This is a genomic window from Gordonia sp. CNJ-863 (assembly GCF_001942325.1).
Taxonomy (GTDB): Bacteria; Actinomycetota; Actinomycetes; order Mycobacteriales; family Mycobacteriaceae; genus Gordonia; species Gordonia alkanivorans.
This window is the reverse complement of record NZ_MKKG01000088.1, coordinates 1-57,671: the sequence shown is the minus strand read 5'-3', so window position 1 is coordinate 57,671 and position 57,671 is coordinate 1. Positions and strand designations below refer to the sequence as shown.

The following is a 57,671-nucleotide window of genomic DNA, read 5'->3' as shown; positions in this document are numbered from 1 at the left end:
CACCGCCGATACCGGTTCCGGTTCGGCCGAGGGCACCGACGTCCTCATGCCGGAGCTCGGCGAGTCCGTCACCGAGGGCACGGTGACCAACTGGCTCAAGGCCGTCGGTGACGAGGTCGCCGCGGACGAACCGCTGCTCGAGGTCTCCACCGACAAGGTCGACACCGAGATCCCCTCGCCGGTTGCCGGCACCCTGCTCGAGATCCTCGCCCAGGAGGACGACGTCGTCGAGGTCGGCGGCAAGCTGGCCGTCATCGGTGACGCCTCGGCCGCGCCGGCCGAGAAGGAGTCGGAGCCCGAGCCCGAGCCCAAGGAAGAGCCGAAGGCCGAGGCCCCGGCGAAGTCGAACCCGCCGACCGTCGAGTCGACGCCGTACGTGACCCCGCTGGTGCGCAAGCTGGCCGCGGAGAACAACATCGACCTGAACTCGATCAAGGGCACCGGCGTCGGTGGCCGCATCCGCAAGCAGGACGTGCTGGCCGCGGCCGAGGCCGCCGAGAAGCCGGCCGCCGCCCCGGAGCAGAAGGCAGAGCCGGCCGCCGCCGCATCTTCTTCGTCGTCGTCGGCATCGCCGGAGATCCGTCCGGAGCTCGCCGAGTTGCGCGGGACCACCCAGAAGATCAACCGGATCCGCCAGATCACCGCCAAGAAGACCCGCGAGTCGCTGCAGCAGTCCGCTCAGCTCACGCAGGTGTTCGAGGTCGACATGAGCAAGATCGTCAGCCTGCGTAAGGCGGCCAAGGAAAACTTCAAGGCGTCCGAGGGTGTCAACCTGACCTTCCTGCCGTTCATCGCCAAGGCGGTCGTCGAGGCTCTGAAGGCGCACCCGAACGTCAACGCGTCGATCGACGAGGACGCCAAGGAGATCACCTACTACGACAAGGTGCACCTCGGCATCGCCGTCGACACCCCGCAGGGTCTGCTGTCGCCGGTCATCCACAACGCCGACGACCTGTCGGTGGCCGGCCTCGCCCGCGCCATCGCCGACATCGCCGCGCGTGCACGCTCCAACGGCCTCAAGCCCGACGAGCTCGCCGGCGGCACCTTCACCATCACCAACATCGGTAGCCAGGGCGCCCTGTTCGACACCCCGATCCTGGTCCCGCCGCAGGCGGCGATGCTGGGTACCGGTGCGATCGTCAAGCGTCCGGTCGTCATCACCGACGAGGACGGTTCGGAGTCGATCGCGGTGCGGTCGATGTCGTACCTGCCGCTGACCTACGATCACCGCCTCATCGACGGCGCCGACGCGGGCCGCTTCCTCACCACCGTGAAGAAGCGCCTCGAAGAGGCCTCGTTCGCCGCGGACCTGGGCCTCTAGGCACCCGACGACGTCGAGGCGTTCGATGCGTATAGCCGTCGCAGGATCACAGGGCCTCATCGGGAACGCCCTGGTCAACTCGCTGCGCGCGGCGGGCCACACGGTCATCCGTCTGGTCCGCCGCGAGGCGCTCGCCGACGACGAGTTCAGCTGGGATCCCGAGACCATCGGGATGCCGCCGGAGAGCCTCGAGGGCGTCGATGCGGTGGTCTCGCTCGGCGGGGTCGGCGTCGGTAACGGCCGCTGGACCGGCCGATTCAAGCAGGAGCTGCGCGACTCCCGCATCACTCCGACCGAGGTGCTCGCCGAGGCCGTGCGCGATCTCGGCATCCCGACCTTCATCAGCGCCAGCGCCACCGGCTTCTACGGCGACACCGGAACCCGGGCCGCGGTCGAAACCGACGGTCCCGGTAAGGGTTTCCTCGCCGAGCTGGTCGTCGACTGGGAGAAGGCCGCGACCACCAACGCCGGCCCCGACACCCGCGTCGTCCTGCTCCGGACCGCGCCGGTCCTCAGTTCGCAGGGCGGTCTGCTCGGCAAGCTCCGCCCGCTGTTCAAGCTCGGGCTCGGCGGTCCGATCGGCAACGGCAAGCAGTACTTCTCCTGGATCAGCCTCATCGACGAGGTGCGGGCGATCGAGTTCCTCCTCGACTCCCCCGACATCGCCGGCCCGGTCAACCTGAGTGCTCCCGGATCGCTGCCCTTCGGCGAGTTCTGCAAGGCACTCGGCAAGGCCGTGCACCGCCCCGCCGTGATGCAGGTGCCCGAGTTCGTGGCACGCCGCGTCGGCGGCGAGATGGCCGAGGAAATGATTCTGTTCAGTCAACGCGTTGAACCCCGTGTGCTCACCGACCACGGATTCACGTTCAACCACCCCGAAATCCGCGAGGCCCTGACCTACGCGACGAAGCCGGCATCATGACCCATCGTTCCGTCCGCGCCGACTCGGCACCTGTCGAGGTCCGGCGCCTGGGCACCGTCGACTACCGCGACGCCTACGACATGCAGCACCGGCTCGCGACCGAGCGCGCCGACGGCACGCTCGACCACGACGTCCTGCTCCTGCTCGAACACCCGTCGACCTACACCGCGGGCAAACGCACCGAGGACGCCGATCGCCCCACCAACGGCGCACCCGTCATCGACGTCGACCGCGGCGGCCGCATCACCTGGCACGGACCGGGACAGCTCGTCGGCTACCCGATCGTGAAGCTCGCCGAACCGCTCGACGTCGTCGAGTACGTGCGACGCCTCGAAAGTGCTCTCATCTCCGTGTGCGCGGACCTCGGCGTCACCACCGGTCGCGTCGAGGGACGCTCGGGCGTGTGGATCGACGACGACGCGGGTGAGCGAAAGCTCGGCCAGATCGGCATCCGCGTCGCGCGCGGCGTCGCGCTGCACGGGTTCGCCCTCAACATCGACCCCGACCTGTCGGCCTTCGAGGCCATCGTGCCGTGCGGGATCGCCGACGCCGGCGTCACCTCGCTGTCCCGTGAACTGGCACAACCGATCTCGGTGGCCTCCCTGCTCGACACCGTCGCGGCCGCCGTGCTCGACGCCCTGGACACCCCGCGGGAGGCCGCTCCGACGGCCTCCGAGAAGCCCACGACGGCGAGCGTAGGATCGGTTCGGTGACCGCGTCCCCCCTCACCCCCGGACCCGGTGCCCCCGACGCCACACCCCCGGCCTCGGCTACCGCACCGAAGACCACCGCTCCCGCTTCGCCCGCTCCCGAGGGCCGCAAACTGCTGCGCCTCGAGGTGCGTAACGCGCAGACGCCGATCGAGCGCAAGCCCAGCTGGATCAAGACCCGCGCGACGATGGGCCCGGAGTTCACCGAACTCAAGGGCCTCGTCAAGGGCGAGGGCCTGCACACCGTCTGCGAGGAGGCGGGCTGCCCCAACATCTACGAATGCTGGGAAGACCGCGAGGCCACCTTCCTCATCGGCGGCGAGCAGTGCACCCGACGCTGCGACTTCTGCCAGATCGACACCGGCAAGCCCGCCGCACTCGACCGTGACGAGCCGCGGCGCGTCGCCGAGAGCGTCCAGGCCATGGGTCTGCGCTACTCGACGATCACCGGAGTCGCCCGCGACGACCTGCCCGACGAGGGTGCGTGGCTCTACGCCGAGACCGTCCGCGCCATCCACCGCCTCAACCCCGGTACCGGCGTCGAGAACCTGATCCCGGATTTCCACGCCAAGCCCGACCTGCTGGCCGAGGTGTTCGATGCCCGGCCGGAGGTGCTCGCCCACAACCTCGAGACGGTGCCCCGCATCTTCAAGCGCATCCGTCCGGCGTTCCGGTACGAGCGCTCCCTCGAGGTCATCACCGCCGCTCGCGATTTCGGCCTGGTGACGAAGTCGAACCTGATCCTCGGCATGGGCGAGACCCCCGAAGAGGTGCAGTCGGCCATCATCGACCTGCACGAGGCCGGTTGCGACATCTTGACGATCACCCAGTACCTGCGTCCCTCGCCGCGGCACCATCCCGTCGAGCGGTGGGTCAAGCCGGAGGAGTTCGTCGACCACTCCGAGTTCGCCCAGGAGATCGGCTTCGCCGGTGTCATGGCCGGACCGCTGGTGCGGTCGTCCTATCGCGCCGGCCGCCTGTACGCGCAGGCCATGGCCCATCACGGCCGCGAGATCTCGCCCGCCCTGGCACACCTCGCTGCCGAGGGTTCCGCCAGCCAGGAGGCGTCCAGCCTGATGGCTCGCCTCGCGCGCTGACCGCATCCGCACCCCGCCTGCCGACCATGCGGCAGGTCACCTGACGACCGGACGTAAACTGGCCGTATGGCAAAGGCGCAGTCCGTGAGCAAGGAAGCAAAGGCCGCTAAGAAGCAGGCCCGCAAGGCTGCATCGAAGGAACGGCGCCAGCAGTTGTGGCAGGCGTTCCAGATGCAGCGCAAGGAAGACAAGCGACTCATCCCCTACATGGTGGGTGTGATCGTGCTGTCCATCGCCGTGTTCACCGCGCTCGGCTTCCTGCTGGGCTCGCCATGGCTGCTGATCCCGCTCGGCCTCGTGCTGGGTGTGCTCGGTGCGTTCATCCTGTTCGGCCGTCGTGTGCAGAAGAACGTCTACACCAAGGCCGAGGGCCAGCCCGGTGCCGCCGGATGGGCGCTGGGCAACATGCGCGGCCAGTGGCGCGTCGCGCAGGCCGTCTCGGGCACCTCGCACCTCGACGCCGTGCACCGGGTCATCGGCAAGCCGGGCGTGATCCTCGTCGGTGAGGGCTCCCCGACCCGCGTGAAGTCCCTGCTGAACCAGGAGAAGAAGAAGGCCGCCCGCGTCGTCGGCGACACCCCGATCTACGAGATCATGGTCGGCAACGACGACGGCCAGGTCCCGCTGTCCAAGCTCGAGCGTCACATCAACAAGCTGCCCAGCAACATCGACCGCAAGCGCATGGAAACCCTCGAGGGCCGTCTCGCCGCGCTCAGCAGCAAGGCTCCCGGTCCCGGTATGCCCAAGGGCCCGCTGCCCGGCAACGCGAAGATGAAGAGCATGCAGCGCACCGCGCGTCGTCGCGGCTGATTCGCAAACCCACCCTTGTTCCGTAAAGCCACCGCCCGCACGGGCGGTGGCTTTACGGATTCGTGGTGGGTTTACCGAACGCTCAGCGCGTCCGGACGATCGCCGTGCCCGTCGCGCGGTCGTGCAGGGCGCGGCCGTTGTAGTCGTTGATCAGGGCCGGCACCAGGAACACCATCAGCAACTGGCGGAAGAAGGCCCGCACGATGCCGACGGACGCGGGGCTCTCCTTGCCGGCGGCTTCGGCGGCGTTGCGCTCGGGCCCGAAGTCGACACGGGCCACGCGCATCCCGACGACGAACTGGCCGGGGGTGAAGCCGAACAGCGAGACCGCGAAGATTCCCATCACGAACCAGATGCCGAGCTGGGTGGTGCCCAGGACCGACGACTCGAATCCGACGAACAGGATCGCGAGCCCACCGGCGATCAGCCAGTCGACGAGCAGGCCTGCCACGCGCGGCCACCCGGTGGCCAGCGAGCCGGGTCCGGACGCGGGCAGACCGAGGTCCTGACCGCGGAAATCGTTGTCGACGCCGTCGCCGGGACCGATCTGCGGTCCCGACAGCCAGGAACCGGTTACTCGTCCCATCGTGATGACTCCTCTCGCGACCGTGGCTCGCCGTCGACGACCACGGCGTTCGTTGGGTCCATCGTAGTCGGGGCCGTTACCCCTACCGCCCGCCCCGGTGCCCGCAGCGGGCTAGGGTGGGATCCGCCGAGTGCGTTCACCGAGGTATGAGCCGTGTGTTGCCAAGAACACCGGTGTGTAACACGGGGGAAACACGGACTTGACGCCTGGGCAACTTCGCCTCCATACGGTTGCCGCTGAGATCCGCTGCTGTTTCTCGGCGGCGGATGTGTGTGGCGTGTCAGTACCACTGACCACCCGATCACGAAGGAGTCACCGCACGGTGTACAGCAGTAAAGAAGAACTACTCGAGGGCATCAAGAAGGAAGGTGTCGAGTACGTCGACATCCGATTCTGCGACCTGCCCGGTGTCATGCAGCACTTCTCGATCCCCGCTTCGGCGTTCGACGAGAGCGTGTTCGAGGACGGTCTGGCATTCGACGGTTCGTCGGTGCGCGGCTTCCAGTCGATCAACGAGTCGGACATGATGCTGCTGCCCGACCCGGCCACCGCGCGGATCGATCCTTTCCGCAAGGCGAAGACGATGAACATCAGCTTCTTCGTCCACGACCCGTTCACCCGTGAGGCCTACAGCCGCGACCCGCGTAACGTCGCGCGCAAGGCCGAGGACTACCTGGCCTCGACCGGCATCGCCGACACCTGCTTCTTCGGTGCAGAGGCCGAGTTCTACATCTTCGACTCGGTGTCCTTCGGCTCGGAGATGAACGGCACCTTCTACGAGATCGAGTCGGAGTCGGGCTGGTGGAACACCGCCTCGCCGACCGATCCCGACGGCAGCCCCAACCTGGGTTACAAGGTCCGCCCCAAGGGTGGCTACTTCCCGGTTGCTCCGTACGACCACTACGTCGACCTGCGCGACGAGATGTCGACCAATCTGCAGAACTCGGGCTTCGAGCTCGAGCGCGGCCACCACGAGGTCGGCACCGCGGGCCAGGCGGAGATCAACTACAAGTTCAACACGCTGCTCCACGCGGCCGATGACGTGCAGCTGTTCAAGTACATCATCAAGAACACCGCATGGCAGAACAACAAGTCGGTCACCTTCATGCCGAAGCCGCTCTTCGGTGACAACGGCTCGGGCATGCACGCCCACCAGTCGCTGTGGAAGGACGGCAAGCCGCTGTTCCACGACGAGGCCGGCTACGCAGGCCTGTCGGATCTGGCTCGCTACTACATCGGCGGCATCCTGCACCACGCCCCGTCGCTGCTGGCGTTCACCAACCCGACGGTCAACTCCTACAAGCGTCTGGTCCCGGGCTACGAGGCACCGATCAACCTGGTCTACAGCCAGCGCAACCGTTCGGCCTGTGTGCGTATCCCGATCACCGGCAACAACCCGAAGGCCAAGCGCCTCGAGTTCCGTTGCCCGGACAGCTCGGGCAACCCGTACCTGGCGTTCGCCGCGATGATGATGGCCGGCCTGGACGGCATCAAGAACAAGATCGAGCCGCACGAGCCGGTCGACAAGGACCTCTACGAGCTCCCGCCGGAGGAGGCCAAGTCGATCCCGCAGGCGCCGACCTCGCTCGCCGCTGTCATCGACCGCCTCGAAGAGGATCACGAGTACCTCACCGCCGGTGGCGTGTTCACCGAGGACCTCATCGAGACCTGGATCGCGCTGAAGCGTGAGAACGAGATCGAGCCGGTGCAGATCCGTCCGCACCCGTACGAGTTCTCGCTGTACTACGACTGCTGATCCAAGCACTCGTCACGACGCCCCGTCCGCGTTCTCGCGGACGGGGCGTTCGTCGTCGATGGGGCGCCTGCGCGCTTCCTCGCCGCGGCGTTCGCCGACCCCTCGATGCAGGATTCCGACTCCGGCGAGGAACTGGAGCTCGGGCTGATGATGGTGATACTCGACGGAGTCGAACGTCTCATTGCGAGGACCTGAACAGACCGTGTTGTGATCTGCCGCACAAATGTGACTTCTTGCTCTGCCGTACCACAAGGTAGGGCCTTAGTTTGGTCGCATGACCAGAGACGTGTACGTCGAAGACCTTGTCCCCGGTGATCGCATCAGCCTCGAGGGCACCCCGCGCGTGGTTCGCACCACCAGGCGACTCGACAACAATCAGTTGCGCATCGAACTGGTCAAGGGCAACGACGACCTCCACGAGGTCGTGCTGGACCGCACCGTCAAGCTCCAGGTGAACTGAACCCCAACGGGTTCTGCCGCTCTCAGGCGGCGCTGGCCGAGTCGAGGTCGCCGAAGACCGCCTGGTTGTGGCCGAATGCGGCGACCGCCTCGTCGACGAGCCGTTCCACGGCTGCGGCGTCGAGCGGCAGGGCGTCGAGCCGCGCGCGATAGGAATCCTTGTAGCGCTTGAGTTTCTCGATCTCGTCGAAGGTGTAGAAACTCAGCGCCGAAGCGTCGACACCGTAGTGCTCACGCATGCGATGGGCCACGACCTGTCCCCCGCTCAGGTCGCCGAGGTATCGCGTGTAGTGGTGTGCCACATAGCGAGCCGGATCATCTCGGGTGGCCTCGATGGCCTCGACGTACCGCGCGACCGCCGGCAGCGGTGCGAACGAACTCGGGTCGACGCCGAACGACGCGAGATCGGCACCGAGCCTGGGCAGCCGACGCAACTTGTCGTCGATGACGGCACCGGCGATCGGATCATCGGCGAGGTCGTCACCGACGGCTTCGAGGGCCTCGTAGACGAAATACAGCTGAACGGCCAGCCTCTGGTATTCACCGCTGTCGAGACGACCGGACATCAGGTCGTCGATGAAGGGGGCGGTCTCGGCGCTCTGGTGCGCGGCGGCGGTCGCCTCGCGGAGCCGTTGGGAAATGCTGGGGTCCGCGGTGTCGGGATCGGAGATGCTGGCGCTCATGATGCAATCAGTGATACCACCAGCGCCCGGTGATCGGAACCTGGCAGGTAGTGGCTGTCCATCGACGTGGCCACAAATCCGCGCAGGATGACCCGATCGATGGCGACGAGCGGACGATTGCCGATCCTCTTGTCGGTCGGATACGTCGGCAGGAAGCCCGCGCCCGCCACGTCGGTGCCGTCGACGAGACCGTTGGTCAGGAGTCTGCGGTATGTCGCGTGGTTCCAGGTGGAGTTGAAATCGCCGATCGCAACCACCCGCCCCGCGGGCAGTTTCGCGAAGTGGTCGGCCAGGATGCCCATGTCGTGGAACCAACCGCCGTTCTTTCCCCACAGCGGCGCGGCCGGGTGAATGGCCAGCACGTGCGTACCGGGTGCGCCGGGCAGGTCGGTGCGCGCCTGCAGGTTGTGGAGGATGGTGTCGGGGATGTTCAGCTGATCCGTCAGGGTCGTCCTGGTGAACAACGCCGTGCCCGCCGCGTACGGATACGGGATGGCGAACTCGTTCGGCAGGAGGCGTGCGATCTCGCCGCCGCGAATACGTTCCAGCGCTTCGGGAGTCACCTCCTGCAGGGAGAGCAGGTCGGGGTCCGCCTCGGCCACGATCCTCTCCAGCTCACCGATGTCGCCGCCGCCGAACAGCAGATTTGCGGACACGACGGTGAACTCCTCACCCTCCGGCGCGCTCGCGGGAATCACCAGCGGGACCTGGGTGTAGGCCAGTACGCCGGACACCACGAGCGCGATGGCCAGCATGAACCAGCGGCGCAGGGCCGCGAAGACCGCGATGGCGACGAGCGCCGGGACGAGCGCGAAGACCACCCCGCTCGTCAGATACAGCGCGACGTTGCCGCGCGAGGGATAGAAGTGCAGCCACACCCCCAGCAACACCCCGGCCAGCATCGCCCAGCCGAGGATGTACGCCGACACCCACAGAAATCTCTTCATCTGTCCCCCGTACAGCACCGGCGCCTATGCGCCGAAGACCTTGAGCACCACGGCCTTCGCCCGGCGCGTCACCCGCAGGTAGTTCTCCAGGAACTCCGACGCCTGGTCCTGGGGCCAGCCGGCCGCAAACGCGATCTGACGCAGCTGTTTGCCCGGACCCGGCAACTGATCGACGGGCTTGCCCCGCACCAGCACGAGGGCGTTGCGCGCCTTGGTCGCGGTGATCCACGCATTCTTGAGCAGCGCCACATCGTTCTCCGACAACAACTCCGCGGCACCGATCGCATCGAGCGACTCGAGGGTCGAGGTGTTGTGGAGACTGCGGTAGCGGTGGGCGTAGCGCAGCTGCAGCAACTGCACGGTCCACTCGATGTCGGCGAGACCGCCACGGCCCAGCTTCGTATGGGTCGCCGGATCGGCTCCACGCGGCAGTCGTTCGGCGTCGACGCGGGCCTTGATGCGCCGGATCTCCTTGACGGCCTCGTTGCTGACCCCCCCGGCCGGATACCGCACGTGATCGATCATGAGCAGGAAGTCGATACCCAGCGCCTCGTCGCCGGCGACCTGATGTGCCCGCAACAGCGCCTGCACCTCCCACGGCTGAGCCCATTGCGCGTAGTACGCCGAGTAGGCGGCCAGGGTTCGCACGACCGGGCCGTTCCGTCCCTCGGGACGCAAGCCGGTGTCGACCTCGAGCGGCGGGTCGGCGCTGGGGCTGCCGAGCGCCGAGCGGACCGACTCGGCAATGGTCTGCGACCATCGGACCGCCTCGGATTCGTCGGCGTCGCGGTTCGGCTGACACACGAACAGGACGTCGGCGTCCGAGCCGTAACCGAGTTCGCCGCCGCCCAGCCGGCCCATGCCGATCACCGCGATCCGAGCCGGCGCGGGCTTTCCGCGCTCTCGTTCGGAGATGTCGACCGCAACGGTGAGCGCTGCGTTGAGGACCGCGGCCCAGACACTCGACAGCGCCTTGCACACGGTCGGCACGTCCATCAGACCGAGCACGTCGGCCGACGCGACCCGGACGAGTTCGGCACGACGGTGCGAACGCGCCACGGCGACAGCACGTTTCATGTCCTCTTGGCGCACGGTAGAGGCGATGAGCCCCTTGGCCACGTCCTCGGGCCGGATGGCGCACAGTTTCGGTCCGTCGGGACCGTCGGAATACTGGTGGATCACCTCGGGCGAGCGCATCAGCATGTTCGCGATGAACTCGGAGGTGCCGAGCACCTTCATCAGCCGTTCGGCGACCACTCCGTCGTCGCGGAGCAGACGCAGGAACCAGTCCTTGTCCTCGAGCGCCTCGCACAGCCGCCGGTAGTTGAGCAGACCGGCGTCGGGATCCGGTGTGTCACCGATGTGTTCGAGCAGCTGCGGCAGGATGAGCAGCTGGATCTGGCCGCGACGCCCGGGTGCGTTCGACAGCGCCCGGATGTGACTGAGCGCGCGGTCGGGCATGGCGTAACCCAATGCGGCCAGACGCCTCTCGGCCGACTCGTCGCTCAGGGTCAACTCGTCGGGCCGGAAACGGGTGACCGCCTCCAGCAGCGGACGGTAGAACAACTTCTGGTGCAACCGTCGGACGCGGAGGGTCTGGTGCTTGATCTGTTCGCGCAGAACACCGGTCGCGTCGAGCTCGCCCTCACGTCGGATGTGGGCCGCGCGCGCGAGCCAGCGCAGACCCTCGGTGTCGTCGGGCTTCGGGAGGAGGTGCGTCCGCTTCATCTTCTGCAGCTGCAACCGATGCTCGAGCAGTCGCAGGAACTGGTACGACGCACTGAGATTCGCACCGTCGTCGCGCCCGACGTAACCGCCCGCGGTCAGCGCCGCGAGCGCGTCGACCGTCGGCATGACGCGAAGGTTCTCGTCGACACGACCGTGCACCATCTGCAGCAGCTGCACCGCGAACTCGACGTCACGCAGACTGCCCTGCCCCAGTTTGAGATTGCGTTCGCGCTCCCCCTCCGGCACGAGCGACTCCACGCGGCGGCGCATCTTCTGCACCTCGGGCACGAAGTCGGGGCGCTCGGCGGCCTTCCACACCATCGGCTTGACCGCCGCGATGTACTCGTTCGCGAGTTGCATGTCACCGGTCATCGCGCGCGCCTTGAGGAGCGCCTGGAACTCCCAGGTCTTGGCCCACCGCTCGTAGTACGCGACATGGGATTCGAGGGTGCGGGTCAGGGCGCCCGACTTGCCCTCCGGACGCAGCGCGGCGTCGACCTCGAAGAACGCCAGCGAACCGACCCGCATCATCTCGCCGGCGATGCGCGAGGAGATGCCGTCGGCGGGGTCGCTGACGAAGATGACGTCCACGTCGCTCACGTAGTTCAGCTCGCGCGCACCGCATTTGCCCATCGCGATGACGGCGATCCGCACCGGGATCGGATCGTCGCCGCACACCTCGGCGATGGCCACGGCCAGTGCCGCGGTGAGCGCGGCGTCGGCGAGATCGGACAGCTGGGCACCGACCTCCGGCAGCCACATCACCGGCTCGTCCTCGACCGTGGAGGCGACGTCGTGCGCGGCGAGCTGCAGGATCAGGTTGCGGTATGCGAGCCGGAGCGCGACGACGGACTTGGGTCCGGTGAGCTTCGCGCGGTAGAGACGATTGCCCTTCTCGACCTCGCCCGGCTCGGCCTCGGCGCCGACGGACTCGAGCATCCGGCGGTCGACCTCGGCACGGTCGGGTAGCTCGTCGGCGACCAGCAGACGCCAGCTCGCCGGTTCGGCGATGAGATGATCGGCGAGGGCGTCGGAAGACCCGATGACACCGAAGAGGCGACCTCGGAACGATCGGTTGGTCCGCAGCGCCGCGTCGATCTCCGACCACTCGTCCTCGACCACCCCGCGCAGCCGGACGAGCGTGCGGAGCGCGAGGTCGGCGTCGGGTGCCCGCGACAACGCCCACAGCACGTCGACGGACTCGGGCGTGTTCCAGCCGAGTTCGGCGAGATTCTGCGGCGCGGTGGTGTCGAGCAGACCCAACCGTCCTGCACTGGGTACCGCGCTGCGTCCCGGTCGTCGTGTCACTTCACAAAAATAGCGGCTTCACCACCGAAGACGACATCGCGGTCCCGAACGACAGGGCCCGGGCCCTTACAGCGGCAGGTAGTTCTTCAGCTCGTAGGGGGTGACCATGCTGCGGTAGCCCGTCCACTCGGCCCACTTGTTGCGCAGGAAGTAGTCGAAGACGTGCTCGCCGAGGGCTTCCGCGACCAGCTCCGAGTTCTCCATCTTGGTGAGCGCTTCGGCCAGGCTGCCGGGCAGTTCCTGGTACCCCATCGCGCGGCGCTCGGCCGGCGTGAGGGCCCAGACGTCGTCCTCGGCCTCGTCGGGGAGTTCGTAACCCTCCTCGATGCCCTTCAGGCCGGCGGCCAGCAGGACCGCGAAGGTCAGGTACGGGTTGCAGGCCGAGTCCGGGCTGCGCACCTCGATGCGTCGCGACGACGCCTTGTTCGGCGTGTACAGCGGCAACCGGATGAGTGCGGACCGGTTGGCACCGCCCCAGGTCGCGGCGGTCGGGGCCTCGCCACCGTGGATGAGGCGTTTGTAGCTGTTGACCCACTGGTTGGTGACGGCACTGATCTCCGACGCGTGGTGCAGGATGCCGGCGATGAACTTCTTACCGGTGGCCGACAACTGCATCGGGTCGTCGGGATTGTGGAACGCGTTGATGTCGCCCTCGAACAGGCTCATGTGCGTGTGCATCGCCGAACCGGGATGCTCGCTGAACGGCTTGGGCATGAAGGTGGCCCACACGCCCTCGTTGATGGCCACCTCCTTGATGAGGTAGCGGAAGGTCATCACGTTGTCGGCCATCGACAGCGCGTCGGCGTAGCGGAGGTCGATCTCCTGCTGGCCCGGGGCGCCCTCGTGGTGGGAGAACTCGACCGAGATGCCCATCGACTCGAGGGCCTCGATGGCGTGACGGCGGAAGTTGGGTGCGGCGTCGTGGACGGCCTGGTCGAAGTAGCCGCCGGTGTCGGCCGGGGTCGGCACCGAACCGTCGAGCGGCGAGTCCTTGAGGAGGAAGAACTCGATCTCGGGGTGCACGTAGCAGCTGAAGCCGAGATCGGCGGCCTTGTTCAGCTGGCGACGCAGCACGTGGCGCGAGTCGGCCCAGCTCGGGGTGCCGTCGGGCATCGCGATGTCGCAGAACATGCGGGCCGAGTGGTGACGGCCGGCCGAGGTGGTCCACGGCAGGATCTGGAAGGTCGACGGGTCGGGCTTGGCGACGGTGTCCGCCTCCGACACACGGGAGAAGCCCTCGATGGCCGAGCCGTCGAAGCCGATGCCCTCGGAGAAGGCACCCTCGAGTTCAGCCGGCGCGATCGCCACGGACTTCAGATAACCGAGTACGTCGGTGAACCACAGTCGGACGAAACGGATGTCGCGCTCTTCGAGGGTCCGCAGCACGAATTCCTTTTGGCGATCCATGGTCGCCGACATTAGAAGTCGGCTGTTAAATCCGTGTTACACGCATAACACCAACTCGCTGTCCTGCGCGTTTGCCGAGGCCATCCCATCATATGAGACGCAAGACAGCCGGGATGGGATGCCTCCGAACAGCCAGGATGCTTCCGAACCGCGACAACCTCCGCACATCGGGCAGACTCCACCTCCAGTTCGATGTGATCAATTGCATATCCTGCGACGGTTACATCACATATCTGCGGTGACACAATGGCGCTTGTCCGTGTTCAACCCGGGTACCCGCCGCGCCCCTCCGGGCCAGCCGGGACTCGAGGCAGAAAAGAGACAACGATGTCCGAATCCTCGGTCTATGGTGCATCCACCTCCACCACCGACGCTCCCAAGCGCCGTGTGACCCGCGTCCATCACCTCGCCCAGATGAAGTCCGAGGGCGAAAGGTGGTCGATGCTCACCGCCTACGACTACTCGACCGCACGCATCTTCGACGCCGCCGGAATCCCGGTGCTGCTCGTCGGTGACTCGGCGGCCAACGTCGTCCTCGGGTACGACACCACCATCCCGGTGAGCGTCGAGAGATGATCCCGCTGATCCGCGCCGTCGTGCGCGGCGCCCCGCACGCCCTCGTCGTCGCCGACATGCCCTTCGGCAGCTACGAGATCGGGCCGCAGCACGCCCTCGAGAACGCCATCCGGATCTTCAAGGAGACCGGCGCGCACGCGGTCAAGCTCGAGGGTGGCGAGCGCGTCGCCCCGCAGATCGCGGCTCTCACCGCCGCCGGTATCCCCGTCATGGCGCACATCGGGTTCACCCCGCAGAGCGTCAACGGCCTCGGCGGCTTCCGCGTCCAGGGTCGTGGAGACGGCGCCGACCAGCTCATCGCCGACGCCATCGCGGTCCAGGAGGCCGGCGCCTTCTCGGTCGTCATGGAGATGGTCCCCGCCGAGCTGGCCGGTCAGATCACCCGCAAGCTGACGATCCCGACCGTCGGCATCGGTGCCGGCAACGAGACCGACGCCCAGGTGCTCGTCTGGCAGGACATGGCCGGCCTCACCCACGGCAAGACGGCGAAGTTCGTCAAGCGGTTCGCCGACGTGGGCTCCGAATTGCGTTCGGCCGCCGAGCAGTACGCCGACGAGGTCCGTCGCGGCGTCTTCCCCGGCCCCGAGCACAGCTACTGACCGACGATCCGTAGAAGTTGTGGACGCCATATCCCCACAACTTCTACGGAATCCCGGTTGCGCCTAGGCTCGGTGACCATGCGTGACTTCTACCCGGAGATCGAGCCCTACGATTCCGGTCACCTCGATGTGGGTGACGGCCAGCAGATCTACTGGGAGACGTCGGGAAATCCCGACGGGAAGCCCGTGGTCTTCGTCCACGGCGGCCCCGGCGGTGGCACGTCACCGGCCCAGCGACGCTTTTTCGATCCCGCGAAGTACCGGATCGTGCTGTTCGATCAGCGCGGTTGCGGACAGTCCCGGCCGCATATCGCCGACGGCGCGGACCTGAGTGTCAACACCACGCCGCATCTCATCGCCGACATGGAGAAGCTCCGAACCCATCTCGGCATCGACCGCTGGCAGGTCTTCGGCGGCTCCTGGGGTTCGACGCTGGGTCTCGCCTATGCGCAGGCGCATCCCGACCGGGTCACCGAACTGGTGCTGCGCGGGATCTTCCTGCTGCGTCGCTGCGAGATCGACTGGTACTACAACGGCGGCGCGTCGCACATCTTCCCCGACGTGTGGGAGACCTACCTCGAGCCGATCCCGGCGAACGAGCGCGACGGCGACCTGGTCGCCGCCTACCACCGGCTGCTGACCTCCGACGACCGCGACGTCGCCCGTGCCGCGGCCCGCGCGTGGACCGGCTGGGAACAAGCCACCAGCTACCTGCTCCCCCGTCCCGAGGAGGAGTCGGGACAGAATCCTGACGAAGCGCACCGCTTCGATCTCGCCTTCGCGTCGATCGAGAACCACTACTTCGTCAACCACGGCTTCCTCGACGACGGCCAGCTGCTCGACAACATCGACGCCATCGCGCACATCCCCGGCGTCATCGTCCAGGGACGCTACGATGTCGTCTGCCCGATGCGCAGCGCCTGGGACCTCCATCGGGCCTGGCCGGCCGCCGATCTGCGCATCGTCGACGACGCCGGGCACGCCTCCTTCGAGACCGGCATCCGGCACCACCTGCTGGAGGCGACCGACCGCTTCGCCGAATGAGGCGTCGCCGGACCCGGGGTCACTAGACTCGAGTCAGCTGCACCGTGTCGTCGGCGTCAGGAGGATCAGGTGGCCGCATCCGAGCAGGTCGAGGTGGAACTCAAGTTCGACGTGGACCCCGGCCACATGGCCCCGGACCTGCGGGCGCTCCCCGGAGTCGTGTCCGCGACCGAACCCGAGACGTTCTCGCTCGACGCCACCTATTTCGACACCGAGAACCTCGATCTCGCCGGCAACAGGATCACCATGCGACGCCGCACCGGCGGCACCGATCAGGGCTGGCATCTCAAGCGCCCCACCGACATCCCCGGCGCGCGTCGCGAACTCCAGATCGGCTTCGACGAGGCGCCCGCCGACGGTGACGTCCCCGAGGCCCTGGTGACGCCGGTCCTCGCACTGACCCGCTGCCGCAGGCTCACCCCCGTCGCCGTCATCTCCACCACGCGCACGGTGACGCGCCTGCTCGGCGTCGACGACGAGCCGCTCGCCGAACTCGCCGAGGACCTGGTGACCGCGCAGTCGTTGCTGCCGGGCGGCATTCCCAGCAGTGGGCGGAGTGGGAGTTCGAACTCCTCTCCGGCGGCACCACCAAGCTGCTCAAGGCCGCCGACAAGGTCCTGCGCGCCGGGGGCGCCCGACCGGCGTCGAGTGCTTCGAAGTTGGCTCGTGCCATCGGTTCGACGCCGACCGTCCACAAACCCCGACTGTCGAAGCGCCCCACCGCGCTCGAGCTCGTCATCACCGACATCGCCCTGCACCGCAACAGCCTGATCGCCTACGACCCGCTCGTGCGGGAGGACGCCGACGACGCGGTGCATCAGATGCGGGTGTCCTGCCGCCGACTCCGCAGCGTGCTGTCCGGCTACCCCACGGTGCTCGACGCCGAGCGCACCGCCCACGTCGGCGCCGAACTCAAGCTCCTCGCCCGGATTCTCGGTGACGCACGGGATTCCGAGGTGCAGCTCGAACTCGACAAGTCCCTGCTCCGCGGCGAGAACGCCTCCGCGGAACTGCTCGCCGCGCTCGCCGGCGCCGAGACCCAGATCCATGATCGGGCGATCCGCGCCGCGCACGCCGCGATGTCGTCGAAGCGCTACTTCGCCCTCCTCGACTCCGTCGACGCCCTCATCGCCTCTCCCCCGCCCGGACCCGACGCCGAACTCCCCGCGACCGTCGTCGTCGACAAGGCGGTCGCCAAGAGCCGCAAGCACATCCGCAAGGCACAGGCCGATCTCGCCGACCTCACCGAGGGCTCGGCCGAGTGGCAGGAGCAACTGCACAAGATCCGCAAACGCGCAAAGCGGTTGCGCTACAGCATCGATGCGACGGAGCCGCTCAACAAGAAGAAGTACCGCGAGGTCGGCGCGGTCGCCAAGAAGATCCAGTCCGCCCTCGGCGACTTCAACGACATCCGCATCAACCGCGACCACCTCGCGACCATCGTCGCCGACGGGAAGCTCGGTGCCGCCGACATGTTCATCGTCGGTCGCTCGACGCCCGCCTCGAAGCCGATGCCTACCGCGCCGTCGCCGAGTACCGCAAGGCCGCCAAGGACCTCTGACCCGCCCCGCCCCCGCTGCCTGAGGTGCGAGGAGCGCAAGCGACGAGCCACGATGGCCTGGTGAGATCACCTCCCGCGCAAGCATTTTTCTCCCGCGGGACTGATTACTTCCCGCTTATTGGCTAGCACCCGCGGGAGGGAAACGGTCACGCGCGCGGTAAACGCTCCCGCGGGAAGTGTGGCTACGCGGGTCGGAACCCCACCGTCCGCGTGACCTCGTCCGCGGCCGCCAGTTCGACCTCGAGCCGGGTCCCCGGACGCAGGTCACCCTCGCAGCCCGCGACGACCGGCGGGTCGGCGATGAACACCTGGGCGGGTTTGCGTTCGGTGGCCGCCGACATCACCACTGCGTCAAAGCGTTCGCCGACGCGGTCGGCGAGGATGACGGCCTCGGCGAGATCGATGCCGGCCCGGTCGGCGGTCGCGCCGAGGGTGTCGGCGGAGCGCAGGATCTTGGGCAGGGTCGGCAGGGCGCGCATCACCCAGTCGGGTACCTCCCGGCCCGCGGTGACCGCGAGGCACACCTCGGTCGCGAACCGGTCGCCGAGGCGGCGCAGCGGCGCGGTGACGTGGGCGTAGAGACCGGCGATGGCGGCGTGCTGCTTCTTGTCATCCGGGATGGCACGCGCCTCGTCGGAACCGTCGAGCGCGAGATAGTTGGCGCCCCGCATCAGACCGCTCGCGGCCGACTGGATGGCGAGCGTGCTCGGCCGGTCGCCGGGCAGGCCCGCCAGGAATCGACCCACCGCCAAGCCGTCCGGCCATTCGACGCCGAGCGCTTTCGCGGCGGCGCGCAGATCCTCGACCGCTTCGGGATCGGCGGGCGGCAGCGTCCGCAGCAGTCCGATGCCCGCCTCGGCCATGATCGTGCCCGCGCACATCCCGGCGAGCAGCGAGAGCTGGGAGTTCCACATGTCGGCCGGGGTATGGGGTTCGAGGTCCAGCCGCCAGCCCGCCTCGGTGCGGGACACCTGCTGGTCCGGCAGATCGAGTTCGACGGCCCCGCGATCCATCGCGACGCTCTGCCGCAGCTCACCGAACGCCGGCAACGCCGCGATCGACGGATGCAGTCGGCCGGCCGCGGCGTCGGCGCTGACCCCCGCGTAGTCGAAGCGGGCGACGGACCGAATCCGCGAGCGCCGCACCTGGACATCGGCGACCGTCCCGTCCCCCGAGACCCGGATCGTCCAGAGCACGCAGGGCCGAACTTGTTCGGGCAGAAGTGATCCGCTGCCCTCCGACAGTTCGCGCGGATGCAGCGGTACCGAGCCGTCCGGGAAGTACACGGTGGACCCGCGGCGTCGGCTCTCCTGATCGAGTGCGCCTTCGGGGATCACCAGGGCCGCGACGTCGGCGATGGCGTAGTCGACGATGAACCCGTCACCGTCGGCGGCGAGATGGACGGCCTGGTCGAGATCGCGCGACGTCGGCGGGTCGATGGTGACGAACGGGACGCCGGTGTGGTCCTCGCGCGCATCCGCGAAGCGGTCGACGGAGTCGCGCGCCTCGGCCAGCGCGTCGTCGCCGTAGGACTCGTCCACCCCGAGCTGATCGCGGATACCGGCGAAGTCGATGTCAGGGGCGAAGAGGAAGCGCGTCACGTCTCGAACCCTAGCGCGCGTGAACGCGACCTATCCGGGAGCGCGATACCCGGAGGCGAACGAGTCGGCGCGTAAGCCGGATCCTGTGCCCGCGAGGTCTCTCGACCGTCGCGGGCGGCGACCATCCATCTGGGCACACCGTCGCCGGGTACCTCGAGCGGCCCACCCGCGGGCTGGGGCGAGCAGCCCTCGTAACGCCCGCGCACACGCACCGTGAGGTGCGTGCTTCGGCCTTGCTCCGGGTGGGGTTTGCCGAGCCGACGCGGTCACCCGCGCCGCTGGTGCGCTCTTACCGCACCGTTTCACCCTTACCGACCTTGCGGCCGGCGGTCTGTTCTCTGTGGCACTGTCCCGCGGGTCACCCCGGGTTGCCGTTAGCAACCACCCTGCTCTGTGGAGTCCGGACTTTCCTCGGTGCGCGGCGTGACGGTCTTCCGCCCGTTCCGCTCACCGCGGCCGCCCGGCCGACTCGTTCGCGGAACCCAGGGTACGGCAGGCCGTGCGACCGCCGATCATCCGACGGCGTCAAGGGCCGTCAGTGCCAGTGCACGGCGTCGTTGACCAGACGCACGACGGAACCACCGTCGGGGAAGAACTCGGCGATCGAGACCGACGCCAGGTCGAGGTGGAGGCGGAACAACAGCTCCGGCCCGACGCCCAGCGCTTCACGCAGCATCAGCTTGATCGGGGTGACGTGCGAGACGAGCACGACCGTCTGCCCCGGATACTGCTGCAGCAGATCGTCTTTCGTCTCCGCGACCCGCTCGGCGACCTGCGCGAAGCTCTCGCCACCGGGTGCGGGCACGGTGATGTCCGACAGCCATTCCCGGTGGATCTCCGGATGCCGTTCCGACGCTTCGACGAACGTCAGGCCCTCCCACTCGCCGAAGTCGTTCTCGATGAGTCCGGGATGTTCGACGACGTCGACGCCGGTCACCGCGGCGACCTCGTCGGCGGTGGCGCGGGCGCGGCTCAGCGGCGAGGTCACGATCGCGGAGATGTGCTTCTCGCGGACGACCCGCTGGGCTGCCGCGCGGGCCTGGCGCAGACCTTCCGCGGTCAGCTCGGGGTTACCGCGTCCGGAGTACCGACGATCCACCGACAACGCCGTCTGGCCGTGGCGCAGCAGGATGAACCGGGTCGGCGAACTCCGCTGCCCCTGCCAGGACGGCGACCTCTCGCCCACAGTTGTCAGATCCCCGATTCGGCGGTCCGCACGAGGATCGCGCCGCATTCCTCGCAGCGGATGACCTCGTCGGACAGCGCCGCGCTGATCGACGCGATCGTGCCCCGGTCGAGCTCCATCCGGCAGGCACCGCAGCGTCGTGCTCGCAGGAGTCCCGCGCCGATACGGCCGTTGGCGCGCTGCTTGTCGTAGACGGCCAGCAGGTCGGCGTCGATCTCCCCGGCGAGCGTGTCCCGCTTCTCGCGGGCGCGCGTCATGTCCTCTTCGATGGTCGCGAGCGACTCATCGCGGCGAACCCGAGCGTCGGCGACCTTCTCCTCGAGATGCGAGATCGTCGCGGCGGCGCGGTCGCGCTCGGCCTCGACGGCCTCCTGCTGCTCCATGAGCGTCAGCAGTTCGTCCTCGAAGACCGCACGACGGCGTCCGAGTCCCGCGAGTTCGTGCTGCAGCTCCGACAGCGCCTTGGGCGCGAGCCCACCGGCGGCGAGCTGCTTGGAGTCCTTGGCCTCACGGTTGGCCATCCCGGTCACCTCGGACTCGATGCGGCGGTATTCGCGGCTCAGGTCCTCGGCGGAGATCTCCGCGCGCACCAGATCGTCACGGGCAGCGTCGATCGCCTTCTCCTGCTCGGCGATCTCGGCGTTCTCGGGCAAGTTCTTGCGGCGATGCTCGAGTCGGTTGATCTCGGCATCGGAGTCCGCGAGATCGAGCAACAGTCGCTGCACTCCGGCGTCGACTTTCATTGCGGCCTCCTCTCTCTGAAGTTCTGAAGTCCCCCTACCGTACGCGGCTGGCCCCGGCGTCCCGGCGGGCGGATGGCCTTTGGTCAGGCGGCCCTCCGGGCGTCACCCGAAGCTGTGCAATCCGAACGGGTCGGTCGGCGTGTCGTACACCACCACGGGCACGTCGCAGTCCTTGCGGACCAGCTCCGCAACCTGCGCGCACCAGGGGAATTCGGTGGCCCAGTGTCCGGCGTCGACGAGGGCCGGCCCACCGTCGCGCAGACTCTCGTCGGCAGGATGGTGTCGGAGGTCGCCGGTCACATAGACGTCGACGCCGAGCCCGCGCACGCGCCCGAGCAGCGAATCCCCCGCCCCACCGCAGACCGCGACCGTGCGCACCGGTGCATCCGGATCGCCGGCCGCCCGGATTCCCGACGGCGCACCCAGTGCGCGTGCGACGACCGCGGTGAAGTCACGCAGCGTCATCGGCTCGGGCAGCGAACCGACCCGACCCAGACCCAGGCCGCTGCCGAGGTCGGCGAGCTCGAAGACGTCGAACGCCGGTTCCTCGTACGGGTGGGCGTTGCGCAGCGCCCGGAGCACCGACCCACGGATGGACCGGTCGGCGACCATCTCCACCCGCGCCTCGTCGACGTGGGTGCGGGTGCCGATCTCGCCGATCGTCGGCGTCGCGTCCTCCTGTGCCTCGAACTGGCCGGTGCCCACGACCGTCCACGAGCAGTCGCGGTAGTCGCCGATCGCACCGGCGCCGGCGGCGAACATCGCCTCACTGACCTGTTCGACGTTGCCCTCGGGCACCATCACCACCCATTTGTCGAGCGGCGCCGCGGATTTCGGTTCGATGGGCACGGTGTCGACGAGGCCGAGCAGGTCGGCGAGTGCGTCGGAGACACCCGGTCGTGCACTGTCGGCGTTGGTGTGGGCCGACAGCAGCGCGATGCCGTTGCGGATCAGGCGGTGCACGATGCGGCCCTTGGGGGTGTCGGCGGCCACCGACGTGACCCCGCGCATCAGCAGCGGGTGATGGGCGATCACCAGGTCCGCCTTCTCTGCGACGGCCGCGTCGACGACGGCGTCGGTCACGTCGACGCACGCCAGGACCCGACGCACCGGTTCGGCACGGTCGCCGCACACCAGCCCCACGGCGTCCCAGGACTCGGCGAGTGCCGGCGGATACGCACGTTCGACGGCGTCGACCACGTCTCCGACGGTGATCCCCTCAGACGTCGACACGGTTCCCATCCCTCATCTCCTCTCGTACCTGCTCGATCGCCGCGGTCAGCGCGCGGACCTGCTCGACCGGACGTACCGCGAGCCGCAGATGGTCGTCGCCGAGTCCGACGAAGTTGGCGCAACTGCGCACCGCGAACCCGTGGTCGACGAGACGCCGTTTGACCTCCGTGGCCCTCGGCACCTCGACGAGCACGAATGGTGCGGCCGGTTCCGCCACGACGACGAGCCCGATCCGGGTCAGTTCGTCGACCATCTCGGCGCGCTCGGCCGCGACCCGGCGGGCCTGCTCCGCGCAGTAAAGGAAGCCCGCCTCGCCGAGGCACGCCGTCAGCGCGGTCAGCGCGGGTGTGGACAGCGCCCAGGGCCGCCGCCCGGCCCGCAGCCGCGCGAGGATCTCCGGCGCGGCGAGCAGGTATCCGGCGCGCAGCCCTGCCAGGCCGAAAGTCTTTGTCACGCTGCGGATCACGATGAGGTCCGGCCAGTCGGCCGATGCCAGCGACTGTGGTTCGAGTTCCCCGTCCGCGCCGAGTGTGAGATCAGCGAAGGCCTCGTCGACGACGATGATGCGTCCCGGACGCCGCAACGCCGCGATCGACTCCCGAGGGTGCAGCACCGACGCGGGTTGGTGGGGTTGCCCAGGATCACCAGGTCGGCGGTGTCGGGCACCTCCGCCCCGGACAACCGCCACGGCTCGTCGAGTGTCACCTGCGTGATGGGCACCCCCGCGGCACGCAGTGCGATCTCCGGTTCGGTGAACGACGGCTGGATGAGCGCGGCATGACGCACGTCGAGTCGCGGCAGCATCTCGAAGCCGTCGGCCGCGCCGGACAGCAGCAGCACATCGTCGGGTGAGCGACCGTGGGTGGCCGCGATGGCGTCGACCGCGCGCCGCTCGTCATCGAGGCCCGGATACCGGGCCAGGTCACCGAGACCGCGCGTGATGGCGTCGAGGACGAAAGGCGGTGGCGTGCCACGGACATTGACGGCGAAGTCCACGAGCCGGGTGCCGCATCCCGATCGCCGTGCCGATCCGGATCGGACAGGTCGGATGAAGATGCGACGCCATACCCAGCTGTCATGTCTGTTGACCTTACGTGCACGATGGACGCGTGTTGACGCCGCCAGATCCCCGCCATCCCGACACCGTGCTGCTCTTCGACCTCGACGGCACGATCACCGACAGCTTCGCGGGTATCGCCAACAGCTTCCGGCACGCCCTCGCCGCCGTCGACGCGCCCGAGCCCGATCCGCAGGTCGTCGCGGGCATCGTCGGGCCGCCGATGATCGACACCCTCAACCAACTGGGCCTCGCGCCCGAGGTCGCCGACGAGGCCATGCGCGCCTACCGCGAGCGCTACACCGAGATCGGCTGGCGGGAGAACGCGGTCTACGACGGGATGCCCGACGTCCTGGCCGATCTCTCCGCGTCGGGGCGCACGATGGCGGTCGCGACGTCGAAGAACCAGACCACCGCGCGCAGGATCCTCGAACACTTCGGTCTCGCCGACCACTTCGAGTACATCGCCGGTGCCAGCGACGACGGCACGCGTCGCCACAAGGCCGACGTCGTCGCACATGCGGTCGCCGAACTGGGACTTCCCGTCGACGCCGACACCGGGCACGTCACCGCGCCGGTCGTGATGATCGGCGATCGCAGCCACGATGTGCACGGCGCCGCGGCCTTCGGGATCTCTGCGGTCCTGGTCAGATGGGGTTATTCTCTGCACGGGGAGGAACAGGACGCGGCCTGGGCGGTTGAGTCCACAGCCGAATTGCGCGGCGTCCTGGGTATGTGACCGACGCCCTGGACCACCGAGCGCGTCGGCACGTCGAGCTGAGGTGGACACCAGTGGCAGAAGAACTACACATCTGTTTCGTGTGCACGGGCAACATCTGCCGGTCGCCGATGGCGCAGAACATCTTCCGGACCGCCCTGGACGACGCGGGACTGGGCGGCAAGGTGCGCGTCACCAGTTGCGGGATCGCGGGCTTCCACGTCGGCGAACCGGCCGACAACCGTGCCCGCACCGAATTGCTGGCCCACGGTTACTCCGACGCCCACGTGGCGGCGCTGCTCGGTCCCGAACACTTCGACGCGGATCTCTTCCTGGCGATGGACGACGGCCACGTGCGGGAACTCGAGCGCAAGCGGCTCGGCGACCGGACCCGACTGCTGCGGTCGTTCGATCCGTCGGCACCCGCCGACGACCTCGCCCTACTCGACCCCTACTACGGCGGCAACGACGACTTCGTCGCCACCCGCGAACAGATCGAGAGCGCCGTCCCCGGCCTGATCGACTGGGTGCGCATTCAGCTGGGCGTGGCCTGACGACCACGCCCAGCCCACCGGACTGGCCTCAGCCGACCGGTGCCACCAGGTTGTGCACGAAGCGGATCTTCTCGAGCACCGGCGCCGGCAGCACGAACGGGTAGAGGTCCGGGTGGCCCATCGACCGGTTGATCTGGTTGAGCGCCCACGTCAGCGGGAGCCACTCGTCGATGATGCGGTCGAATCCCACGTCGCCGGGCGGCACGCTGTCCAGCGTCGTACCCGACGGCGCCATCGCGAACGCGGCGGCGGTGTCGAGGGTGTCCCGGATGTGCAGGTAGTGCGCGAAGGTCTCGGCGAAGTCCTCGGCGGGGTGCATCGTGGCGTAGGAGGAGACGTAGTTCTTCCGCCACCCCTCGGGCGCACCCTCCTTGTAGTGCCGGTCGAGTGCGGCCTGATAGTCGTCGTCTGGGTTGCCGAACAGCTCCTCGAACTGCGGACGACGGTTGTCGGTGATCAGGACCAGCTGGTAGTAGTGACCGATCTCGTGCCGGAAGTGTCCGAGGACCGTCCGATACGGCTCGTCGAGTTCGACGCGCATCTGCTCGCGATGGACATCGTCGCCCTCGGCGAGGTCGAGGGTGATGACGCCGCTGGCGTGTCCGGTGATGACGTTCCGTTGCGCGCTGGACAGCAGGTCGAAGGCAAGACCCGTAGTGGGATTCTCGTCACGATTCTCGATCGGCAGCCCGAGCTCGGTGAGTTCGAGGACGAGACGCCGCTTCGCGGTCTCGGCCTGGCCGAACACCACCAGCGCCTCGGGATCGTCGTCGCCGGGACGCGTGCGTGTCAGCTCGCACGATTGGCAGAGCTCCGGGTTGCCGGTCCACTTCACCAGCCAGTTGCATTGCGCGACCTTGGTGTTCACGCATCGTTCGAGGAGCACACCGTCGACCTCGGCGCGTCCCTTGTCGTCGAGGACTTGAATGGAGCGGGACTCGAGCCAGAACCCGAGGGGGCTCTGGCAGTTCAGGCACAGGCTGTTCTCGAAGGAAAGCCGCTGGCCGCAGTTCAGACAGATGAAGTCACGCATTAGATCACGCTACAGGTGCTGAGTAACCTGGGCATCGTGCATGTGCTGCGAACGATCCTGCGTCCCGGGTGGATTGCCCTCGGCGTCGTCGTCGTGGCGTTCGCCGTGGCCTGCTTCACCATGCTTGCGCCGTGGCAGCTGGGGAAGAACTCCGACACCGAACGCCGCAACGATCTGATCCGTACCGCGACCTCTCTCGAGACCGTGCCGCTGGCCGAGGTGGCGCCCTCGTCGACCCTCGACCCGTCGGCCGAGTGGCGCGGGGTCGAGGTGACCGGACGCTACCTGCAGGACCAGCAGGCCCTGGTGCGGCTGCGCAACATCCAGGAACGGCCGGCCGTGGTGGTCCTGACGCCGTTCGCGGTGACCGGTTCGGATCGCGTGCTCCTGATCAACCGCGGTTTCGTCCGCCCGGTGGAGGGCGGTGTGCCCGACATCCCGGCGCCGCCTGCCGGTGAACAGACCATCGAAGGAAGAATCCGCGCGGCGGAGAGCGTCAGCGCCGACCGTGGCTCCCGCGCCGACAACGGTGTGCTGACGGTCCCGTCGATCAATCCGGGTCTCGTCGGGACCGCGACCGGCACACCGATGGACGACTTCTACCTGCAGCTGTCCCCGGACCAGCCGGGCTCCCTGGGCGAGATCCCGCTGCCCCAGCTCGACACCGGCCCCTACCTCTCGTACGGGTTGCAGTGGCTCGCGTTCGGGATCATGGCGCCGCTCGGCGTGCTGTACTTCCTGATCGCCGAGATCCGGTCACGCCGCCGCGCCGCCGCCGCGAAGGCAGCTCCCGCGGCGGAAACCACCGGCGGGACCGGTGACGTCGCCGACGCGGAGACCGCTTCTCGTCCCGCGGGCACCGCACCCGATGCACAGCCGAGTACGGCTGCCTCCCGCGCCGAACGCCGTCGACAGATGCGTGAGGAACTGCGCGCCGCGAGCGGCACCACGGTGGTCCACAACGTCGGACGCATCGGTCACGGTCCCGTTGCCGAGGACACGGTCGGTGACGTCCGCGATGCGACGCCCGACCCCCGCAGTCAGGACGGCGACGTGCGGGACAAGCTCAGCCGGCGCTACGGCGGCTGACCGCGACCCGGAGCAGACAACCCGCCACGCACGCGGCCACCGTCGCCCGTTGGACCCGCCGCGACACTGTGACCGCGGCGCGTAGATCGGCCGGCTTCGGTGCCGGCCCGGAACCCAGCGTCGGCCGTTGTTCGACGCCGTGCGGGTACACCGTCCGACCCCCGAGCTGCACCCCCAGGGCTCCCGCGAACGCAGCTTCGACGACCCCGGCGTTCGGACTGGGATGCGCGTGGCTGTCACGACGCCACGCTTCGGCGGCACGCCTGGGTGCCCCGGAGACCAGGACGATCAATACGCCCGCGAGTCGTGCCGGGAGGATGTTGGCCGCGTCGTCGAGTCGCGCGGCCGCCCAGCCGAAGTCGCGATAGCGCTCGTTGCGGTACCCGACCATCGCGTCGAGGGTGTTGACCGCGCGGTACCCGAGGATTCCGGGAACGCCCGCGACCGCACCCCAGAACAACGGACCGACGGTCGCGTCGGAGGTGTTCTCGGCGATCGATTCGAGCGCCGCCCGACAGATCCCGGCCTCGTCGAGTGACATCGGATCACGGCCGCACAGACTCGGGATCAGGGCCCGCGCCGCGTCGATGTCGTCGGACTCGAGGGCGTCGGCGACCGCATCGCCCACCCGGCACAACGAGGTCCCGCCCAGCGCGATCCAGGTCGACGCAGCCGTCAGCGCCACCGATGCCGGCGCACGACGCCCGGCCGATGCCGCGACTGCCGCGCCCACGACGCCGCCCGCGGCCACCGCGACCAGACCGGCACCGGCAGCCCGCGAATCGCGGTACATGCGGTGTTCGAGCACAGATGTGAGCCGTCCGAAACCCGCGACCGGGTGCCCCGTCGACGGGTCCCCCAGGGCCTCGTCGAGGAGGAAGCCGACGACGAGTCCGGCTGCGGTCGACAGGGCTCGTCGTGCGGATCGGTTTCGCTGCTCACGGGTCAGGGGCACCGCGCGATGGTATCGACTGCGCTCGTGCCAGACTCGACCCGTGGCCAGGTCATCCGCGGAACCGACCCCGGGTCGGCACGTCATCGACACCGGTGTCGCCGAACTCGCGCGCGACACCATCGCCGGCGGTTGGCTGCTGACCGTCAACGGTGCGCACAGTTCGCACATCGATCCCGACGACCCGACCGTGCTCGACTTCGAGTACCTGCGCCAGATGGCGGCCGTCATCGCCGAACGCCATCCCGCCTCGGACCGGTTGCGCGTCCTCCATCTCGGCGGAGCGGCCTGCGCGCTCGCCCGTTACCTCGACCATCAGTACCCCGATACCCGGCAGGTGGCGGTCGAGGTCGACGGCGAGCTGGCCCGCCTGGTGCGTGAGTGGTTCGATCTCCCCCGCGCCCCCAAGCTGCGGATCCGGGTCGGCGACGCGCGGGAGGTCGTCACCTCACTGCAGCCGGGCACGCGCGAGGTGATCGTGCGCGACGCCTTCGCCGGCGACCGTACGCCCGCGCATCTGACGACCCGTGAGTTCACCTCCGCCGTCCACGACGTGCTCGTGCCGGGCGGGCTGTACCTCGCGAACTGCGGCGACAGCCGGGATCTGGCGGGCGCGCGCGCCGAGGCCGCCACCGTCGCGTCGGTCTTCGACCATCTGCTGCTCATCGCCGACGCCGCGATGTTCAAAGGTCGGCGCACCGGAAACATCGTGATCGTCGGCAGCGACGCCCCGCTCGACGCGTCGGCGACGCTGGTGCGCACTCTCCTCAGCGATCCGCTACCTGCGCAGGTCCTCTCCGGCGCCAAGGCCCGCGACTTCGCGCGCGGCCCGGGCCTGGCCGACTCCGACATCGCGGCGGACCGGCCGTGATCGTCGCCGGTCCCGCGTCCGGTCGATGTACGAACACGCCCGGCAGTCGTTAGGGTGGTTTCGACCGCCGGCCGAGATCTGACGATCGCAGAACCGAGGATGACGTGACCGATCCATCGTCGAGAGCGGGCACCACGCTGGGCCCGTACCGCATCGACAGACTCCTCGGCCGCGGCGGTATGGGCGAGGTCTACGAGGCCTACGACACCGGCAAGGAACGACGCGTCGCCCTGAAGGTTCTCCCGCCACATCTGGTGCACGACAACGATTTCCGCGAACGGTTCGAGCGCGAGTCGAAGACCGCGGCGAAACTGTCCGATCCGCACGTCATCCCGATCCACGACTGGGGCGAGAAGGACGGCGTCCTGTTCATCGACATGCGCCTCGTCGACGGTCAGGATCTGCGCAAGGTGCTCGACTCCGGTCCCCTCGCGCCGGACCGGGCGGTTCGCATCCTGGGCCAGGTCGCGGCAGCGCTCGACGCCGCGCACCGCGACGGCCTCGTCCACCGCGACATCAAACCCGACAACATCCTCGTCGACGCCGACGACTTCGCCTACCTCGTGGACTTCGGTATCGCGCAGGGCGCCACCGACAGTCGCCTGACACAGGTGGGGACCGCACTCGGCACGCTGGCCTACATGGCGCCGGAGCGGTTCGGCGACGAGCCCGCGGGCCCGGGTTCGGACAACTACGCCCTCGCCTGCGTGCTCTACGAGTGCGTCACCGGCCAGACCCCGTTCCCGGCGAAAACCGACCAGGGACTGATGACCGCGCACATCACCAAGCCACCCCCTCAGACAGGCGGCCTCCTCGACCCGGTGATCGCACGCGGTCTCGCCAAAGACCCCGCGCAGCGTTTTCGGAGCGCGCGCGAACTCATCCAGGCGGCCTCCGACGCGCTGTCGGGCAGTCCGTCGGCGTCGGCAACCCGATCGCAGACGCCTCCGGCCGAGCAGGCCCCGCCGACGGTCGTGCCCCAGCCCATTCCACCAGCGGGCCCGACCCCGCGGCCCCACACCCCGCGTCCGCCGCAGTCACAACCGCCGGCTGCCCACCCGACGCCGGGCGGCTCCATGGCATCCGACCCGACGATGGTTCGCGGTCTGAATTCGGGCCCCAACGTCCACGGGCCGCAGCACTCTCCCGGTTCGGCCGGTGGATATGGTCCTCCCCCTGGACCTTTCGGGCCGCAAGGATTCTCAGGTCCCCAATTCCATTCGGGGCCTTCCCCTTCGGGGCCACAGTCGTTCTCGGGGCCGCAGTCGCACTCCGGTCCCCAGTCGTTCTCGGGCCCCCAGTCGTTCTCGGGACCCCAGTCGTTCTCGGGACCCCAGTCGCTGTCCGGACCCAACCAGTGGGGCGGCACCCCGACCCCACCTCCCCGCAAGTCGAAGACCGGCCGCAACATCGCCATTGCCATCGGGGTCGGCGTGGTGGTGATCGCCCTCGCGGTCACGGGCATCGTCGTCGCGCTGTCGGGCGGTGGCGACGATCCGCCGGAACCGGGCACCTCGTCGCAGGCGATGCCCGCGGGCACCGTCGCGTGCGACTACCCGACGCGCACGGTCGTCGGCGGCATCACCCAACCTGCACCGGCGTCGACCCAGCCGAACACCGGCACCGTGGACGCACAGATCCCGATCGCCGCGCAGGGCACCATCACCATGACCCTCAACCGGGCCGAGGCACCGTGCAACGTCGGCGCGATGGTCGCGCTGATCAGGTCCGGGTTCTACGACGGCAGCAAGTGCCATCGCGCATCGGCGAAGTACCTGATCTGCGGGTCTTCGGGCGGCAAGGAGGGCACCAACCCCGGTTGGACCAGCCCCGACGAACTCCCCGAGGGCCTACCGTCGGCCGGCACCGACACCAACGGCATCCCGCAGGTCACCTACCCGCGCGGCACCGTCGGCATCCTCGATCTCCCCGACGACGAGGGCGCCACCGGATCGACGACGTTCTTCATGCTCGCCGACGACACCGACCTCCCGCTCACCTACTCGATCGTCGGCACCATGGACGCGTCCGGGCTGGCGGTCCTGGACAAGATCGTCGCGGGCGGCTTCACACCGACCAAACCCGGCGCCCAGTCAGGACCGCCGAACCAGAACCTGCTGATCCAGAAGGCGACGGTCGGCGAGTAGCCGAATCGCAGAGTGCGTCCTGGGTACCGTTTCCCGACACTCAGCCCGCACTCTCCCCTTGCTGAGGGTCAGATCACGTAGTTCATCCGGTTGAGGATCGCGTTCCCCAGCGCGGCGTCGCCATCGATCTCCACCGCGTCCGGGCTGGCGTCCCGACGCCCACCGGCGCAGCGGGCGAGGTTCGCGGCGTCGATGCGCAGACGGACATCGGCCGACGCGTCGCCGCCGTCGAACTCCTCCACCAGAGACGCGCGGTCACCGACGTCGATCCGAACCGTTCGCGCGGTCAGCCCGGTGATGTCGAAGAGCACCTTGCTGCCCTTGGGCGCGTCGGCGCGCTTGCCGACGACGAACGGCAGTGACGCGCCGATCTCGTCCAGCGCCAACGACGCGGGGACGGGGTCGGTGACGGCGGAACCGTCGGTGCCGTCACGCAGGTCGATCTCGTGCGTCCAGCAGTCGAAGATGCGGATGCGCATGAAGCGTCCGTAGGTGTCGGCGCCGGCCGGCGTCATCGACGGGGCGTCGAACTGCTCCTGTGTCATCGCCCGCAGTGCCGCGGTGCGAACCGTGATGATCTCGTCGAGCGCGGCGAGCACCTCGGCGCGCGGCTTCGGCCGGTAGTGGTCGACCCACTTCTCGTTGAGCTCGCCGATCGGGTTGCGCACGTGGTCGAGTGCACTCACCGTGCGGGTGGCTTCCACGTCGCGGCCGTCGAGCATGCTCTCGGTGCCGATGATGTGCGCGACGATGTCGGCGTTGGTCCATCCGGGCAGCACCGATGCCGCCGACCACTGCTCGTCGGTGAGTGCGGCGGCGACGTCGGCGATCGCGGCCCACTGGGCGATCAGGCCTTCGGTGACCTCGGCGAGCGGCAGAATGGTCGTCGGCATGGATGCTCCTTGCGGTCGTGCGCCCGGCGGGACCCGGACCGCACCAACCTTATCGGGGTCGGTGAGCGGGGCAGCCGCATTGACGCACCGCGACAAGCCGCCCCGTTCTGCCAAACGAGGACCGAATCTGTCCGCATCGTGCGGCAGGATGTCTTCATGTTGGAAACCTCGGCCCGGTTGCTCGCCCTGCTGTCGCTGCTGCAGACGCGGCGGGAATGGTCGGGCAAGGAGCTCGCGGAACGCCTCGACATCACGACCCGCACGGTGCGACGCGACATCGACAAGCTCCGCGAGCTCGGTTACCCCGTCGACGCGAATGTCGGTGCGCGCGGCGGGTATCGGCTCGGGGCCGGCGCGGAGATGCCGCCCCTGCTCCTCGACGATCAAGAGGTTCTCGCCGTCGCGCTGGGACTCGACGCGGTGACGACGGGCGCGGTCGCCGACATGGCCGAGGCCTCGGCCGGGGCGCTCGCGAAACTGCGCCAGGTCATGCCGTCACGGCTCCAGCACCGCCTCGATGCACTGCGGATCGAGGCCATCCCGCGGGAAGCGCCGTCGAGCGCGGTCCCCGCCGAGCGCCTCACCGACATCGCCACGGCCTGCCACCGCAACGAGCGCCTGCGATTCGATTACCGGCGCAACGACGGCGAGGAGAGCCGACGCGAGGTCGAGCCGTTTCGTCTGGTGCGCAACGGCAATCGCTGGTACCTCGTCGGCTTCGATCTCGCCCGCGACGCCTGGCGTTCCTTCCGCGTCGACCGCATGGAACCGAAGATCCCCACCGGTCCCCGATTCACCCCGCGCGAGCCGCCGGAGGGCGGCGCGGCAGGCTTCGTCGCCCGTGGTCTCGGTGCCGTGCAGCAGCAGGCGACCGCGCGGGTCCGCGTTCACCTGCCGCTCGACGAGGTCGCGCCGATGATCCACCACTATTGGGGTGCCCTGGAATCCGGCGGCGAGAACAGTTGCGAGGTGACCGTCTACAGCACCTCCCTGACGTCGATCGCACGCTGGATGCACGCCTTCGGAGCTGACTTCACCGTCATCGAACCCGACGAACTGCGCGTCGAGCTGGGCGCCGTCGCGGAGTATCACGACCAGGTCGCCGACCGTTATCGACGCGCGATGTCCGCCCGGCCCTGACCGCGCTGACCTGCTGTTCCGACCGGATCGTCGATTCTTCTCTACGGTCGGAGGCATGAGGTTACTCATCACGGGGGCGACCGGGTACGTGGGATCCCGGCTCGTATGCGCATTGCTGAGGCAGGGTCACGAGGTCGTGGTCACGTCCAGGGACACCCGCAAGCTGGACCGATTCGGTTGGTCGTCGGACGTCACCAAGGTGGCCATGGACGCCGACGACCCGATCTCGGTCAAGAAGGCGATGACCGACGCCGGGCACCTCGACGCGATCTACTACCTGGTCCACGCGATCGGACAGGCGGACTTCGCCAGCGGTGATCGCGACGCGGCACGCAACGTCGCCGAGGCCGCACGCGATGCCGGCGTCGGCCGGATCATCTATCTCGGCGGCTTCGTCCCGGGCGACGCCAAGCTGTCGTCGCACCTGCAGAGCCGCGCCGACGTCGCCGAGGGGCTCGTCATCGAGGACGGCCCGGAACTGGTCTGGCTTCGTGCGGCGGTCATCATCGGCGCCGGCTCGACGTCGTTCGAGATCATCCGCTACATGGCCGACCGCTTACCGGTGATCCCCGAACCTGCCTGGATCACCAACGAGATGGACCCGATCTCGATCCGCGACGCCATCCACTACCTGGTCGCAGCCTGCGAATCCTCGCTCCCTCCAGGTGAATACGACATCTCGGGACCCGACCACGCCCGCTACATCTCGATCCTGCACGAGTACATCTCCGCGGTCCGCTTCCCGCGGTTGCGGCTCCCGGTATTCGGGGTCAGCACCCGCCTCGCCGGACGACTCGGCGGCATGTTCGTGCCGGTCCCGGCGTCGCTCACCGAGGAACTGGTGACGTCGCTGGACCATTCGATGACGGCATCGGAGCACAGCATCCGCGAACTGGTGCCGCCGCCCGAGGGCGGTCTGACACCGATGCGCGACGCCGTGCGCGCGTCCGTCGAATCGCCGTATCCCCGGTCCGTCTGCGATCTGCACGACCTGCACCACCTCGCCGACACCGACCCCGCGTGGGCCGGCGGCGACTGGCTGCGCGTCAAACGCAGCATCGGTGGGACGATCGGTGGCACGCTGCGGGTGTCGGCGAAGATCGCCGGAGCTCTTCTGCCGACCCGTCCGTGAATGACCCGTGTCCGTTGACGACCGACCTAGGTGGTGACGACTGCTGGTGACTGCACTGGCGCGCGACCTCTACAACTCCATAGCCGCGGATCGTGATCCCGATCCCGGTTCCCACTACGTCCGACGCCGCTGGCTCGTCGGTGTCTTCCTCGTCATCGGGGCCATCGTGCTCGGCGTCTCGTTGCGCGTGGAGCCGGGCGACACCGCGTTCTATCCGCTGACGGTCGCCTTGGCGGCGGTGTGGACCGTCGGGGCGCTCACCTCGGGCAAGCTGCGGCTCGGCGCCTACAGCCCGACGGCGTCCCGTCCGCCGGATCGTCTCGGGGCGGTGGGGTTGGGCGTCGTCGTCGGCCTCGCGGTCGGTGCGGCCTTCGTCGTCGGCGGCCTGCTCGTCCGGATGATCCCCGGGGTCAGCGACCTGGCGAACAAGGTGCTCGCCTTCGCCGACTACGGCAGCCTCGCCATCGTCACCTTGATCACCGTGGTCAACGGCCTCGCGGAAGAGCTGTTCTTCCGCGGCTCGGTCTACTCGGCGGCGCGCCCCCACAACCCGGTCCTGGTGTCGACGGTCATCTACGTGCTCGTCACCATGGCCAGCGGCAACGTGATGCTCGGCTTCGCCGGCGCCGTCCTGGGTACCGTCTGCGCGATCCTGCGGCGCAGCACCGCCGGGGTCCTCGCGCCCGCGATCACCCACGTCATCTGGGGCGCGATCATGGTACTTGCCCTTCCGCCGATCTTCGCCTGAGCCGCCGACCGGCGAACCTCATCTCGACCTGCAGACGTCGATCGAAGTCTGCAGGTCGAAGTGAGGTTCGCCGGTCGCGGCCCCGCGGTTTGGGCGATCGGTCCCGACCGGCTAGATTCATTCTCGCGAGTGACACTCTCGGCACTCCGCGCGCGTATAGCTCAGCGGTAGAGCTCTGGTCTTACACACCAGCGGTCAGGGGTTCGAATCCCTTTGCGCGCACCACGATTCATAGCTCCAACCCGCGCCCAGCGCGGCTTGGAGCTATGGATCAGCCAACAGCGCCCAGGGCTTTGTCCCACACGTTGTTCTCCCGCACCTCGCCCGGCCCGACCATGTCGGCGTAGACGATGACACCCTCGCGGTTGACGAGGAACGTGCCGCGGTTCGCGTAGCCACGGTCGGAGTTGAACACGCCGTAGGCCTTCGCCACGTCACCGTGCGGCCAGAAATCCGACAGCAGCGGGAACAGGAAGCCCTGCGCCGCCGACCAGACCTTGTGCGTCGGGGACGGACCCACCGAGATCGTCACGGTGGTCACGTCGTCGTTCTCGAAGCGCGGCTGCTGGTCGCGGATGTAACCCAGTTCGCCCTGGCAGGTGCCGGTGAACGCGAGCGGGAAGAAGACCACGAGCACGTTGCGCTCGGCGCGCAACGTGCTCAGGGACACGAGCTGGTTGTTCTGATCCCGGAGTTCGAAATCAGGTGCCTGGTCACCGACGCTCAGCGGCTCGGTGGGCAGAGCATCGCTCATGCTTTCTTGCCCGAGCGGGCCTTGGGCTGAACGAGTCGGGCTGCCGACCAATCCCCCAGGCTGATCGCCGATGTCTGGGTCAGGCCCGCGGTGGGGGCCGCCTCGGCGATCTCGCTCGGATCCACGTATCCCGGTTTACCGGTCTTGGGCGAGAACACCCACACGTATCCGTCTTCGGCAAGCGGTCCGATGGCGTCCATCAGCGCGTCGACGAGGTCTCCGTCGCCTTCGCGCCACCAGAGGACGACGACGTCGACGACGTCGTCGGCGTCCTCATCGACCATCTCGGCATCGATCGCGTCCTCGATGTCGGCTCGGAGCTCGTCGTCCGTGTCCTCGTCCCAGCCGACTTCCTGCACGACCAAGCCGGCCTTCAAGCCCAGTTTTTGGGCGTTGCTGCCCGTACCGTCTGTGGCGGCTACCACCGCGCGTGACCTCCTGAGGGTGATGGGACGTTCTTTCCGTCGCCGGTATGGACATCTGTGTACGCCAACTCGCTTGTCAGCATAGGCAACAGCCTAGAGCCTCACATTGCAAGCCGACCGACGTCACTCGATTTCGGGCGTTTCTTTTTCGCCGGCCACACCACCCGTGCCCGCTCAGCGACCGGGGCTCGTCGGCGCCGGAGTGGTGGTGACCGATGAACGGGGCGTCGCCGACGAGGCCGCCGGCACCGGCGTGTACTGGCCGCACACCTCGAGGAGGCGCGCCTTGTCGCGTGTCCATTGTCCCGACACCGGGTTGAGTTCGGTGCGCTGCTCCTTGCGGATCGCGTTCTCGAGACGCGCCGTCGTGTCGAGGAACGTTCGCGCCGGGGTCGCGATCTCCGGCGGCGACGTGTCGGTGATCTTCGGCCGGATCTGATCGGCACCGGCGATCAGGCTCGCCCGCGCCTTGTCGGCGAGGTCCCCGACCTCCGGATACGAGTGCGTCGTGTTGAGCCGCTTGATGAAGGTGTTGTAGCCGCGCACCATCACGACCATCGACGACATCGACTCCCGGCAGAGCTCGACGCCCTCGGTCCGCACCTGCGCGGCCGCCGACGCCGACACCTCCGACCGGTAGATCGCCACCTCACCGGGTGCCGCAACACCCGTACCTCCGACCGTGGACGTACACGCCGACAACATGATTCCCCCTAATGCCATGCCGACCGTCATGCTCGCCCGGACACCCCGATGTCCGCTGCGGCCGGGCCTGGCCTCCCCTGTGCCCAGCATCGCTTTCCCCCTACTCATCAGTAACGCTGCAAGGACGCTACAGCACCCCCGCGATCGCGACAGCCTACACAGATCCACCCAGTGCCAAGCCAACTCACATGGGGCACGATGAGGGGTGACACCGCACAACAAAGAGCTGCGGTGTCATACGCCATGCAGCCGGACCACCACCCCGAGTCCGGCCTGTCAGAGGGAGTAGGCATCACCGTGACCGACCAGATGGACCAGGCGACGCAGGACACGATTCCGAGCGAGCACGCCGGCCCGGGCTCCAACGGACGTGCTGCCGGACGAAGCGGACAACGAGTCCGCGTCATCCGCGAGGGAGTCGCGTCCTATCTGCCCGACATCGACCCCGACGAGACCACCGAGTGGCTCGATTCGTTCGACGCACTGCTCGACGCCGCCGGCCCCGGGCGGGCGCGCTACCTGATGCTGCGGCTCCTCGAACGTGCCGGCGAGAAGCGGGTGTCGATCCCCGCACTCACCTCCACCGACTACGTGAACACCATCCCCACCGAGGCGGAACCCTGGTTCCCCGGTGACGAGGAGGTCGAACGCCGTTTCCGTCAGATGATCCGCTGGAACGCCGCGATCATGGTGCATCGCGCCCAGCGCCCGGGAGTCGGTGTGGGCGGCCACATCTCGACATACGCGTCGTCGGCGTCGCTCTACGAGGTCGGCTTCAACCACTTCTTCCGCGGCAAGAACCACTCCGGCGGCGGCGACCACATCTTCATCCAGGGCCACGCCTCGCCCGGCATCTACGCCCGCGCCTACCTCGAGGGCCGCATCGGCGAGGCCCGCATGGACGGCTTCCGGCAGGAACACAGCCACGCCGGTGAGGGCGGCGGCCTGCCGTCGTATCCGCACCCGCGGCTGATGCCCGACTTCTGGGAGTTCCCGACCGTCTCCATGGGCCTCGGCCCGATGAACGCGATCTACCAGGCGCGCTTCAACCACTACCTGCACGACCGCGGCATCAAGGACACCTCCGACCAGCACGTCTGGGCGTTCCTCGGCGACGGTGAGATGGACGAGCCGGAGTCGCGCGGGTTCGCGAGTTTCGCGGCCACCGAGGGTCTCGACAACCTCACCTTCGTCGTCAACTGCAACCTGCAGCGGCTCGACGGCCCGGTGCGCGGCAACGGCAAGATCATCCAGGAGCTGGAGTCGTTCTTCCGCGGCGCCGGCTGGAACGTCATCAAGGTCATCTGGGGCCGCGAGTGGGATGCGCTGCTGCACGCCGACCGCGACGGTGCCCTGGTCAACCTGATGAACACCACGCCCGACGGCGATTTCCAGACCTACAAGGCCAACGACGGCGCCTTCGTCCGCGAGCACTTCTTCAATCGCGACCCCCGGACCAAGGAGCTCGTCAAGGATCTCTCCGACGCGGAGATCTGGAACCTCAAGCGCGGCGGCCACGATTACCGCAAGATCCACGCCGCCTACGCCGCCGCCATGACCCACAAGGGCCAGCCGACGGTGATCCTGGCGCACACGATCAAGGGCTACACGCTCGGCAAGCACTTCGAGGGACGCAACGCGACCCACCAGATGAAGAAGCTGACGCTCGACGACCTCAAGGCCTTCCGCGACAGCACGCGCATCCCGATCAGCGACGAGCAGCTCGAAAAGGATCCGTACCTGCCGCCGTACTACCACCCCGGCAAGGATTCGCCGGAACTCCAGTACATGCTGGATCGCCGCAAGACCCTCGGCGGCTTCCTGCCGAGCCGCCGCACCAAGGCCAAGGTCCTCGAGGCCGACACGTCGTCGGCGCTCAAGACCACCGAGAAGGGCTCGGGCAAGCAGCAGGTCGCGACCACCATGGCACTGGTCCGCGTTTTCAAGGATCTGTTGCGCGACAAGGAGATCGGCAAGCGCATCGTGCCGATCATCCCCGACGAGGCCCGCACCTTCGGTATGGACTCGTGGTTCCCGACCCTGAAGATCTACAACCGCAACGGACAGCTCTACACCTCGGTCGACGCCGAGCTGATGCTCGCCTACAAGGAGAGCTCCGAGGGCCAGATCCTGCACGAGGGCATCAACGAGGCCGGTTCGGCGGCCAGCTTCGCCGCCGTCGGCACGTCGTATGCGACGCACGACGAGCCGATGATCCCGCTGTACATCTTCTATTCGATGTTCGGCTTCCAGCGCACCGGCGACAGCTTCTGGGCGGCCGCCGACCAGATGGCGCGCGGCTTCGTCATCGGCGCGACCGCCGGCCGTACGACGCTCACCGGTGAAGGTCTGCAGCATGCCGACGGCCACTCGCCGCTGCTCGCCGCGACCAACCCGGCCGTCGTCGCCTACGACCCGGCGTTCGCCTACGAACTCGGCCACATCGTCGACGACGGTCTCAAGCGCATGTACGGCGAGGACCCGGAGAACGTCTTCTACTACATCACCGTCTACAACGAGCCGATCAGCCAGCCGGCGAAGCCCGAGCACGTCGACCACGAGGGCATCGTCAAGGGCGGCTACCTGTTCCAGAAGGCCCCGGAGAACAAGGAGTACCCGGCCAACATCCTGGTTTCCGGGATCACCATGCCCGACGCGCTGCGTGCCTCCGAGCTGCTCGCCGAGGAGTGGAACGTCGGCGCCGACGTGTACTCGGTGACGTCGTGGAGCGAACTGGCCCGAGACGGTATCCGCGCCGACCGGCAGGCGCTGCGCGATCCGGGCAGCGAGCCCGCACCCGCCTACCTGACCGAGCTGATGGCCGACGCGGCCGGCCCGTTCGTCGGCGTCAGCGACTACATGCGCGGCGTCCAGGAGCAGATCCGCGCCTACCTGCCCGGCACGTACCTGACGCTGGGCACCGACGGATTCGGTTTCTCCGACACCCGGCCGGCGGCACGACGCTTCTTCAACGTCGACGCCGAGTCGATCGTGGTCGCGGTACTGGTCGCCCTCGCCCGCGACGGTCACATCGCCATGTCGGTGGCCAAGCAGGCCGCGGACAAGTACCAGATCGACGACGTCGCGGCCGCTCCGGAGCAGACCAGCGATCCCGGCGTGGCCTAGTTCGGCACCGGACCGCCGCACCCGGACAGACCAGCGATCCCGGCGCGGCGGTTTCCGGGGACTAGATTGAGAACGTGTCCGACGCGCGAGTGAATCAGCCCACAACACCGCCGGCTGACGTGTTCGGTGAGCGGGGTGCCCATGTACCGGCCCCTGCCACCGTGCACGACGCGCTGCCGGACACGCTTCTTCGGCGGGTCAAGCAGTACAGCGGACGCCTCGCCACCGAGGCGGTCCACTCCATGCAGGACCAACTGCCGTACTTCGGCGACCTCGACGCCGCGCAGCGCGCGAGTGTCCAGCTCGTCGTGCAGACGGCGGTCGTGAACTTCGTCGAGTGGATCCAGGACCCCGAGGGCAACGTCAAGTTCACGGTCCAGGCGTTCCAGGTGGTGCCGCAGGACCTTGCCAGACGTATCACGCTGCTACAGACCGTCGAGATGGTCCGCGTGGCCATGGAGTTCTTCGAGAAGTGGCTGCCGCTGCTTGCTCGCAACGACGCCCAGCTCCGCGCACTCACCGAGTCGGTCCTGAGATACGGGCGCGAGATCGGCTTCGCCGCCGCCGCGATCTACGCATCAGCCGCGGAATCGCGCGGCGCGTGGGACTCCCGGCTCGAGGCCCTGGTCGTCGACGCCGTGGTCCGCGGCGACACCGGCCCCCAGCTCCTCTCCCGCGCGGCAGCCCTGAACTGGGACTCCGACGCCCCGGCGACGGTCATCGTCGGGACCCCGCCACCCGAACAGAACGTGTCGGTGCCGCTGGCCATCCACAACACTGCAAGACACTTCGACCGGTCGGCACTGTCGGTGGTCCAGGGTTCGGTGCTCGTCGCCATCGTCAGCGGTCCCGCACGCCCCACGGAGAAGTTCGTCTCGGCTCTTCTCTCCCACTTCGCCGACGGCCCGGTGGTCATCGGACCGACCATGCCGAACCTGGGGAGCGCCCATGCCAGCGCCGCCGAGGCGATGGCGGCGATCGAAGCGGTGGTGGGCTGGCCGAGTGCACCCCGCCCGGTCCACAGTCTCGAACTGCTCCCCGAGCGAGCTCTCAACGGTGACGAATCGGCGGTCGCCGCCCTGGTCGAATCGGTGGTCAGTCCGCTCTCCACGGGAGGCACCACACTGACCACGACGCTCGAGGCCTACCTCGACTCTGGCGGATCGGTCGAATCCTGCGCGCGCGTTCTGTACATACATCCAAATACGGTCCGGTACAGACTGAAAAAAATTGCGGAAATCACACGCCGCGATCCGACAAACCCACGAGATGCGTATGTACTACGGATCGCGACGACTGTCGGTCGTCTGACACACTTAAGGCACAAATCGGACCCTCCTGCACCATGAGTCACACTGGCAACATGTCCGATTCACAATTTATGCTGATAAGAGCCTTAAGAGCACGTTTCGGTAACGAATCTCAGCCTGATGACGAAGCAGGTGACACTGAGGTCAAGTTTGTGGGAACCCCACAAAACCCGGCATCAAGGTTCATGCTTCTCCACACCCACATGGGGCGGGCAAAGGGTGTTCTCTGGTCACGTGCTTTCGTTGCTTGCTCCCGGCCAGGGTTCCCAGACACCCGGCATGCTCACGCCGTGGCTCGACCTGCCCGGCACCCGTGATCAGATCGCCACGTGGTCCAAGCTCACTCAACTGGACTTGGAAAGACTCGGTACCACCGCCACCGCGGAGGAGATCACCGACACCGCGGTGACCCAGCCGCTGGTCGTCGTCGCCGCCCTCCTCGCCTTCGACGAGGTCCGCAAGAACGGTGAACTGCCCGCGGACGCGGCCGTCGCCGGCCACTCGGTCGGTGAGCTCGCCGCCGCTGCCATCACCGGCGTCATCTCCGCCGACGAGGCCGTCACCCTCGCCGCGATCCGCGGCGCCGAGATGGCCAAGGCCTGTGCCCTGGTGCCCACCACCATGGCCGCCGTTCTCGGTGGCGACGAGGCCGCGGTACTCGCCCGCCTCGAGGAGCTCGAGCTCGTCCCGGCCAACCGCAACGCGGTCGGTCAGATCGTCGCGGCCGGCGCCGTCGAGAAGATCGACGAGCTCATCGCCTCGCCGCCGGAGAAAGCCCGCATCCGCAAGCTCGCGGTCGCCGGCGCGTTCCACACCCACTTCATGGCCCCGGCGCAGGACGCGGTCGCCGCCGCGGCGGCGAAGATCACCCCGGCCGACCCGAATCGCACGCTGCTGTCCAACTCGGACGGTCAGCCTGTAACGAATGGCGTCGACGCACTGACAAAACTGGTAGGCCAGGTCACCAGGCCGGTCCGCTGGGATCTCTGCTCGGCGTACCTGCGGGACAACTCGGCCACCGCCGTCGTGGAACTGCCACCGGCGGGCACGCTCGTGGGGATCGCCAAGCGTGAGCTGAAAGGCACCCCATCGCTGGCTCTCAAGGAGCCCCGCGACATCGCGAAGATCGCAGAACTTGGATAGCGGTCGCGGTTAGTCCGCGACCCCCGGAAGATCGGCGCCCGGCGCCGATCTGTCCAAGCGCGCGGACTACACGTCCGTCAGACGCTCCGGAATCATCAACCCGAACACGAAAGGGAACCATACAGTGGCTGCCACCCAGGAACAACTCATTGCCGGCATCGCCGAGATCATCGAGGAAGTCACCGGCATCGAGCCGTCCGAGGTGACGATGGAGAAGTCGTTCGTCGACGATCTGGACATCGACTCGCTGTCCATGGTCGAGATCGCGGTGCAGACCGAGGACAAGTACGGCGTGAAGATCCCCGATGAGGACCTCGCCGGTCTGCGCACCGTCGGCGACGCCGTCTCGTACATCCAGAAGCTCGAGAGCGAGAACCCCGAGGCTGCGGCTGCCATCAAAGCCCAGGTCGAGGCAGACCAGAACTGATGAGCTCCCCCTCCCTCCGCGACTACTCGACGCTGGGTGGGAACTTCCCGAGCGTGGTCGTCACCTCCATGGTGGCGACCACCTCGCTCGGCGAGGATCTCGACTCGACGTGGAAAAACCTGCTGGCGGGTGAGTCGGGCATCCGCGAGCTGACCGACGACTTCATCACCAAGTACAACCTGCCGGTGCGCATCGGCGGTCGGCTGCTGAAGGATCCGTCCGAAGAGGTCACGCGAGTCGAATCTCGTCGGATGGCCTACGTCGAGCGCATCGCCCACGTGCTGAGCAAGCGTCTCTGGACGCAGGCCGGCGAGCCCGAGGTCGATCCCGACCGTCTCGCCGTGGTCATCGGCACCGGCCAGGGTGGCGGCGACGCGATGATCGACGCCGTCAAGGCCATGGAAGGCACCGGCAACTACCGCAAGGTGTCCCCGCTGGCCGTCTCGATGGCCATGCCCAACGGCCCGGCCGCCGTCGTCGGCCTGAACATCGGCGCCCGCGCGGGCGTGATCACCCCGGTCTCGGCGTGCTCGTCGGGTGCCGAGTCGATCGCACACGCATGGCGCCACATCGTCATGGGTGACGCCGACATGGTCGTCACCGGTGGCGTCGAGGGACAGATCGACGCGGTGCCGATCGCCGCGTTCTCGATGATGCGTGCGATGAGCACCCGCAACGAGGACCCCGCTGCCGCCTCTCGTCCGTTCGACAAGGACCGCGACGGCTTCGTCTTCGGCGAAGGTGCCGCGATGCTCATCCTCGAACGCGAGGAGCACGCTCGGGCCCGCGGTGCGCGCATCCACGCACGCCTGCTCGGTTCCGGCATCACCTCCGACGGCTTCCACCTGGTTGCCCCGGACCCCAGTGGTCAGGGCAACGCCCGCGCGATGACGCGGGCACTGCAGACCGCCGGTCTCCAGAAGTCCGACATCACCCACATCAACGCGCATGCGACGTCGACCCCGATCGGCGACACCGCCGAGGCCGCCGGTATCACCGCTGCCATCGGTCAGCATGCTGCGATCTACGCGCCGAAGTCCGCTCTGGGACACTCGATCGGTGCGGTGGGTGCGCTCGAGTCGGTCCTGACCATCAAGAGTGTCGAGGAAGGCGTCATCCCGCCGACCCTCAACCTCGAGAACCAGGACCCGGAATGCGACATCGACGTCGTCCACGGTGAACCCCGTTACGGACAGATCGACTACGCGATCAACAACTCGTTCGGTTTCGGTGGGCACAACGTGGCGCTCGCCTTCGGTCGCTACTGAACGTCGGCTCCCCGCCGATCTCGGTAGTGCCTGAGACGAACCACGCCCGACACCCTTGGAGGAGACTGCGATGACGACCTTGGCTCCCATGGCCGGCCGCGAAGAAGCCGCCGATCCCCGCGACCCGCTGTTGCGGCTGACGAACTTCTTCGACGAAGGCACCATGTCGTTGCTGCATCCTCGCGACAAGTCCGGGGTCCAGGCCGCGGTCGGCCTGGTCAACGGCGTTCGCACGGTCTCCTACTGCACCGATGGCACCGTCATGGGTGGTGCCATGGGTGTCGTCGGGTGTGCTCACATCGTCAACGCCATCGACACCGCCATCTCCGAGCAGGCGCCGGTCATCGGCATCTGGCACTCGGGTGGCGCCCGCCTCGCCGAGGGTGTCGAGGCGTTGCACGCCGTGGGTCAGGTCTTCGAGGCGATGGTCCGGGCCTCCGGATACATCCCGCAGATCTCCGTGGTCGTCGGCTTCGCGGCCGGCGGCGCGGCCTACGGACCCGCCCTCACCGACATCGTGATCATGGCCCCGGCCGGTCGCGTCTTCGTCACCGGGCCGGATGTGGTCCGCAGCGTCACCGGCGAGGACGTCGACATGGAGTCGCTCGGCGGCCCCACCACTCACGGCAAGAAGTCCGGCGTCTGCCACATCGTGGCCGACTCCGAGTCCGACGCCCTGTGGCGCGCGCGACGTCTCGTCTCGACATTCAGTCAGCAGGGCCACTTCAACCGTGAACTGGCCGCGGCCGGTGACACCGACCTGAAGGCCCTGCTGCCCGAATCCGCCCGCCGCGCTTACGACGTCCACCCGGTCGTCGAGAAGCTGCTGGACACGGCACTCGCCGCCGACGGCGAGACCGAGATCTCCAGTTTCGAAGAGCTGCAGGCGAAGTGGGCGCCGAACATCGTGATCGGGTTCGGCCGGTTGTCCGGCCGCAGCGTTGGCGTGATCGCCAACAACCCGCTGCGCATGGGCGGCTGCCTGAATTCGGAGAGCGCCGAGAAGGCCTCCCGGTTCGTCCGCCTCTGCGATGCCTTCGGCATCCCGCTCATCGTCCTCACCGACGTCCCCGGCTACCTGCCGGGCGTCGGACAGGAATGGAACGGCGTCGTCCGACGCGGCGCCAAACTCCTCCACGCCTTCGCCGAGTGCTCGGTCCCCCGCGTCACCCTCGTGACGCGAAAGATCTACGGCGGCGCCTACATCGCCATGAACTCGCGGGCGCTCGGTGCCACGGCCGTATTCGCCTGGCCCGGTTCCGAAGTCGCCGTCATGGGAGCCAAGGCCGCCGTCGGCATCCTGCACAAGAAGGCCCTCGCCGCCGCACCCGACGACGAGCGTGAAGCCCTCCACGACCGACTGGCCGCCGAACACGAGGCCATCGCCGGCGGTGTGGGACGCGCACAGTCGATCGGCGTCGTCGACGAGATCATCGACCCGGCCCGCACACGCAGCATCATCGCCGAGGCACTCGCGGCCGCCCCCGCTCGACGCGGACGTCACAAGAACATCCCGCTCTGATCAGCGGACGGACACACGAAGAACGCCACCGGTTCTCACCGGTGGCGTTTCTCGTGTGTCCCTGAGCTCGCGGGACGAATCACCGCGCTCCCTGGGAAGTCTGTATTCTCCGCAGCGTCAGGAAGTTTCCCACTTCTTGCGCCGACGAAACCTCGTCTCGTGCCTGCCGGGCGTGTCGTTCCTCACAACCGAGGACGCCGCCTCGCTCCCTGAGGAGCGCCCGGAGCTTGCGGAGCGTCTCCCTCGCTCCCTGAGGAGCGCCCGGAGCTTGCGGAGCGTCTCCCTCGCTCCCTGAGGAGCGCCCGGAGCTTGCGGAGGGCGCGTCTCGAAGGGTCAGCCGACCCGCTGCTGCAACCAGGTGACCTCGGCCCCGGCACCGCCCATGCGGTACTGCTCGAGCGCGTCGTCCCAGGCCGAACCGAGAGCGGCTTCGAGTTCGCCGGCGAGACCGGCACTGTCGGGCTGCGATTCGATCATCGAGCGCAGCTGGTTCTCGCCGATGATGACATCGCCGTTGGCACTGGTCGATCCGCGCCAGAGCCCCAGACCCGGCACGTAGCTGTAGCGCTCGCCGTCGACACCCTCGCTCGGGTTCTCGGTGACCTCGAACCGCAGCGCCGACCATTCGCGCAGAGCGGTCACCAGACGTGCCGCTGTCCCGACCGGCCCTGCCCAGTCGACTGTTGCACGCTGCATACCCGGTTCGGCGTCCTGGGCCGACCATTTAAGGTTCGCGCGCGCGTTCAGGGTCGACGACAGAGCCCACTCCACGTGTGGGCACAGCGCCACCGGCGCCGAGTGGATGTAGACCACTCCTGTTGTCATGTCCGCAAACTGGTTCAGATTGCGCACCTTTTCACCTCCGTTGTCGACGAGGAACGTCTTCCCCAACACACCTCGCGACTTCGGATATCACACTCGTGGGATTCATTGTGCCCCATGATGCGCGTGTTGCGCTAGTTTCTCGTGCGAGAAAGGTTCATTTCTGTGACGAAAGTTCACTGACGACCCGGTCGTTGAACTCGCTCCACAACGGTTTCGCCCACGGCCCGAAGGCCCGGTCGGTGAGGACGACGCATGCCGCCTGCAACTCGGGGTCGACCCAGAGGTAGGTGCCGGCCTGACCGAAGTGCCCGAAGGTCCGGGGCGAGTTGCCCGTCCCGGTCCAGTGCGGGGACTTCGCCGATCGGATCTCGAACCCGAGGCCCCAGTCGTTCGGGCGGTGCCTGCCGTAGCCGGGAACAAAGCCGTCGAGTCCTGGGAACTGGACCGATGTCGCGTCGGCGAGGGTCTCCGGTGCCAGCAGTCGAGGCGCGAGGAGTTCCTGCGCGAAATGCGCGAGATCGGTGGTGGTGGACCGCGCCCCGTGCCCGGCGGGCCCGTACAGTTCGGTGGACTTCATGCCAAGCGGTGCGCAGACGGCGTCGGCCAGGTACTCCGCGAAGCCGATGCCCGCGGCCTGCTCCACCGTCTCGGCCAGGATCTCGAAGCCTGCGCTCGAATAGATGCGCTTCTCCCCCACCCCGGCCTCGAGGTCCCGTGAGTCGAAGGCGAGTCCCGACGCGTGTGCCAGGAGGTGCCGGATGGTCGCCCCGGGAGGACCGGCCGGATCGTCGAGTTCGACCGCTCCCTCTTCGACGGCCACCAGAATCGCCTCGGCGACCAGGAGTTTGGTGACCGAGGCGAGTTCGTAGACGCGAACGGGGTCGCCGAATTCCTCGGCGACCCCGTCGCGGGTGATGATCGCCGCCGACACATTGTCGACAGGCCATTCCGTCAGAGATTCAAGGACCGACACATCGGGTCACGTTACCCGTGCCCGCGTACCGGCCGGTGGGCACAGGGCTCACCAATCCTCTTCGGTGTAGCGGATGACGCCGCGGATGTTGCGGCCGTCCAGCATGTCCTGGTAGCCCTCGTTGATCTGGTCCAGACGGTACTGGCGGGTGATCATGTCGGCGATGTTGAGCTTGCCGATCTTGTACATCGACAGCAGCTGCGGGATGTCGAGCTTCGGGTTGGCGCCACCGAAGATGGAGCCCTGCAGGTTCTTCTGCAGCAGCGTCAGCATCGCGAGGTTCAGCGTCACGTCGCTTTCGAGCATGTTGCCCATGCCAGTCAGCACACAGGTGCCACCTTTGGCGGTGATGCCCATCCACAGATCGACGTCCTTGCCGTGGACCTCGCCGACGGTGACGATCACCTTCTGGCACATGCCGCCGTGGGTGGTCTCCGCGATCGCCATCGCAGCCTCTTCGACCGACGCGAATGCCGCGGTGGCACCGAACTTCAGCGCCTGCTCACGCTTCCACTCGACCGGGTCGATGGCGAACACGTTGCGGGCACCCGAGATAACGGCGCCCTGGAGGGCTGCCGTACCGACGCCGCCGACACCGACGATCGCCACGTCCTCGCCGGGACGGACGTCACCGCTGCGGGTCGACGAGCCGTAGCCGGTGGGGATACCGCAGCCACACAGTGCGGCGACCTCGAACGGGATGTCCTTGTCGATCTTCACTGCCGACGCCTCGTGGACCACCATGTAGGGCGCGAAGGTGCCCAGCAGGGTCATCGGGTAGACGTTCTCGCCGGCTGCCGTCTGGATTCGGAACGTGTTGTCCGACACCGCTTCGCCCTGCAGCAGCATGGCGCCGAAGTCGCACAGGTTGGCCATGCCCGACTGACACGACGGACACTTGCCGCACGACGGGATGAACGACAGCACAACGTGGTCGCCGACCTCGAAGTCGGTGACACCCTCGCCTACCTCGGCGACGACGCCCGCACCCTCGTGGCCACCCAGGATCGGGAACCCGGCCATCGGGATGCCGCCGGTCATCAGGTGATGGTCGGAGTGGCACATGCCCGCCGCTTCCATCTTGATCTTGATCTCGTGGGCCTTGGGATCGCCGATCTCGATATCCTCGATCGCCCACGGCTTGTTGTGCTCGCGCAGCAGCGCGCCCTTTGTCTTCACTGGTCTCCTCCGTTCGAACCCGGCAACAAACTCGCCCCGGGAAGTCCGTCGAGCGACGTTGCCGTCGCTTGTGACTGTAGTCACTCAATCACAAAATTGAAACGTGTCCTAGTCCGTGTTCCATCGCCACCGGCACCCGCCCGATCACCGAATCCGGCGCCGGGACACCTCGACACGGTCAGTCGGCCAGACCGGCGTCCTTGGAGCCGTAGCTCGCCCGCAGGGTCGGCTTGACGACCTTGCCACCGGCGTTGCGCGGCAGCTCGTCGACGATGACCAGGCCCTTCGGGTGCTTGAAGCGGGCCAGGTTCTCGTTCAGGTAGGGCTCGAGGTCGGCCAGGGCCAGGTCGGTGACGCCTTCGGCCAGGACGACGACCGCCACCGGCACCTCGCCCCACTTCTCGTGCGCGCGGCCGATGATGGCGGCCTCGCTGATGCTCGGGTGACCGAACAGGACGTTCTCGACCTCGGCGCAGTAGATGTTCTCGCCGCCCGAGATGATCATGTCCTTGGCGCGGTCGACGACGTAGAGGAAGCCGTCCTCGTCCTCGCGCACGAGGTCGCCCGAGTGGAACCAGCCGCAGGCGAACGCGTCGGCGGTGCCCTGCTCGTTCTGCCAGTAGCCCTTCATCATGTTGGGCCCGTGGTAGACGATCTCGCCGACCTCGCCCTGCTTGACGTCGTTGCCCTCGGGGTCGATGATGCGCGCGGTCACCGCGGGCACGACCTTGCCGATGGAACCGATCTTGTTCATCGCATCCTTTCCCTCGAGCACGCAGGTGATCGGCGACATCTCGGTCTGACCGAAGACGGCGACGTTGAGCGCGTCGGGGAAGGTCTCGTTCATCGCCCGCAGCACGGTGTCCGAGGCAGGGGCGGCGCCCCAGCTGGTGACGCGCAGCTTCAGGTCTCGCGGCTTGGCCTGCTGGGCGGCACAGACGGCTTGCCACTGGGCGGGCACGAGGAAAATCGAGGTGGTGCCCTCCTTCTCGATGGTGTCGAGCATGTCGTTCGGGTCGAAGGCACCGAGCGGATGGATGACCGACAGCGCACCCATGTAGAACAGCGGCGCCATCGCGCCGAGTCCCGCGATGTGGAACATCGGCGCGACGCACGATCCGATGTCGTCGGATCGCGTCTGCAGTGCCTGCAGACAGGTCACCGCCTGCGCCTGCATGTTGGTGTGGGTGAGCATGGCGCCCTTGGGCTTTCCGGTGGTACCCGAGGTGTACATGATCAGCGCGACGGTCTCTTCGGGGACGTCGATCTCGGGCAGGTCCGAGGAGTCCTCGGCGACCAGCGCCTCGAAGTCGAGGTGGCTGTCGTTGTCCGATCCGCCGACGACGACGATGTGGTCGATCGCGTTGGTCGACGCGGCGACGGCGTCGGCGAGCGGGGCGAGCATCGTCTCGGTGACGATCACCTTGGCACCGCTGTCGTTCACGAGGAACGCGATCTCGGCCGGGCTCATGCGGATGTTCACCGGCACCGGGATGGCGCCGATGAGGTTGGCGCCCAACACCGCTTCGACGTATTCGCTGCGGTTCAGCAGGACCACCAGGATGCGGTCGCCGAACTCGACGCCGCGACGGGTCAGGGCGGCGGCGAAGGCACGGGTCCGCTCGTCGAGTTCCTTCCAGGTGGTGACCTCGCCCTGGAATTTCAGGGCAGGGCCCTCGGGGTTCATGAAGGCGTGGCGCTTGATCTGGTTGTTCCAGTGGTTGCGGCGCGAACGCAGCGGCTCGGTGGCGAGGTCGGTGACGGTGTCGACGGTCGCGGTCATACGATCGGTCTCCTTGTTGTCTGTCGTCGTGTCGAACGTGGTGGTGAAAATGTCTCTGGTGGTGGGTGTTCGGCGTCGGCCGAAGCTCACTTCTTGCCGGCGAAGGCGGCGATGGCCGCCTGGAACTCCGGCGACTGCAGCAGTTCGGTCTGCCCCTCGAGTTCCCGCTCGATGGCGGCTTCGAAGCCGGACATGGTGTGGGCGTCGAGCGCCGACTTCGTCAGGCGCAGCGCGGACCGGCTCTTGCCTGCCAGTTTCGCGGCGACCTTGTCGACTGCTTCGTCGAGCCCGGGCCGGTCGTCGTAGACGCCATTGACCAGTCCCGCCGCGAAAGCCTCAGGGGCGCGGAGCTTCTCGCCGAGGAGTGCGAGTTCGTTGGCCCGAACCCGACCCACCGCGGAGGTGAACAGCATCGACGCGCCACCGTCGGGCATCAGGCCGATGTTGATGAAGGCGAGCAGGAAGTACGACCGCTTCGTCGTGTAGATGAGGTCGGCGGCGAGGGCCAGCGAGGCACCGATGCCCGCTGCCGGTCCGTCGACGGAGGCGATGACCGGAACCTGGGCCGAGCGCACCGCGCGTGCAAGTTCCGACCCGGCCGAGATGATCCCGCGGGCCTGGTTGGGATCCAGCCCCGACGACCCGTTCGCGGTCGACTGCGAGTTGATGGAGACCACGTCGGCTCCGGCGCTGAAGCTCCCGCCGGCACCGTCGATGACGATGACGCGGACGTCGTCGCGCTTCGACCACTCCTCCATCGCAGCCTTGATGCCGTAATTCGCCTCGGTGTCGAGAGCATTCATCTTCTCTGGGCGGGAAATCGTCAGCCGCGCGACTCCTCGGTCGTCGACCGAGGTCACGATTGCCTGGCTGGTCTCGTCGCTCACTGTTCTCCCCACTGGTGACCGGACAGATAGACACAGATCATCGGATCTGTGCCAACGCCTAGAGTACTACCACAGTGCGACGCAGATCACGAGAATCTTGGTTAACTTATACGCGCCTATCAACGCCCCTCTCTGGACTTTTCGACCTATAGGCTCGAAAATCGCTCGTGAACGTCGTATCCGGCTAAAGTGTGACGCCATGACCGTGCGCCCGGGGACGTCGACCTCCGACACGTCCCAGCCAGGTGCACCGGGCGCCCGACGACGCCGTCCGGCCGACCGCAGGCGACTCATCGTCGACGCGGCAGCGAAGGCCTTCAGCGACGGCGGTTATCACGCGGTTCGGCTCGACGACATCGCCGACGCGGTCGGGATCTCCGCGCCCGCGCTCTACCGGCACTTCCCCAACAAGTACGCGCTGTTCGCCGAGACCACCGCTGTCCTCGCACGGTCGCTCCGGTCGGCGCTCGATGCGGTGGAGCCCGGCGGCGACGACGAACTGCGCGAGCTGCTCGTGGCGATCACCGCGGCCTCCTTCGAGAACCGCCGCACGGGTGGCCTGTACCGGTGGGAGTCCCGGTACCTCGCACCGGCCGACCGGGACCTCGTCCGCGATGTCGTCGTGCACCAGCACCGCCGTGTTCGCGCGGCGGCGCGGCGCCTGCGTCCCGACCTCCGCGATGCCGACGCCAATCTGACCGTCGCCGCGATGACCAGCGTCGCGGCCAGCCCGACGACCCATCACTCCTCGCTGCCGGCGCGCGAGGTCACCACCCTCATCTCCGATGCCGCGTTCGACCTGCTCGACGTCGACCTCCCCGATCCGGTGGGACCGCCGGCTCCCGCCGCTCACGGCCTCGCACCGGCGGCGAAGCGCGAGATCATCCTGACCGAGGCGATCAACCTGTTCGCCGCCCGCGGCTTCCGCGACGTCACCATCGAGGACATTGCGCATGCCGCGGGCCTTCCGGCGTCCGGCGTGTACCGCCACTTCCCGAGCAAGGTCGCGATCCTCGAGGCCGCGTTCTGGCGGGCGACCGACCGCGTCACGGCCGCCATCGCCGAGGCCCTCGCCGATGCGTCGACGCCGCACGAGGCACTCGTCGGCATGATGCGCCGATACGTTCGACTGACCTGCAGCTCAACCGATCTGATCAGCGTCTACGAGACCGAGATCGGACACGCCACCCCCGAGGCCCGGGATGCGCTGCGCCATCAGCAGCGCATCACCGTCGATGAATGGGCGACCTGGATGAGTCGCGAGCGAGCGAACCTACCGATCACCCACGCGCGATTCCTGGTGCACGCGGCACTCAACGTCGTCACCGACCTGTCGCGGCTGCGGCCACAACCCTCCCCCGAACGCATCGAGGCGCTGTCGGCGCGGATCCTGTTGGGCGGGAACGCAACCCCTACAGCACCGCGAAGTCGTCCATCAGCCAGCGACCGTCCTGCTGCACCAGGGTCACCTTGACGCGTGTCTGGTACGGGAACCCGTCGGGGAACTCCTGTGCGGTCTGCGGCGACTTGACGGCCTGGTCGAGTGTCACGAGCACGACGGCTTTCTCGTCGTCGAGCGACATGATTCCGGCGTTGTCGGCCTTCGCGGTCGACACGGCCGCTGCCTCGGTGGAGCCCTTTCGGGCGTCCTGCGAGGACTCGATGTAGGTCTGGGTGAACGCGGGAGTGGAGATCTCGCGGATTCTGCGGTCGAGGTCGGAGTAGTCGGCCGAGTTGTAGGTGGTGATCTCGGCGGCGTACTTGCGTGCGGTGTCGAGGATCGTCGAGTCGATCGCCCCGGCCGCAGTGTCTGCCCGACGGTCGGCATCGACGTAGGCGACAGCCAACACCGCGGTCGACGCCGCGAGGATGACGGCGACCGCCACCAGCGCGACGACCGCCCAGGTCTTCTTGCCGAGACTCGTCGCCCAACCGGTCCAGCGGTCGCTCTTGCCCGACGCCGCGGCCGGGTCGAGCTTGCGTGGTGAGCGGTCCTTCGCGATCGTCTCGTCGGAGTCGATCGTGCCCTCGAGCGCGGCGTCGGCATCGACCGCCTCCCCGCGACGGGCCGCCCTGCGGGCCGCTTTCGCCGCCTTGGCCTCCGCCTCGGCTCGGTACTTCTCCCGGTTCGTGCGGTTGGCCTGCAGGAAGTGGTCGCCGTCGAGCGGGGTCACGCCGTCTTCGACGTCGGGCGTCACCGTGGTGGCGTCGGGGGCGTCGGAGGTCTGACGGGGCTTCGGCATGGGTTCAATGTAGCGATGCCGCTGTGGGCGCTGTGTCCGGCGTCATACCGCCGGCAGATCGCCGAGGCTGCCGAGGTCCAGCGACACCCACTGCTGAGGGTCGAGGTACACCTTGGTCTGCGGACCGTGTTCCTTCTCGGCCATCTCGATGTACGGTTCGACGGCCTGCGGCGGAAGGTAACGAGATGCCATCTCGCGCAGGTCGTCCCGGGTTCCGGCGACCATGTCGATGGCATTCCCGGACACCGAGACGTACATGAGGCGCGGCGACACCTCGTCGACCATGAGGGTGAACCGCCCCGCCGCCCGGATGAGGTTCAGCTTCCGCGACTCGGTGCCGGTGAGCAGCCATGGTCGTCCGCCGGGTTCGTAGTGGTACCAGATCGGCACCGTCAGCGGAGCCCTCTCGGGTTCGGCTTCCACGGACAGGGCCGCGACGTGTGGTTCTGCCAGAAACGCTTCTCGTTCGCTCTTGGTGAGTGCCATATTCCGACGGTAAACCGGGCCTCCGACAGTTCGTGCCCGATTCGCGCCGGTCGTGCCTACTTCCAGGGAGCGAGAACCTCGGCGGCGCGTTCGGCGAGCACCATCTGGAACAGCGGACCGAAGCTCACGCGTCCGACGCCGAGCGCGGCGAGTGCCGCCTTGTTGTTCTTGGTCGGGTGCCCGATGGCGTTGACCGGCAGCGGAAGTTCGTCGGCGAGCCGCTTCTGGGTGGCGTCGTCGTGGAAACCGACGGGATAGAGCACGTCGGCACCGGCCTCCGCGCAGAGCTTCATCCGCGCGATGGCGCGGTCGACGCGGTCGGATTCGTCGCCGACCTGCTTGAGGAACAGGTCGGTGCGGGCATTGACGACGACGTGGACATCGGTGGCGTCCGACGCCGCACGCAGTCCGCCCACGAAGTCGGCGTGCTCCTGCGCCTCGCGGAGTCGCCCGCCCTCGCTGTGGACGGTGTCCTCGATGTTGAGACCGACGGCGCCGGCGTCGATGAGGCCGTCGATCAGGGTCTTCGGGTCCTCGCCGTAACCGGATTCGATGTCGACGGAGATCGGGACGTCGACCGCGGCGGTGATCTGTTTGATCCGAGTCGTGAGCTCTCCAAAGGTGATGCCCTCGTTGTCGGGTTTGCCGATCGAGTCCGACACCGGGTGACTGCCGACGGTGAGTGCGGCGAACCCGGCGGACACCGCCAGATTCGCCGACCACGCATCCCACACCGTCGGCAGGATCACCGGGTCTCCGGGCTTGTGGAGTTCGAGCAGAGTCTTGGCCTTGTCGGCGAGTTCCGTCATGACCTCTACAACTACGCCGGTCGAAGCGCACATTCCGGGGGTTGGCGAAACATTACTTCCGCCAGAACAAGTGATGGGTGACCCCGCTGGGACTCGGGATCACCTCGTGCTCGAACCGGTCCTCCAACTCGGCGGGCGAGTCCCACAGTCGCAGTCCGTTCCCGTAGGTGACGGGTGCGACCGCGACGTGCAGCGTGTCGATGAGATCGGCGTCGAGGAACTCCCGGACGGTGCTGACTCCCCCGCCGATCCGTACGTCCTTGCCGTCGGCCGCGGCCTTGGCCTTCGCCGCGGCCTCGGCCGGCGTGGCGTCGAGGAAGTGGAACGTGGTCTCACCCAGCGTGAACGACGGGCGGAGGTGGTGGGTGAGGACGAAGACCGGGGTGTGGAACGGCGGCTCGTCGCCCCACCACCCCTGCCATTCATGGTCGACCCACGGACCTCGCTGGTGCCCGAACTTGTTGCGGCCCATGATCTCCGCACCGATGTTGTGGGTGAAGTCGCGCGTGAAGTAGTCGTCGAGTCCGCGGGTGCCACCGGGATCGGTGCGGTTGGGCCAGCTCGCGGTGGCCCCTGCCCAGGACATCATCTCCCAGGGTTCGACGGTGTCGCCGAACGGCCGCTCGAAGGTCTGATTTTCACCGGCACCGATCCCGTCCTGCGAGACCGCGAAGTTCTGCACCCTGAGTAGCTGAGCCATGGCATCCATTCCTGTTGTCGTCGGGCAATCCAACCAGGACAGACTCGAAACCGCAGCGAAACTCATCGGTGCAGCGCAGCGTCAGGCGATGGCGGCCTTCACGATCTGGGCGAACGGCGTCGACGACCGGCCGATCAGCGTCTGGAGGTCGCCTGAGGTGGTGTCGAGTTCGCCGCGGGCGATGCCGGCATCGGAACCCGCCAGCACGGCGGCGAACTGCTCCGGGGTGCCGTTGTCGGCGAGCACCTTCGCGTAGTCGGCCTCCGGCAGGTCACGATACTCAACGGTCTTGCCGGCCACCTCGCCGATGACCTTCGCGAGGTCGGCGTAGGTGAGTCGCTCATCGCCGCCGAGTTCGTAGACCTTGCCACCCTGATCGGCATCGGAGGTGAGGACTGCGGCAGCCGCAGCCGCGTAGTCGGCGCGGGCGGCACCGGCGACCTTGCCCTCGCCCGCTGCACCGAACAATGCGCCGGACGAGACCGCCTGGCTGATGGCCTGCAGGTAGTTCTCCCAGTACCAGCCGTTGCGGAGGAACACCGCGGGGATCGACGACTCGCCGAGTCGCTTCTCGGTGGCCACGTGTTCGGGCGCCAACCCGAGCCCGCTCGTAGCGGCGTTGAGGAGGCTCGTGTACGCGATCAATCCGACACCGGCCGCTTCCGCCGCCTCGATCACGTTGGTGTGCTGCGGAACTCGACGTCCGACCTCCGAACCCGAGATCAGGAGCAGCTTGTCGACACCGTCGAGTGCGCGCCGCAGCGCCTCCGGATCGTCATAGGAGGCAACCCGGATCTGAGGGCCCTTCGACGCCAGATCGGCAGCCTTCGACTCGTCCCGAACGATCGCCACGATGTCCGCGGCCGGGACTCCCCGCGCGAGCAGCTCGCCGATCGCCAGCCCGCCGAGCTGTCCGGTGGCGCCTGTCACTGCTGTGGTCATGTTGTCTTTCCTCTCGTCGTGACTGGGCTCGACTGTACGCACTTACTTTTCGTAAGTGCAATACGAACAGTTAGCTGATCGCTGTGACCTTCGCTAACCTGAGGTCATGTCCGACCACGACCCGACCCTCGAAGCCGACGTCTTCGCACGCGACTGCTCGTCGAGGTCGACGCTGCAGACGGTCACCGGCCGCTGGGGCACGCTGGTCCTGATCGCGTTGCGCGAGAGCAACTATCGATTCAGCGCCCTTCGACGCCGCGTTGACGGTGTGAGCGAGCGAATGCTGTCGCAGACGCTTCAGAACCTCGAACGCGACGGCATGATCGTGCGGACGGTCCTGGAGGCGATCCCGCCGAAGGTCGAATACGACCTGACTCCCCTCGGCAGGCAGGTCGCCGACCAACTGCAGGGGTTGATCGATCTGCTGCAGGGCCACATGCCGACGGTGCGTGACGCGCAGGCGGAGTACGACGGGCGGCGCGGGACGAGTGCCTGAGGCGGTCAGCGCGAACGAGCCGGCAGCAGCAGCAGTTCTATCGGCACAATGCCTAGCGATGGACCCCGGGACAACCGATATGCCATAGGCTCGAGGAATGATCGTTACCGGTGCGATGTTGGCGGAGGCCGCTACTGTCGCTGACGGCAAGCTATATGTACTCGGGGGCGTCCTTACAGATTTTTGGCAACCGCCAGGGGGCTATCTAATCGAGACCCTTCTGATTGTGCTTATCCAGGCAGAGGAGGGAGACCTTCACAATCCGCAGTTCGTCGAAGTCTCCATCACCACACCTGACGGAAAGAGCGGCTCTAGCAGGCTCCCCGTCCCCGAAGTGGCAACCGCAGGAACCAGAGCCGGTTTCTTCTTTCACAAGATCGGCTTCGAGGCGAAGGTTCCCGGCCAGTACGTCATCGTTGTGGAATCAGTGTCACTTCCAATTGAGGTTCATGCACCGCAATTTGGGTAGCGTGCGGGTACGGCGTTCCGCCCCAACCTGATGCAAGGAATTTAGCCTCGATGCGGACTTCACGAGGACCCGGCACCAACCGGACAGGTTCCGCAGCCTCCATCCGACGGTCGAACTCCTCGTCCGTCATCTCGAAGTCATCGTCGTACTCGTCGCCTACCTGCTCCATGTTCACATCCTCCTCCAGGCAGTCCGTAGTTGCCAGATCCCATCTTCGACATCGATTGGCTGGAGTATGACCCTGATCCACCCCACCGCATCATGAGTCTCCACCAGCAGCCTCTCCCCGTGCACCTCGTCAACTTCCCAGCCCGCACGGTCGTATTGGTTCGGGACACACGCCGCCCGGACTTCCTCAACTGACAGGTTGTGCTTTGTTCGTAGCTTTCTAGCGACACCATCTGAGGCGCGGATCTCGCCAATCCAGAACCCACGCGTTGCCACACCGTTGAGACTAGTCTGGGGCTGGTGCACGAGTAGGTGACATCTGATCTGGCTTGCCCTGCCGGGCGGCCTGGAAGGATGCCAGCTGTGCCCAAGCCCTATCCCCAGGAGTTCCGCGACGACGTTGTCCGCGTCGCCCAGAAC

51 protein-coding genes, 1 tRNA gene, 1 other RNA gene and 3 pseudogenes (1 of these 56 running past the window's edge) are annotated in these 57,671 nt (G+C 67.7%); 28 read left to right on the top strand and 28 right to left on the bottom strand.

Annotation, left to right across the window (positions count from 1 at the left end; translation table 11 throughout):
* The 5 genes from sucB to BJF87_RS24030 form a co-directional block, all read left to right on the top strand.
* Window positions 1-1,321: the 3' portion of a 2-oxoglutarate dehydrogenase, E2 component, dihydrolipoamide succinyltransferase gene (sucB, locus tag BJF87_RS24050; RefSeq protein ID WP_075864052.1), read on the top strand. Its footprint begins 374 nt before the window's first position; 1,321 of the gene's 1,695 nt are visible here — the last part of the coding sequence; the start codon falls outside the window, past its left edge; the stop codon is at window positions 1,319-1,321.
* A 25-nt stretch (window positions 1,322-1,346) separates the two neighbouring features.
* Window positions 1,347-2,243: a TIGR01777 family oxidoreductase gene (locus BJF87_RS24045; RefSeq protein ID WP_006356819.1), complete on the top strand. Its 897-nt coding sequence runs from the start codon at window positions 1,347-1,349 to the stop codon at window positions 2,241-2,243.
* Window positions 2,240-2,956 (top strand): lipoyl(octanoyl) transferase LipB, encoded by a 717-nt coding sequence (gene lipB, locus BJF87_RS24040; RefSeq protein WP_075864051.1) that lies wholly within the window; start codon window positions 2,240-2,242, stop codon window positions 2,954-2,956. The genes BJF87_RS24045 and lipB overlap by 4 nt, the downstream gene beginning before the upstream one ends.
* Window positions 2,953-4,050: a lipoyl synthase gene (gene lipA, locus BJF87_RS24035; RefSeq protein ID WP_075864050.1), complete on the top strand. Its 1,098-nt coding sequence runs from the start codon at window positions 2,953-2,955 to the stop codon at window positions 4,048-4,050. Before lipB ends, lipA begins: the two co-directional genes overlap by 4 nt.
* A gap of 66 nt (window positions 4,051-4,116) precedes the next feature.
* Window positions 4,117-4,860: a DUF4191 domain-containing protein gene (locus BJF87_RS24030; protein ID WP_006356816.1), complete on the top strand. Its 744-nt coding sequence runs from the start codon at window positions 4,117-4,119 to the stop codon at window positions 4,858-4,860.
* Between the two features lie 82 nt (window positions 4,861-4,942).
* Here the strand turns inward: BJF87_RS24030 and BJF87_RS24025 are convergent, their stop codons facing one another.
* Window positions 4,943-5,446, bottom strand: a complete 504-nt coding sequence (locus tag BJF87_RS24025; protein ID WP_006356815.1) for a transporter — start codon at window positions 5,444-5,446, stop codon at window positions 4,943-4,945.
* A gap of 322 nt (window positions 5,447-5,768) precedes the next feature.
* Here BJF87_RS24025 and glnA (BJF87_RS24020) point away from each other — a divergent pair, with 322 nt between their 5' ends.
* On the top strand, window positions 5,769-7,202 hold the full coding sequence (gene glnA, locus BJF87_RS24020) for a type I glutamate--ammonia ligase (RefSeq protein ID WP_006356814.1): 1,434 nt from the start codon (window positions 5,769-5,771) through the stop codon (window positions 7,200-7,202).
* Window positions 7,203-7,476: 274 nt separating this feature from the next.
* A complete protein-coding gene (locus BJF87_RS24015; protein WP_075864049.1) occupies window positions 7,477-7,662 on the top strand; it encodes a hypothetical protein in 186 nt (61 codons plus the stop codon).
* Between the two features lie 22 nt (window positions 7,663-7,684).
* Here the strand turns inward: BJF87_RS24015 and BJF87_RS24010 are convergent, their stop codons facing one another.
* The 4 genes from BJF87_RS24010 to glnA (BJF87_RS23995) all read right to left on the bottom strand — a co-directional run bounded on the left by BJF87_RS24010 (window position 7,685) and on the right by glnA (BJF87_RS23995) (window position 13,734).
* Window positions 7,685-8,344, bottom strand: a complete 660-nt coding sequence (locus tag BJF87_RS24010; protein WP_075864048.1) for a heme oxygenase (biliverdin-producing) — start codon at window positions 8,342-8,344, stop codon at window positions 7,685-7,687.
* Window positions 8,341-9,291, bottom strand: coding sequence for an endonuclease/exonuclease/phosphatase family protein (locus BJF87_RS24005; RefSeq protein WP_075864070.1), 951 nt, complete (start codon window positions 9,289-9,291; stop codon window positions 8,341-8,343). The genes BJF87_RS24010 and BJF87_RS24005 overlap by 4 nt, the downstream gene beginning before the upstream one ends.
* A gap of 24 nt (window positions 9,292-9,315) precedes the next feature.
* Complete coding sequence (locus tag BJF87_RS24000; RefSeq protein ID WP_075864047.1) at window positions 9,316-12,327, bottom strand: bifunctional [glutamine synthetase] adenylyltransferase/[glutamine synthetase]-adenylyl-L-tyrosine phosphorylase; 3,012 nt, start codon at window positions 12,325-12,327, stop codon at window positions 9,316-9,318.
* 66 nt (window positions 12,328-12,393) lie between these two features.
* Window positions 12,394-13,734: a type I glutamate--ammonia ligase gene (gene glnA / locus BJF87_RS23995; RefSeq protein WP_035752790.1), complete on the bottom strand. Its 1,341-nt coding sequence runs from the start codon at window positions 13,732-13,734 to the stop codon at window positions 12,394-12,396.
* A 327-nt stretch (window positions 13,735-14,061) separates the two neighbouring features.
* On the opposite strand from glnA (BJF87_RS23995), the pseudogene panB reads away from it, so the two are divergent.
* The 3 genes and pseudogenes from panB (at window position 14,062) to BJF87_RS23980 (ending at window position 17,514) form a co-directional block, all read left to right on the top strand.
* Window positions 14,062-14,909 (top strand): annotated as a pseudogene (panB, locus tag BJF87_RS23990) (3-methyl-2-oxobutanoate hydroxymethyltransferase).
* Window positions 14,910-14,987: 78 nt separating this feature from the next.
* Complete coding sequence (gene pip / locus BJF87_RS23985) at window positions 14,988-15,953, top strand: prolyl aminopeptidase (protein WP_035752715.1); 966 nt, start codon at window positions 14,988-14,990, stop codon at window positions 15,951-15,953.
* A 69-nt stretch (window positions 15,954-16,022) separates the two neighbouring features.
* A pseudogene (locus tag BJF87_RS23980) lies at window positions 16,023-17,514 on the top strand (CHAD domain-containing protein).
* Window positions 17,515-17,696: 182 nt separating this feature from the next.
* On the opposite strand, the gene BJF87_RS23975 reads toward BJF87_RS23980, so the two are convergent.
* The 6 genes and pseudogenes from BJF87_RS23975 to cobC form a co-directional block, all read right to left on the bottom strand.
* Entirely contained in the window at window positions 17,697-19,115 is a 1,419-nt protein-coding gene (locus BJF87_RS23975; RefSeq protein ID WP_075864046.1) for an RNB domain-containing ribonuclease, read from the bottom strand.
* Between the two features lie 56 nt (window positions 19,116-19,171).
* Window positions 19,172-19,587, bottom strand: an RNA gene (gene rnpB / locus BJF87_RS23970) — RNase P RNA component class A.
* 63 nt (window positions 19,588-19,650) lie between these two features.
* On the bottom strand, window positions 19,651-20,301 hold the full coding sequence (locus BJF87_RS23965) for a histidine phosphatase family protein (protein ID WP_075864045.1): 651 nt from the start codon (window positions 20,299-20,301) through the stop codon (window positions 19,651-19,653).
* Between the two features lie 5 nt (window positions 20,302-20,306).
* Entirely contained in the window at window positions 20,307-21,044 is a 738-nt protein-coding gene (locus BJF87_RS23960; protein ID WP_035752722.1) for a zinc ribbon domain-containing protein, read from the bottom strand.
* A 102-nt stretch (window positions 21,045-21,146) separates the two neighbouring features.
* Complete coding sequence (locus BJF87_RS23955) at window positions 21,147-22,286, bottom strand: Nif3-like dinuclear metal center hexameric protein (RefSeq protein ID WP_006356800.1); 1,140 nt, start codon at window positions 22,284-22,286, stop codon at window positions 21,147-21,149.
* Window positions 22,264-23,356: pseudogene (gene cobC, locus BJF87_RS23950) on the bottom strand (Rv2231c family pyridoxal phosphate-dependent protein CobC). Before cobC ends, BJF87_RS23955 begins: the two are co-directional and overlap by 23 nt.
* Window positions 23,357-23,386: 30 nt before the next feature.
* Here cobC and BJF87_RS23945 point away from each other — a divergent pair.
* Complete coding sequence (locus BJF87_RS23945) at window positions 23,387-24,073, top strand: HAD-IA family hydrolase (protein WP_006356798.1); 687 nt, start codon at window positions 23,387-23,389, stop codon at window positions 24,071-24,073.
* A 53-nt stretch (window positions 24,074-24,126) separates the two neighbouring features.
* Window positions 24,127-24,606 carry a low molecular weight protein-tyrosine-phosphatase gene (locus BJF87_RS23940; RefSeq protein ID WP_040003889.1) on the top strand — a complete coding sequence of 160 codons (480 nt, stop codon included), beginning with the start codon at window positions 24,127-24,129 and terminating at the stop codon, window positions 24,604-24,606.
* Window positions 24,607-24,634: 28 nt separating this feature from the next.
* Here the strand turns inward: BJF87_RS23940 and BJF87_RS23935 are convergent, their stop codons facing one another.
* A complete protein-coding gene (locus BJF87_RS23935; protein WP_006356796.1) occupies window positions 24,635-25,639 on the bottom strand; it encodes a putative zinc-binding metallopeptidase in 1,005 nt (334 codons plus the stop codon).
* A gap of 36 nt (window positions 25,640-25,675) precedes the next feature.
* Here BJF87_RS23935 and BJF87_RS23930 point away from each other — a divergent pair, with 36 nt between their 5' ends.
* The gene (locus BJF87_RS23930; RefSeq protein ID WP_231498957.1) at window positions 25,676-26,728 is read left to right on the top strand and encodes an SURF1 family protein; all 1,053 of its coding nucleotides are present in this window, start codon (window positions 25,676-25,678) and stop codon (window positions 26,726-26,728) included.
* Here BJF87_RS23930 and BJF87_RS23925 read toward each other — a convergent pair.
* A complete protein-coding gene (locus tag BJF87_RS23925) occupies window positions 26,706-27,683 on the bottom strand; it encodes a cobalamin biosynthesis protein (protein ID WP_006356794.1) in 978 nt (325 codons plus the stop codon). The two genes, BJF87_RS23930 and BJF87_RS23925, sit on opposite strands and share 23 nt — an antisense overlap.
* Window positions 27,684-27,723: 40 nt before the next feature.
* On the opposite strand from BJF87_RS23925, the gene BJF87_RS23920 reads away from it, so the two are divergent.
* On the top strand, window positions 27,724-28,551 hold the full coding sequence (locus BJF87_RS23920) for a spermidine synthase (protein ID WP_006356793.1): 828 nt from the start codon (window positions 27,724-27,726) through the stop codon (window positions 28,549-28,551).
* A gap of 104 nt (window positions 28,552-28,655) precedes the next feature.
* Entirely contained in the window at window positions 28,656-30,698 is a 2,043-nt protein-coding gene (locus tag BJF87_RS23915; protein WP_006356792.1) for a protein kinase domain-containing protein, read from the top strand.
* Between the two features lie 68 nt (window positions 30,699-30,766).
* Here BJF87_RS23915 and BJF87_RS23910 read toward each other — a convergent pair whose 3' ends face one another.
* A complete protein-coding gene (locus BJF87_RS23910) occupies window positions 30,767-31,591 on the bottom strand; it encodes a maleylpyruvate isomerase family mycothiol-dependent enzyme (protein ID WP_006356791.1) in 825 nt (274 codons plus the stop codon).
* A 156-nt stretch (window positions 31,592-31,747) separates the two neighbouring features.
* Between BJF87_RS23910 and BJF87_RS23905 the strand changes: the two genes are divergently transcribed.
* The 4 genes from BJF87_RS23905 (at window position 31,748) to BJF87_RS23890 (ending at window position 34,836) form a co-directional block, all read left to right on the top strand.
* Window positions 31,748-32,731: a YafY family protein gene (locus BJF87_RS23905; protein ID WP_042377158.1), complete on the top strand. Its 984-nt coding sequence runs from the start codon at window positions 31,748-31,750 to the stop codon at window positions 32,729-32,731.
* Between the two features lie 55 nt (window positions 32,732-32,786).
* Window positions 32,787-33,863 (top strand): NAD(P)H-binding protein, encoded by a 1,077-nt coding sequence (locus BJF87_RS23900; protein WP_075864044.1) that lies wholly within the window; start codon window positions 32,787-32,789, stop codon window positions 33,861-33,863.
* Window positions 33,864-33,903: 40 nt separating this feature from the next.
* On the top strand, window positions 33,904-34,611 hold the full coding sequence (locus BJF87_RS23895) for a CPBP family intramembrane glutamic endopeptidase (protein WP_042377151.1): 708 nt from the start codon (window positions 33,904-33,906) through the stop codon (window positions 34,609-34,611).
* 150 nt (window positions 34,612-34,761) lie between these two features.
* A tRNA-Val gene (locus tag BJF87_RS23890) sits at window positions 34,762-34,836 on the top strand.
* A gap of 46 nt (window positions 34,837-34,882) precedes the next feature.
* Here BJF87_RS23890 and BJF87_RS23885 read toward each other — a convergent pair.
* The 3 genes from BJF87_RS23885 to BJF87_RS23875 form a co-directional block, all read right to left on the bottom strand.
* A complete protein-coding gene (locus BJF87_RS23885; protein ID WP_035752743.1) occupies window positions 34,883-35,365 on the bottom strand; it encodes a peroxiredoxin in 483 nt (160 codons plus the stop codon).
* Complete coding sequence (locus tag BJF87_RS23880) at window positions 35,362-35,790, bottom strand: DUF3052 domain-containing protein (RefSeq protein ID WP_005200172.1); 429 nt, start codon at window positions 35,788-35,790, stop codon at window positions 35,362-35,364. Before BJF87_RS23880 ends, BJF87_RS23885 begins: the two co-directional genes overlap by 4 nt.
* Window positions 35,791-35,964: 174 nt before the next feature.
* Window positions 35,965-36,585, bottom strand: a complete 621-nt coding sequence (locus BJF87_RS23875; protein ID WP_035752744.1) for a hypothetical protein — start codon at window positions 36,583-36,585, stop codon at window positions 35,965-35,967.
* A gap of 141 nt (window positions 36,586-36,726) precedes the next feature.
* Here BJF87_RS23875 and aceE point away from each other — a divergent pair, with 141 nt between their 5' ends.
* The 6 genes from aceE to BJF87_RS23845 all read left to right on the top strand — a co-directional run bounded on the left by aceE (window position 36,727) and on the right by BJF87_RS23845 (window position 45,291).
* On the top strand, window positions 36,727-39,621 hold the full coding sequence (gene aceE / locus BJF87_RS23870; protein ID WP_139319590.1) for a pyruvate dehydrogenase (acetyl-transferring), homodimeric type: 2,895 nt from the start codon (window positions 36,727-36,729) through the stop codon (window positions 39,619-39,621).
* A gap of 74 nt (window positions 39,622-39,695) precedes the next feature.
* Entirely contained in the window at window positions 39,696-40,970 is a 1,275-nt protein-coding gene (locus tag BJF87_RS23865; RefSeq protein WP_006356784.1) for a CdaR family transcriptional regulator, read from the top strand.
* 195 nt (window positions 40,971-41,165) lie between these two features.
* Window positions 41,166-42,074 carry an ACP S-malonyltransferase gene (locus tag BJF87_RS23860; RefSeq protein ID WP_006356783.1) on the top strand — a complete coding sequence of 303 codons (909 nt, stop codon included), beginning with the start codon at window positions 41,166-41,168 and terminating at the stop codon, window positions 42,072-42,074.
* 124 nt (window positions 42,075-42,198) lie between these two features.
* Window positions 42,199-42,501 carry a meromycolate extension acyl carrier protein AcpM gene (gene acpM, locus BJF87_RS23855; RefSeq protein ID WP_005200177.1) on the top strand — a complete coding sequence of 101 codons (303 nt, stop codon included), beginning with the start codon at window positions 42,199-42,201 and terminating at the stop codon, window positions 42,499-42,501.
* Window positions 42,501-43,769 carry a KasA/KasB family beta-ketoacyl-ACP synthase gene (locus tag BJF87_RS23850; RefSeq protein WP_075864043.1) on the top strand — a complete coding sequence of 423 codons (1,269 nt, stop codon included), beginning with the start codon at window positions 42,501-42,503 and terminating at the stop codon, window positions 43,767-43,769. Before acpM ends, BJF87_RS23850 begins: the two co-directional genes overlap by 1 nt.
* Window positions 43,770-43,839: 70 nt before the next feature.
* Window positions 43,840-45,291: an acyl-CoA carboxylase subunit beta gene (locus tag BJF87_RS23845; protein WP_006356781.1), complete on the top strand. Its 1,452-nt coding sequence runs from the start codon at window positions 43,840-43,842 to the stop codon at window positions 45,289-45,291.
* 333 nt (window positions 45,292-45,624) lie between these two features.
* On the opposite strand, the gene BJF87_RS23840 is transcribed toward BJF87_RS23845, so the two are convergent.
* The 5 genes from BJF87_RS23840 to BJF87_RS23820 form a co-directional block, all read right to left on the bottom strand.
* Complete coding sequence (locus tag BJF87_RS23840; protein ID WP_006356780.1) at window positions 45,625-46,143, bottom strand: DUF3145 domain-containing protein; 519 nt, start codon at window positions 46,141-46,143, stop codon at window positions 45,625-45,627.
* A gap of 127 nt (window positions 46,144-46,270) precedes the next feature.
* Window positions 46,271-47,089, bottom strand: coding sequence for a serine hydrolase (locus BJF87_RS23835; protein ID WP_006356779.1), 819 nt, complete (start codon window positions 47,087-47,089; stop codon window positions 46,271-46,273).
* A gap of 48 nt (window positions 47,090-47,137) precedes the next feature.
* Window positions 47,138-48,268 (bottom strand): NDMA-dependent alcohol dehydrogenase, encoded by a 1,131-nt coding sequence (locus BJF87_RS23830; RefSeq protein WP_006356778.1) that lies wholly within the window; start codon window positions 48,266-48,268, stop codon window positions 47,138-47,140.
* Window positions 48,269-48,446: 178 nt separating this feature from the next.
* On the bottom strand, window positions 48,447-50,051 hold the full coding sequence (gene fadD5 / locus BJF87_RS23825) for a fatty-acid--CoA ligase FadD5 (protein WP_006356777.1): 1,605 nt from the start codon (window positions 50,049-50,051) through the stop codon (window positions 48,447-48,449).
* Window positions 50,052-50,137: 86 nt separating this feature from the next.
* The gene (locus BJF87_RS23820; RefSeq protein ID WP_075864042.1) at window positions 50,138-50,938 is read right to left on the bottom strand and encodes an enoyl-CoA hydratase-related protein; all 801 of its coding nucleotides are present in this window, start codon (window positions 50,936-50,938) and stop codon (window positions 50,138-50,140) included.
* Window positions 50,939-51,137: 199 nt separating this feature from the next.
* Between BJF87_RS23820 and BJF87_RS23815 the strand changes: the two genes are divergently transcribed.
* Window positions 51,138-52,412, top strand: a complete 1,275-nt coding sequence (locus BJF87_RS23815; RefSeq protein ID WP_042377154.1) for a TetR/AcrR family transcriptional regulator — start codon at window positions 51,138-51,140, stop codon at window positions 52,410-52,412.
* Here BJF87_RS23815 and BJF87_RS23810 read toward each other — a convergent pair.
* The 5 genes from BJF87_RS23810 to BJF87_RS23790 all read right to left on the bottom strand — a co-directional run bounded on the left by BJF87_RS23810 (window position 52,351) and on the right by BJF87_RS23790 (window position 56,118).
* Window positions 52,351-53,181, bottom strand: a complete 831-nt coding sequence (locus tag BJF87_RS23810; protein ID WP_006356774.1) for a hypothetical protein — start codon at window positions 53,179-53,181, stop codon at window positions 52,351-52,353. The two genes, BJF87_RS23815 and BJF87_RS23810, sit on opposite strands and share 62 nt — an antisense overlap.
* A 42-nt stretch (window positions 53,182-53,223) precedes the next feature.
* Window positions 53,224-53,667: a pyridoxamine 5'-phosphate oxidase family protein gene (locus tag BJF87_RS23805; RefSeq protein ID WP_006356773.1), complete on the bottom strand. Its 444-nt coding sequence runs from the start codon at window positions 53,665-53,667 to the stop codon at window positions 53,224-53,226.
* 56 nt (window positions 53,668-53,723) lie between these two features.
* Window positions 53,724-54,476: an isocitrate lyase/phosphoenolpyruvate mutase family protein gene (locus BJF87_RS23800; RefSeq protein ID WP_006356772.1), complete on the bottom strand. Its 753-nt coding sequence runs from the start codon at window positions 54,474-54,476 to the stop codon at window positions 53,724-53,726.
* 52 nt (window positions 54,477-54,528) lie between these two features.
* Window positions 54,529-55,176 carry a dihydrofolate reductase family protein gene (locus BJF87_RS23795; RefSeq protein ID WP_006356771.1) on the bottom strand — a complete coding sequence of 216 codons (648 nt, stop codon included), beginning with the start codon at window positions 55,174-55,176 and terminating at the stop codon, window positions 54,529-54,531.
* An 81-nt stretch (window positions 55,177-55,257) separates the two neighbouring features.
* Window positions 55,258-56,118: an SDR family oxidoreductase gene (locus BJF87_RS23790; protein WP_006356770.1), complete on the bottom strand. Its 861-nt coding sequence runs from the start codon at window positions 56,116-56,118 to the stop codon at window positions 55,258-55,260.
* A 106-nt stretch (window positions 56,119-56,224) separates the two neighbouring features.
* Between BJF87_RS23790 and BJF87_RS23785 the strand changes: the two genes are divergently transcribed.
* Entirely contained in the window at window positions 56,225-56,614 is a 390-nt protein-coding gene (locus BJF87_RS23785; protein WP_006356769.1) for a helix-turn-helix domain-containing protein, read from the top strand.
* A 97-nt stretch (window positions 56,615-56,711) separates the two neighbouring features.
* A complete protein-coding gene (locus tag BJF87_RS23780; RefSeq protein ID WP_006356768.1) occupies window positions 56,712-57,083 on the top strand; it encodes a hypothetical protein in 372 nt (123 codons plus the stop codon).
* A 171-nt stretch (window positions 57,084-57,254) separates the two neighbouring features.
* On the opposite strand, the gene BJF87_RS23775 is transcribed toward BJF87_RS23780, so the two are convergent.
* Window positions 57,255-57,671 (bottom strand): hypothetical protein (locus BJF87_RS23775; protein WP_222844793.1); only part of this gene is annotated, 417 nt, incomplete at its 5' end.

Coding starts and splice junctions, on each gene's coding strand:
- BJF87_RS24045 (WP_006356819.1), top strand. CDS start 1,347: ATGCGTATAGCCGTCGCAGGATCACAGGGCCTCATCGGGAACGCCCTG.
- lipB (WP_075864051.1), top strand. CDS start 2,240: ATGACCCATCGTTCCGTCCGCGCCGACTCGGCACCTGTCGAGGTCCGG.
- BJF87_RS24030 (WP_006356816.1), top strand. CDS start 4,117: ATGGCAAAGGCGCAGTCCGTGAGCAAGGAAGCAAAGGCCGCTAAGAAG.
- BJF87_RS24025 (WP_006356815.1), bottom strand. CDS start 5,446: ATGGGACGAGTAACCGGTTCCTGGCTGTCGGGACCGCAGATCGGTCCC.
- BJF87_RS24015 (WP_075864049.1), top strand. CDS start 7,477: ATGACCAGAGACGTGTACGTCGAAGACCTTGTCCCCGGTGATCGCATC.
- BJF87_RS24010 (WP_075864048.1), bottom strand. CDS start 8,344: ATGAGCGCCAGCATCTCCGATCCCGACACCGCGGACCCCAGCATTTCC.
- BJF87_RS24005 (WP_075864070.1), bottom strand. CDS start 9,291: ATGAAGAGATTTCTGTGGGTGTCGGCGTACATCCTCGGCTGGGCGATG.
- glnA (WP_035752790.1), bottom strand. CDS start 13,734: ATGGATCGCCAAAAGGAATTCGTGCTGCGGACCCTCGAAGAGCGCGAC.
- pip (WP_035752715.1), top strand. CDS start 14,988: ATGCGTGACTTCTACCCGGAGATCGAGCCCTACGATTCCGGTCACCTC.
- BJF87_RS23960 (WP_035752722.1), bottom strand. CDS start 21,044: ATGAAAGTCGACGCCGGAGTGCAGCGACTGTTGCTCGATCTCGCGGAC.
- BJF87_RS23955 (WP_006356800.1), bottom strand. CDS start 22,286: ATGGGAACCGTGTCGACGTCTGAGGGGATCACCGTCGGAGACGTGGTC.
- BJF87_RS23935 (WP_006356796.1), bottom strand. CDS start 25,639: ATGCGTGACTTCATCTGTCTGAACTGCGGCCAGCGGCTTTCCTTCGAG.
- BJF87_RS23910 (WP_006356791.1), bottom strand. CDS start 31,591: ATGCCGACGACCATTCTGCCGCTCGCCGAGGTCACCGAAGGCCTGATC.
- BJF87_RS23905 (WP_042377158.1), top strand. CDS start 31,748: ATGTTGGAAACCTCGGCCCGGTTGCTCGCCCTGCTGTCGCTGCTGCAG.
- BJF87_RS23900 (WP_075864044.1), top strand. CDS start 32,787: ATGAGGTTACTCATCACGGGGGCGACCGGGTACGTGGGATCCCGGCTC.
- BJF87_RS23885 (WP_035752743.1), bottom strand. CDS start 35,365: ATGAGCGATGCTCTGCCCACCGAGCCGCTGAGCGTCGGTGACCAGGCA.
- BJF87_RS23875 (WP_035752744.1), bottom strand. CDS start 36,585: ATGCTGGGCACAGGGGAGGCCAGGCCCGGCCGCAGCGGACATCGGGGT.
- BJF87_RS23850 (WP_075864043.1), top strand. CDS start 42,501: ATGAGCTCCCCCTCCCTCCGCGACTACTCGACGCTGGGTGGGAACTTC.
- BJF87_RS23845 (WP_006356781.1), top strand. CDS start 43,840: ATGACGACCTTGGCTCCCATGGCCGGCCGCGAAGAAGCCGCCGATCCC.
- fadD5 (WP_006356777.1), bottom strand. CDS start 50,051: ATGACCGCGACCGTCGACACCGTCACCGACCTCGCCACCGAGCCGCTG.
- BJF87_RS23815 (WP_042377154.1), top strand. CDS start 51,138: ATGACCGTGCGCCCGGGGACGTCGACCTCCGACACGTCCCAGCCAGGT.
- BJF87_RS23810 (WP_006356774.1), bottom strand. CDS start 53,181: ATGCCGAAGCCCCGTCAGACCTCCGACGCCCCCGACGCCACCACGGTG.
- BJF87_RS23805 (WP_006356773.1), bottom strand. CDS start 53,667: ATGGCACTCACCAAGAGCGAACGAGAAGCGTTTCTGGCAGAACCACAC.
- BJF87_RS23800 (WP_006356772.1), bottom strand. CDS start 54,476: ATGACGGAACTCGCCGACAAGGCCAAGACTCTGCTCGAACTCCACAAG.
- BJF87_RS23795 (WP_006356771.1), bottom strand. CDS start 55,176: ATGGCTCAGCTACTCAGGGTGCAGAACTTCGCGGTCTCGCAGGACGGG.
- BJF87_RS23790 (WP_006356770.1), bottom strand. CDS start 56,118: ATGACCACAGCAGTGACAGGCGCCACCGGACAGCTCGGCGGGCTGGCG.
- BJF87_RS23785 (WP_006356769.1), top strand. CDS start 56,225: ATGTCCGACCACGACCCGACCCTCGAAGCCGACGTCTTCGCACGCGAC.
- BJF87_RS23780 (WP_006356768.1), top strand. CDS start 56,712: ATGATCGTTACCGGTGCGATGTTGGCGGAGGCCGCTACTGTCGCTGAC.